We start from the raw sequence: 55,731 nt of genomic DNA on the forward strand, positions 1-55,731 counted from the left end.
GTCCGTACCCGGCGGGTGGGCGTACGAGGCCCACCTGATGGTCCTGGCCGGCGGCTACGCATCCCCCACGACGAAGACCCGGCGTGCAGCGGCGGCTGAGCTGGAGCGGGCCGGCGGAGTCGACGGCAACGTCTCCAACCTGTCCATCGTCTCCTTCCCCAGCTCCTTCGACCCCGCGGACGGCGACATCAAGGCGACCCGCGTCGAGCCCTCGGACTCCGAGCTCTCCGCTTTGGCGAGAACCCGACGAAAGGAACGCGGCGGCAAACGCGCCCTGGACCGCTCCCGCCGTGCCTTCAACCCCGCCCAGTACGGGCCGTCGAAACGCCAGCAGGACCGGGCCAAACGGCGTCAGGACGCGGGCCTGCCCGCACGGGCCCTCGATATGCCCCGCGGTACGAGGGTGGCGAACAACGCCGGGGTGCCGAAGCAGGCGTACTGGCGCGACAGCTTGTCGGCCGGCTACCGGCTCAACCGGGCCCGCCTCGCCGAAGCCGCCGCGACCGCGGCAGCCGCGAAAGACCACCGCGCCCGCCGTATCGCCGCAGACATCGTCACCGACCACGGCGCGAACCTCACCGTCGAGGACTGCGACATCCGCACCTGGTACCGCCGGTGGGGCAAAGCCTTGCAGGCCACCACACCCGGACGGCTCATAGCGGCGATATCCCGCGAGTGCGAGAAGGCCGGCGGGCGGATGCTGCGCGCGTCCACCTTCACCACGAAGCTGTCCCAGACATGCTTCTGCGGCGAGGCGGTCGCCAAAACCCTCGCCGCCCGGATCCATCACTGCACCTCGTGCGGGCTTGTCGGCGACCGGGACACCGTCTCCGGCGCCCTCTGCGCCCACGTCCACCTTTCTGACCCGGACGACCCCAGCACCGCGCGCCTGGACACTGTCCAGGCGCGCAACACACAAATATTGTTCCATGAAGGGCTGCAAGAAGCCCTGTCGAGTCAACCGCAGCGCGGTGCCCGCCCCACCCGGGGCCGCACCCACGCGGCAGCCAAAAAACCGGGACACCCCGACCGAAGGCCTCTGCTCGACGAAACGCCACCACCCGGTACCGGACAAACCCCGAATGAGACCCGACCCGCAACCAAGCGGCACAAGGCCCACGTCGGAGCAGCCGGCTGCACGGGCAGCACACCACCCAGGCGTGCCCGTTCCGCGCAGACACCAGGCGGACGTCACAGCATTACGTGATGACTCTTAGCGGGTCGCCCCCACGAGCGGGTATCTCTATGGACACACACGGACGGCGGGCGGTGATGGGGAGTTGACCCTGGTGGAACTGTGGTGGAGGCGCCCTCCGGTGCCCGGGTCGCGACGCTCTCAGCGGCAACGCGCGGTCGCGGAGCTGCGGGCCCAGGGCCGGTACGGGCCCACGTTCCGGGAGGTGCTGCCCGGCTTCGTCGGGCTCGGCCTCGCCATCGGGCTGCTGGTCGGCCTCCTCGACTGGAAATACGGACAACTCGGTGTCCTCGGCATGGCGATGAGTGTCGCCCTACTCGTCGGGGTGGCGACCATGCTCGTCCGCTGGCGCCGCACCCTCACCCGTCGGCGCTGCGGCATCTACACCCCGGCCGAACTCGCGGGCCTGGATGACCACGGCTTGGCGGCGGCCACCGAACGAATGCTGCGCCGTGATGGCTGGCACGTCATCGCCATGCCGGACAAGGGGCGGCCGCGCCTGTACGCACGCGACCGCGGCGGCCGCCAACTCGAGGTGGGGTTCCGCCCGGCGGACGAGGATGCGCCAACCGGTCCCGCTACCCTGCGCGAAGCAGGACGCACTGGTGTCGAAGACCTGATCCGGGTCGTGGTGAGCAGGGGCTCGTACAACCGCACCGATGTGCGGTGGGCCTCCCGCCAGGGCGGTGTCCGTCTCCTCGACGGTCGGCAGTTGGGGCGCTGGGCTGCGGGCTCACGTCTGGACGATCTGGATCTATGACGGCCGCCGTGGCCGGGCCGGCGCCGCCGGCGCCGGCCCGGAATGTCCCCGACGCCCGCTGGCGGAATCGCCATGCGGCGCGAAAAAGTCCAGCAACGACATGAGGAGATACTCCACACAAGATCACAGGAGAGCTGTGCCCGAGCAGCGCTGCTCATGGACTGGGCGGTAAATGGCCGGGAGACCGGGGGCCTGGATGAAGTGGAGGTTGGCGTCCGGAAGATCGAGCCGCCGAGCAGCCGGTGCCAGGAGGCGGTCTCCGGCTCCAGTTCGTTCGGCAGCGTCGGTGATCATCGAATTCAGGGTGATGTTCACGGTGCCGTTCTCTTCTCGGCGTGCCCCTGTGTCAGGTGGCCCGTTCTTCCAGGTCGAGTAGTCCCGTGGCGGCGATATGTAGGGTGCGGCCCAGCCGCTCGCCGAAGTCGACCTTCGTGGCGGCGAGTTCGGGGTCCTGCTGTGCCTCGACGACGGCCGGTGAGGGGTGCGCGAAGGGCCACAGTCCGGCCGTGCACACGACGGTCAGGGAGACCAACTCGCGGGCGGCTGCAGGGTTCAGTGCGGTGATGTGCTGTCGCAGCAGCTCCGCCAGGGCGCCCAGCAACCGGACGTGGGCTCGCTTGAAGTCGCGCGCCGACTCGGCGGAGATGTTCCGTTCGAGTTCGGAGCCCAGCGAGCTGAGCAGTTCGCACAGTTGGGTCCGGCGGGCCAGGGACCGGGCCAGGGTGTCTGTCACAGTTCGGGGCGATGCCGGTCCGGCGATGTGGGCGGACGCCAGGTCGGTGGGCAACTCCTCGATCCACTGCGCGAGGTCGCGGTTGAGGAGCTCGAAGAAGACCGCTTCCCTGGTCTCGAAGTAGCGCACGACGTTCGTCTTCGACAGCCCGACCCGCCGACTGAGCTCCCGCAGGCTGATGTCGCTGACGGGCATCTCTGTGAGGAGTTCTGCCGCGGCTGCGAGGATGGTCTGCTTGCGGACCTCGCGCTGCTCGGCACTGCGGGCGCGCTGGAAGTCGGTCGGCCGGTCGTCTGTCATCGTCGCTTCCTCGGGAACTTTCGCGGCACCCCTGGCGCCGCTCGTGGTAACCCTATGGCCTGCCGGTGCCGCCTGGAGGGGCGGGTACCGGCAGGGGGTGGACCTGGGTGCCAGGTCCGCTACTGCGGATCACACGGACTCGCTCACGTGGCGCCACTTGGCGTCCGAGGCAGCGAGGGTCTCGGCCGCGAACTGGCCGACCTTGACGGCGTCATTGCCGAGCAGCAGGTGCAGCGGCGGCTCCTCGGTCTCCACGATGTCCAGCAGGACCTGGGCGACGCGGGCGGGGTCGCCGCTCTGCTTGCCGTCCGAGGCCCGCTGACGGGCGATGGCAGGTTCGACGACCGGCTTGTAGGGGTCGCTGACCGGCGGGGTGGCCATGGAGGAGCCGGCCCAGTTGGTGCGCATGGCGCCCGGCTCGGCGACGGTCACCTTGATGCCGAGAGGGGCGACTTCCTTGGCGAGGACCTCGGAGAAGCCGCCGACGGCCCACTTGGCCGCCTGGTAGGCGCCCAGGCCGGGACCACCTACGCGTCCGCCGACGGAGGAGATCTGGATGATGTGGCCGGAGCCCTGCTCACGCAGGACGGGAAGGGCGGCCCGGGTGACGTTCACGACTCCGTAGAGGTTGGCGTCCATCTGGTTGCGGAAGGCCTCGTCGGTCATGTCCTCGATGGCGGCCATGTCGGCGTAGCCGGCGTTGTTGACGACCACGTCCAGGCGGCCGAAGGCGTCGACGGCGGCCTGGACGGCCCGGCGGGAGGCTTCGGTGTCGGTTACGTCCAGCGTGACGAGGCGGACCTTGTCGCCGTACTTGTCGACGAGGTCGTTGAGGGATTCGGTGCGCCGGGCGGTGGCGACCAGGTTGTTGCCGGCCTCGAGGACGGCCTCGGCGATGGAACGGCCCAGGCCGCGGGAGCTGCCGGTGACCAGCCAGGTCTTGCTCATGATGTTGCCTCGATTTCTGTGTGTCACAGGAAATGTGTGGGAAGTTGGTGGTGCGGGCGAGCCCGAAGGCTCGGGACCGGGGAAGCCGGAGAGGCTCAGATGAGGAATCCGCCGTCGACCGCGAGGTGGGCGCCGGTGACGTAGGACGCCTCGTCGGAGAGCAGGAAGGCGACGGCCTTCGCCACTTCCTCGCCGGTGCCGAGTCGGCGGGCCGGGATCTTTTCGGCGATCTTCGCGACCTCTTCGGGGTTGCCCTGCTGACGGGGCACCGGGATGACGCCGGGCTGGAGTTCGTTGATCCGGATGCCGTGCTGGGCCCAGTCGGCCGCGGCCGCGCGGGTCAGGCCGCGGACGCCGTGCTTGCTCGCGCTGTAGGCGGCGCGGTGGGACAGACCGCGGTCGGCGAAGACGCTGGAGATGTTGACGATGGCGCCGCCGCCAGCCGCCTTGATCGCCGGGATCTGGTACTTCAGCCCGTAGAAGACGCCGGAGAGGTTGATCCCGATGGTCTTGTTCCACTCCTCCTCGGGCAGGTCGGGAACGTCGTGGTGGGCGCTGGAGGTGCCGGCGTTGTTCACGGCCAGGTGCAGGGCGCCGAAGTGGCGGACGGTCTCGGCGACGGCGTGCTCGACGGCATGCGGGTCGCTGACGTCGCCGGGAACGACGAGGGCCTTGCCGCCCGCCTTGGTGATCTCGTCGGCGAGCTCCCTGAGCGGCGCTTCCTGGCGGCTGACCAGAGCGACGTTGGCTCCGCGTGCGGCGAGCAGGCGGGCGATGTCGGAACCTATGCCGCTTCCGGCGCCGGTCACGAGCGCGGTCCTGCCGGCGAACTGGGCGTCATAGTTCATGGGGTGTGCTCCTTGTCCAATGGGGCGGCCGGTACGGCGGGCCCCTGTGTGTGGTATTCCGTGCGGGGCGTGACTTCGGGTTCGTCCGGAAGCGTGTTGAGCGCTCCGTACCGGCCCCCCTTGATCCGTGCGGGGTCGAACAGGACGCCGAGACGGGCCACGTCGTCGGCGCTGAGCCGGACCGAGGTGGCCGCAAGGTTCGCGCTGATGCAGGCCAGACGTCTGGAGCCGGGGATCGGGACGATGTCGTGGGGCTGGGCCAGCAACCAGGCGAGAGCGATCTGACCGGCGGTGTTGCCCGTGCTCGCGGCGAACTCCTCCAACTCGTCGACCAACTGCCGGTTGTGGTCAAAGTTGTCGCCCTGGAACTTGGGCAGCGTGGACCGGAAGTCGTCACGGCCGAACTCGGTGCCTCGGCCAAAGGCGCCGGTGAGCATGCCGCGGCCCAGCGGGCTGTAGGGCACCAGCGTGATCCCGAGCCGCCGGCACTCCGGCAGCACTTCGGCCTCGACGCCGCGCTCCCACAGTGAGTACTCGCTCTGCAGCGCGGCGACGGGATGGATCGCGTGGGCCCGCCGCAAGATCTCCGGGGTGACCTCGCTCAGGCCGATCGCCCGGACCTTGCCCTCGGCGACCAGGTCGGCCATGGCGCCCACGGTGTCCTCGACCGGGACGGCCGGGTCGAGCCGGTGGTAGTAGTACAGGTCGATCCGGTCCGTGCCCAGCCGCTTCAGGCTCGCCGCGCACGCGGCCTTCACATACTCGGGACGGCCGTCGAAGAAGCTGCGGCCCCCGGGGCCGGGGCGCGCGGAGAACTTCGTCGCCACGATTGCTCGGTTCCGGCGCCCTTGGAGCGCGCGCCCCAGCAGCTCCTCGTTGTGACCGAAACCGGCCACCGGCCGGCCCGGCGTGGCGCTGCTCGCACCGTAATAGTCCGAGGTGTCAAACAGCTCCACACCGAGCTCGATCGCATTCCGGATGGTGGCGACCGAGGTGTCGGGATCCGCCTCGCCGTAGAACTGCGACATCCCCATAAGCCCGAGTCCGACGGGCCGCACCGAGATACCGGATCCGCCCAGCGGTGTCCGGGCTGCGTGTGCGGTGCTTTCGTTCATCACCTGGACCCACCTTCGCCTGCGTGGCCAGCACCCTCTCAAGAGGCCACTGGAACCTTATGAATTTGAAGATAACAGTCCACTGGCCTCTTGTCGAATGTGTTGGTCGCGGACGAAGGGAGTCGCTACGGGTGCCGAGAACCCCATCCATGGCCTGACGTGCAGGTTTTCGCTAACGGCCGGCGATCGCTGAGCAGGCGTGGGCGACCTATCCCTGGGGGAATTCGGTCTGCCTCGCTGCCGGCGACACCCCCGCGAAAGCCGAGCGCGCCACCGCCTCGGATACCGGATCCAGAAGTGGTCCCGGGCCGATGTGTTCCGCGCGCCGGGGCATGGCGTGGGGTCGCGTGGCGCGCAAACCGCCCCGTTCCGAGTGAAGCGGACGAACGCACGGCCGCCTGTGCCCATCCATTCCGTGGTGCTCTACCGCCGTCTGCCGGTCGTCGCTCGGAGGTTGACCCTCCTCGCAGGCCGAGCCGGGCGCCAGAGCTCCACGGCTGATGCTTCCTCCAGCCTTCCGTTGGTCAGTCGCTACGGGCCGTTCCGATCCTCCGTACGGGCCTTTTCGGTTGCTCGGGCGAAATCAGTTGGCGGGCTTGCCGAACCAGCGCGAGAGGTGGTTGTCCAGGTCCTGCTGATCGTCGCCGATCCAGGCGACGTGGCCGTCGGGGCGTAGCAGGACGCAGGGAACATCCAGTGCCGCAGTGGGGTCCGCGAGGTGGTCGACCCGGTCTGACCAGCCGCCGACGGTCAGGCGTTCGGTGCGGTCCAGCAGCAGGCCGCGGCCGCGATGCAGCAGACCGTAGAGGTGGCCGTGTTTCACGTCGATGTCGGGCAGGCGGCGGCCGAGCAGGTCGGGGCCTTCGCCGAAGTCGTAGCGGATGCCGATCGCGGTGATCTTCTCGATGAGATAGCGGTTCACCTCGTCGAAGTCCATCAGTTCGGTGAGCAGCCTGCGCACGGCCTGCGGGCCCGGTTCGGTGGAGTGCAGTTCCATCTGGGCGCGGGTGTTGTCCAGCACGTCCTCGGCGACCGGATGGCGTTCGGCCTGGTAGGTGTCCAGCAGTGTTTTTGGCGCCCAGCCGCGGATTTGTGCGGCCAGTTTCCAGCCGAGGTTGAATGCGTCCTGAACGCCCAGGTTGAGGCCCTGCCCGCCGGTGGGTGGATGGATGTGTGCCGCATCGCCGGCCAGCAGCACCCGCCCGACCCGATAGCGTTCGGCCAGCCGGGTGGCATCCCCGAAGCGGGACAACCAGCGCGGGGAGTGCACGCCGAAATCGGTTCCGGCGATGGTGCGCAGCTGTTGTTTGAAATCCTCGAGGGTGGGTGGTTCCGCACGATCACTGACTCCCTCGGCGGGGACTACGACGCTGTATGACCCTTCGCCGAAGGGCCTGAGCCAGAATCGCTTATTGGTCTCGCCGATTTCGGTCACCTTGGCGGCGATCTCCTCCTGCGGCGCACCCACTTGCATCTCGCCCATCAGCGTCTCGGTCCGCGAGGGCTCACCGGGGAAGCCGACGCCGAGCAGTTTGCGCACCGTACTGCGCCCGCCGTCACAGCCGACGAGATAGCGCGAACGCAGCTGTTCACCGTCGGGCAGCTCGACGGTGACACCCTCGTCGTCCTGCTCGAAATCGGCCACCGCACAACCGCGCCGGACCTGCGCACCCAGTTGGGTCGCATGTTCTTCGAGCAGGTGAACGATGACCGGCTGCGGGATGCCCAGCAGATAGGCGTGCGCCGAATCCAGGCCCTCGGGCGCAGGTTTGTTGATGGCGGCGAAGAATCCGCCGGCCGGACGCTGTCTTCCGTGTTCGCGGATGCGATCCAGCAGTCCGCGCATTGCCATCAGCTCGAGACTGCGAATGTGCAGGCCGACGATGCGGACGAACGACACGGGCTCGGTTTCCTTCTCCAGAACGAGTACCCGCACATTGTGCAGCCGCAGTTCGGCGGCCAGCATCGCACCAGTCGGCCCGCACCCGGCAATGATCACGTCGAACATAAGGGGCGCGCGGTCGGCGCCGGAGGTCGGCGACCGGAGTCCGGGGACGTCGCTCACGGTGAAGTCGCGCTCGACCGTACCGTTCGACGACGGCTCGGTGGTGAACTGCGGAGAGTCCATAGGTGTTGCCTTTCGGGAGTGCCTTGTTGTGGAGGCGCTCCCGGCGACACCTACGTCAATCGCCGGCCGTGGCGGGAAGGGGGAGCACCCACGTCGATACTGCGTTCATGGGTCTCACCTCCTCGGGCGGTGTCACGGTCCACTGCAAGCTACAAGCCCGAGCATCACCGCGTCCAATCCTTTCCCAGCCACGTGATCGCGACTCCGAACGGGCCCCGTGCGGGGGCAGGAGACCCGTCCGTTGTGGATCAACGGATCCTGCGGAACGTCTCGACGAGGTCGGAGGCGAACGCCTCGGGGTTCTCGTAGTGGACGAAGTGGCCGCCCTTCATGTGGGCGTTGACATTGACCACGTTGAATGAGCTGCGCGTGGGCCCGTCCTCGAAGGCGGCGATGCGCTCCTCGACGGTGTTGATGGCGGGCGGATAGGCGTCACCGAGCAGGAAGGTGAAGCCGGCCGGCGGCTCGACGACGGGCCGGCGGTTGTGGGAGGGCACCCACGGGTGGCGCACCGCGTTGCGGTACATCCGGATGGACGTGCCGATGGACTGCGTCACCCAGAAGATGGTGGCCTGGGTCAGGATGAAGTCGCGGGAGAAGTTCTCGTCGAAGTCGCCCCTCTTGTCGCTCCACTTCTTCCACCGACGCAGCAACCAGGCGAGCATGCCGATAGGGGAGTCGTTCAGACCGTGGGCGAGGGTCGAACCATCAAGCATGTGAACAGCGACGTGGGAGACATAGGTGTTGACGAGATTCTCCAGGCCCGCGCGCAGCTCCGGCGAGGCGTCCTCGGGGATCTTGGCGCCGTCGGTCAGGTCCCAGAACCGCTCGTTGGCGAACTGCCCCGGAGGCATGTCGTGACCGTAGTGCAGGCCGATGATGCTGTCGGCGTACTTGTGGCCGAGCGCGCTCGTGACCAGGGCACCGTAGTCGGAGTCCGCCACCCCGTACTTCCCGTAGCCGAGCACCTCGGTCATGAGCTCGTGCAGGATGTCTGCGATCTTCCAGTAGTTCAGGTCTCCCCTGCCGACCGGGGTGGAGAAGCCGAAACCAGGCAGATCCGGGATGATGACATCGAACGAGAGGGCCGGGTCCCCGCCATGGGCGGCGGGGTCCGTCAGCAGGCCGATGAGCCCGTAGCTGAACTCACCCGGCCACGGCCAGCCCGGGTTGATGACAAGCGGGATCGGGTTCGGGCCCTTGCCACGCTCGTGGACGAAGTGCACGGGTGTGCCGTCGATCTCGACCTTGTGCCGGTTGTAGGTGTTCAGACGCCGCTCCTGCGCGCGCCAGTCGAAGCCGTCCGCCCAGTATTCAACGAGCGGCTTGAGGTAGGCGGTGCTGATGCCGTAGTACTCGTCCTCGTTGTCCAGGTCGTCGAAGAAGCGGGTCCTCTTCAGGCGGTCCTTGAGGTCATCGAGGTCGCTCTGGGGGACGAGGATCCTGTACGGCTCGACCAGTGCGGCGGAGTTGTGACTGTTGCTCACGGTGATGCTGCTTTCGTATTGGGATGGGAAGAGGGGTTGTTGCCCGGTAGGCGTGTGCGACCGGGCAACCGGGGTTTCGAAAGCACCCTGTGGTCCGCCGAATTGCCGGTCTCCGGGGTGCGAGGTGGGCCGCCGGAGCGGTCAGTCGGTGAAGTCCAGGCGGATTCGGGTCTGCTTGATCTCGGCGATTCGCCAGATGTCGTCGGCCCTGACGAATCGTGCGTGGTAATGGCCGAATCCGTGCATGCCCCTGAAGGGGATGGTCTCGGACACCTCGGCGTCCTCGGGCCGGGTCACGATGTCCTCCATCGCGAAGACGCCGTGGGCGGTAGTCGCCGAGTCGACGTCGATCTCGTCGGAGAACAGGTGGTGGACCAAGGTGACGCCAGGGCCGCCGGCGGCACCGACCGTTGCAGCGATCTCGTCCCGACCATTCATACGCAGCCACACCGTTCCGTCCGGCTTGTGCGGGGTGAACGTGCCGTCAGGCGTGAAGAGGTTCGCCAGGTCGTCCCAACGCTGGTGATCCGCGTAACGCACGTAACGGGCCATCAGACGGCGAAGTTCCTCGATGATGCTGAGGCGCTCAATGGTTTCCATGATCGATATTCCTTACTTCAGTGGCGCGGACAGACATGCCATCTCGTACGACGGCGCAGACGGTGCCGGTACCCACACCCAGGAGATGCGCATGTGGAGTCATCAAGGGATTTCGTGAAAAGGGATCGAGACATCCGCTCTTCTCCCTCCACGAGCCCTGGCACGTGGCACGCTCACTCCAACTACCGTGCCGTTACAGGGTGATTGACGGGTGTCTCGTCTTTCCGAGGTCGGGTCCCTGCAGTCCGTCAGTCAGTCGTGACTGAAACGGATGTTCGGCAGGACACGTCGGGGGTGTGCCAGGCCGCGGCCGGTGAGGCGGGGCAGAACGGGCAGCAGGACGAGGCGGACCAGTACGGCGCCGGGCAGGACGGCGAGGCCGAGGACGGTGCCCATCTCCCTGGTCGGCAAGAGGCCGGCGAGGGAGAACGTGAAGAACGCGGCGACCATCACGGTCGTGGCGGCGAAGACGACATGCGCCTTACATCAGCGTGCGCGCATACTCGGAGTTGGTGTAGTCGCGCCACTCCACGATCCGGCCGTCGCGCATCCGGTAGACCGCCATGTTCTTGATCGGCGCGAACGGGCGGCCGGGCAGGGCGAGTCCGTGGATCTGTTCCGCTATGACGATGTCGCCGTTGACCGCCTGGTTGAGGGTGGTGAACTCGACACGTTCCATGGTGGAGAAGACCCCGGCCCACAGGCTGACCACGTTCTCCCGGCCCTTGACCACGGGACTGCCATAGTTCTCGAAGACGATGTCCTGGTCGAGGTAGGGAGCGAGCGTGGTGGCGTCCTGCTGGGCGAAGAGGTCGATGAACTCCTTGATGACCGTGTCGTTGTCGATGGCTTCGGAGATGTTGCTCATGGTTCTTGTTCCTTTCTGGTAGGTAAGGTGTGCGGCCGAGGCCCGGGACGGGCTGTCTTCGGGACTTCTCGGTCCGACGGCCGTCTCCCGGCGGCCGATCAGGTCGTCAGAGGGATGTGTCGACGCTGCGAGGCCGGACGGGTTCACCAAGTCAGGATTGGATGCCATGGTCCAATCCTGCCCAGCCAAAATTGGACCAGCAAGTCCAGTTTTTTGCTTACGTCGGCACCTCCCCCGCGCCGACGGGCGCAGCGGGACGATCGCCTCGGTCAGCGCAGCTTCCAGGTAGTCCATTCGCCCGGTCGCCTGGAGCATCCCGGCGCCGGCGTTCGCGGGCGAGGGCAAGTCTCTGCTCGGCTCGTACATGGGCGACGCGGTACCACACCGCGACATCCCGAGGTTCCTGGACCTGTGGCGGGTGGACCTGATGCCGGTGGAGCAGATGCATACGGGCACACTGCCGCTGGCCGACATCAACGCGGCAATGAAGCAGCTGGCTTCGGGCCAGGCGATCCGCCAGGCCATCGACATGTCGGGCATGTTGGACGCCTGCCGCGATCCGGCCCGCGCCCCGGTTCCGCCGACAGCGGCGCTCACCGGGGCAGAGCGGGAGTTGAACTCTGCGCTCACCGAAGTCGCGACGCCGATGGTTCCGGCAGCGGCGTCCGGCGGCTGATGAACGAAAGCGAAGAGGCCGGTCGGGGGTATAGCCACGGACTTCGCCCTGCGCGAAGTCCCCAGCCTTGCGGGATGCGGGGTCCTTGCCGGCCGAGGACGTTCACGATTTCACAGGTCCAACATCATGCCGGCACCGCCACGTGGCGCACCGCCCGCCACACGCGCTGGCGGTCCTGAAGCCGCCGTGCCGCCGACGCGGCAAGCAGGCGCAGCCGGACCTGGGCCACCGCCCACGCCAGCTTGGCGGGCCCGCGGCACGAGGCATGTGCATCAGGCCGGTGAGCAGGCCGCCGACTCAGAATTATGCACTCCCCAGCCGTCCGAAGATCAGTTATGGGGCACCCTTAGAGGCCCGCTCCCAGCACGTCGAGAAGATCACCGCGACCCACACCGCGATCCACACGGCATGGGTGAACGGCGGTTACGGCCAGCACCTCGTCGAGCTCGCCCTGCCGCTCGGGCTGGGTGGCCATCATCGCCACTGTCGTCACACCGCCGCTCCCTTGCCCGCCTCTGCCTCGACATGGAAGTCGTGCCGTCCGCCAGCAACTCGCCAGGGGACGGTATCTACGTCGCCCGATTTCAATCGGCGCTCTTCTTGGCGGGCACGCGCTCGCCTGTCTGCGGCTTGCGTGCGTAACGAGCGGGCCGGTTAAGCCTTTCGAAGCTGCCGATTCCGGCGATCGACACCCGTTCGCCCGCGACAACCGCACGGACCATGGCGTCGAGCACCGCATCGACCGCGCGGGCGGCCTGCTGTTGCCCACCGAGCTTGTCGGCAATCGCTTCGACGAGCTGAGCCTTGTTCATGTCTCTCCCAGTAGATGGAGGCGGAGAATAGTCCGACGATAGCCACGGCCTCAGCTTCCCAACGGAAGCCTGACCAGGAGCTCCTGCAGTTCGCCCTGTCAGCCCATGCCATGACCTGCCCATGACCATGAGGTTGGGGAGAAGGGCGCTGTCTGCGCCGAGCCCGCACTTCGCGGCACGATACGGGGCAGCCCCCACGCGCGGCCGGTGCTCATGCGCCACGGATACGTCGGGAGGGCCGCCGTATCCCCTGCGTCGGTGCCGGAGCACCACAGCCGGACCGGCTTCGGAGCGGCTCCGCTGGGCAGTTGGTCGATGTCCAGGCGGATCACGGTCCCTTCCGGACTCGGTCTCGAACCTCTGTGCGCTAACCCTCCTGCATCACGGGGCGCGCGTGCTCGACGGTGTCGTCAATGAGGACGACCTGGTGTCCGACGGCGGCGAGCAGCGAGGCGGCGATCGCGGCCCGGAAGCCGCTGCGGCAGTGCACCCAGTGCTCGGCCTCCGGCAGGGACACGATGGCGTTGGGCAGTTCGGGCAGCGGGATGTGGCGTGCGCCGGGCAGGTGGCCGGAGCGCCACTCGCGGTCACTGCGGACGTCCAGGACCTCCACCTGTCGCCCGGACCGGACAGTGGCGAGGGTGGCGAAGTCGGATCGCGGGTAGGAGGCCAGCTCTTGTGGGCCGACCCATTCGAGCGGGTTTCCGACGGCGGCAGCCGCAAGACGGTCGAAGCCGATCCGCAGCAGCTCGATGCGGGCTGCCTGCAATCCGTTGTGGTCGGCGGCCAGCAGGGTGACGGGGGCGTCGAACGGAACCAGCCAGCCGAGGTAGGTGGCAAGGGATCCGGAGGCGTCGAAGTTGACCGTGCCCGGCAGATGGAGCGGCGCGTAGTCGGCTCGCGGACGCACGTCGACCACCCACTCACCCGCTGTGATCCGGTCGGCCAGTTCGGCCGGATCAGCAAGCCTTGGCCCGGGGAGCGAGGCGCGGGGCGGCGGCCCGGCTGCGTTGATCGGCGCCATCCGGCGGTAGTACGCGGGGAAGGGCCCCAAACCCGTCAGTGTCCCGGCCACGAAGGCGTCTTCGGTTTGACTGAAGACAGAGTTCACGGCCCGTTCGCGGCCGATGGTGGAGCGTTGGACCGCGCCGACGGTCGTCGCGGCGCAGAAGCTGCCGAAGCCGTGGGTCGGCAGGATGACGGTGTCGTCGGGTAGTACCTCGGCCAGGTGGCGCACTGATCGGTACTGCTGGTGGGCGAGCGGCTCGGCCAGGTCCGCACCCATGAGGTCGGTACGGCCCGTGGTGCCGTACAGCAGGGAGCCGCCGGTGCATACCAGCCGAGGCGCCCCGTCGGCGGGCGCGAAGGCGTAGGCGAGGTGGTGGTCGGTGTGCCCGGGTGTGGCGATCACCTGGATCCGCAGCTTCCCGGCCGTCAGTCGGTCGCCGTCGCCGACCCGGACCGCGTCGAAGCCAAGCGGCGGCCCGGCTGGCACCGCGTACGCCGCCTGGCAGCGGCGGGCGAGCTCCAGACCGCCTGTCACATAGTCGTTGTGCAGGTGGGTCTCCACGACCGTGTCGAGCCGCAGGCCGCGGTCCTCGAGCACACTGGTGACGCGCTCCAGGTCACGTTGCGGGTCCACTGCGACCGCGACCGACCCGTCTGTGATCAGGTAGCTGCGGTTCCCGAGGCTGAGCGTGGAGATCTGGATGATCTCCACGCTATCGGGCAGCCGCTCGGAGAGCCGCAGCTCGGCCTGGGTGGCCCGGCCCGGCTCGGCCGCGACCGGCACCTCCGTGACACCACGCGGCGAGAGCGCCCGCAACACCCAGTGCCCCGGGGGCACGTAGAAGCGGAATTCCCCGATCGCGGAGGTGACTATCTCACCGACGAACTCCCCTGCCGGATCGAGCAGGCGGACCCAGACGCCCGCGGCCGGCCCGTCGGCGGCCTGGACGCGGCCGGTCACGAGGGTTCGGGTGGTGGGTTTGGGATCCACGGGTGTCGCGGTCATCTCTGATCCGTCTCGCGCAGCCCCGCCTATGCTTCCGGCGGGGTCACTTCTCGATCGGAACGCCGACCATCGAGCCGTACTCGGTCCACGAGCCGTCGTAGTTCTTGACGTTGGGGTGGTCGAGCAGTTCGTGGAAGACGAACCAGGTGTGGGCGCTGCGCTCGCCGATCCGGCAGTAGGCGATGGTGTCGCGGTCGAAGTCGACTCCTGCGTCGAGGTAGAGCGCCCGGAGTTCCTCGTCTGTCTTGAAGGTGCCGTCGTCGTTGGCCGCCTTGGACCAGGGGACGTTTCTGGCACCGGGGATGTGACCACCGCGCTGCGCCTGCTCCTGCGGCAAATGGGCGGGGGCCAGCAGCTCACCTGAGAATTCCTGGGGGGAGCGGACGTCGATCAGGTTCTGGTTCTGCTGCCCGATCGAGGCCAGCACCTCGTCACGGAAAGCCCGGATCGAGTAGTCCGGCTCCTTGGCGGTGTAGCCGGTTCTCGGTCGCTGCGGCACCTCGTCGGTGAGCGGCCGCGACTGCAGTTCCCAGCTTTTGCGACCGCCGTCGAGGAGGCGCACGCGCTCGTGCCCGTAGATCTTGAAGTACCAGTAGGCATAAGCGGCGAACCAGTTGTTGTTGCCGCCGTACAGGACAACGGTGTGGTCGGGCGTGATGCCGCGCTCCGACATCAGCTCCTCAAAGCGCTTCTGGTCCGCGAAATCGCGGCGGACCGGATCCTGCAGATCGTTCTTCCAGTCCAGCTTCACCGCGCCCGGGATGTGACCGGTGTCGTAGGCGCTCACATCCTCGTCGACCTCGGCGATCACCATGCTCGCGTCGTCCACGTGCTGCTGCATCCAGTCGGCGTCGACCAGGGATTGGTCACGGCTCATGGGCATGCCTTTCACTCGGGGTGTACCCCTCTTCCAGCACAACCCCTGCCTCGGAAGGCGTCAACATCAGGATCCGCCTGGCAACTGAGGAACCCCGCTCCGGAGCCGGAGCGCGCCGGTCGCAGGGCCGCTGGAAGACGTCGCCGGTGCTGACGATGACTGGAGTGGAGGCTCGCTCCAAGCCCCTGGGCGCAGCTCTGGCATCTGGCGTGCGCCGTAGCGGGCGGTCCCGCGGACGGTGGCCTCTACCGGCCGGTCACATCGAGCTCGGCGTACATGCCGGCGGCGTAGTGGCCGGGTTCGTTGCACACCAGTACGACAGCTATGACCACGCCCCCCCAGCGGCCCGCGAGCGGGAGACCGACTGTGACCGTCTACTTCGACCCCGTCGGCGGCGTCCTCCTGGTGGCGGCCGGCCGGTGAGGCGCTGCGCGTCGCGCGAGGGGCGTACGCCGTCCGGTTTCCGTTCTTCGTGACCGCGGGCCACCTCGCCCAGGCCCTCGCCAAGGCGAACCACTGGGAGATCGAGCCCATGTGGCTTCGTCTGGTGGACAACGGCCGCGGCTTCGGTCACAAGACCGAGTGGAGCGCGGCGCCCGCTCAGGGGTAGCGGACCGTGCCGAACCGGTCCGCGATCGCCACGTCCGCCTCGATCGCGGCGGCCGCGTCGCGCAGGGCGGGCAGGAGGGCGTCGCGGGTCGCCTCCAGTGGGGTGTCGCCGGAGTGCTGGGCGACGTTGAGTGCGGCGACAGTGCGGCCGGCCGGGTTGCGCAGGGGCACGGCGACGGACCGCAGGCCCTCCTCCAGCTCCTCGTCGATCACCGCGTGGCCGTCGGCTGCGACCTGGCGAAGGATGCGGGCCAGGTCCGCCGGGTCGATGACCGTGTGGGGGGTGAGGGCACGCGGGGCGGAGTCGGTGAGGAGCCGGTCACGCTCGGGTTCGGGCAGACCTGCGAGGAGGACGCGGCCCATCGCGGTCGGGTAGGCGGGAAAGCGGGTGCCCAGCGTGATGTCGACGCTCATGACACGGGTGATCGGCACGCGGGCCACGTACAGGATGTCCGTGCCGTCCAGGACCGTCACCGACGCGGACTCCTGCACACGGGTGACCAGATCGCGCAGGTGCGGCTGGGCGAGGTCGGCGAAGGCCGGTGTGGACAGGCGGGCGTAGCCCAGTTCCAGGACGCGGGGCAGCGGACGGAACAGGGGGCCGTCGGCACCGACGTATCCCTCGTTCTGCAGGGTGCGCAGGCTGCGGTAGACGGTGGTGCGGGGCAGTCCGGTGGCCTCGGCGAGCGCGGTGACGGGCAGACCGGCGGGCGGTGCGCCGTCCAGGGCACGCAGGACGGCGAGACCGCGGGCGAGGGACTGCAGCACGACGGGCCCCGTCACGGGCCGCGTGGCGGGGCGGGCCGCGGGCGCCGGGCCGTCCGCCGCCGCGAGCCGGGCGGCCTCTTCCCGGAGGGTCGGCAGTACGGCGTCCGCGAGCCCCTGGGCGGTGTGGCGGTTGGTGTGGCTCACGGCGCTCAGCGCGCCGCGCACGGCGCCGTCGTCGCCGCGCACCGGCACAGCCACGGCGACCAGACCGGGCTCGACGAGCTGGTCGTCCAGCGCCCAGCCCTGCCGCCGCGCGTGCTCGGCCCCGCGCCGGAACTCCTCCTCGCAAACCGGGTGCGGCGCCACGGCCGGGAAACCGGCGCCCTCCGGGTCGGCGGCGGTGCGCTCGCGCCAGCGCGCCCAGTCGGCCTCGTCCCACTCGGTGGCGAACACGAGCCCCGCCGCGCATCGCTCGGCGGGCAGCAGGTCACCGATGCGGAAGGTGATGGACATGGCGCGGCGCCGGGTGGCCTGTGCGGTGAACCGCACGCCGTCCCGGTCCGGCACCGCGAGGGACACCGACTCGTCCAGCTCCCGCGCGAGCCGGGCGGCGCGGGCGGCGGCCTCGTGGGTGAGGCCGCTCGTGGACAGATAGGCGTTGCCCAGCTCCATCAGGGGCGGGGCGAGGTACAGCTCCTGCCCCTGCTGGCGTACGTAGCCGAGGCTCACCAGGGTGGCCACGACCCGGTCGACCGTGGAACGGGCGAGCCCCGTGACGCGCACCAGATCGCCGGCGCGCACCTGCTCGGGTTCACGGGCCGCGGCGAGCGCGCGCAGCACGGCGAGACCGCGCTGCAGGGGACGTACGGAGTCATCGGACATGGAACCGTCTTTCAACCGTTGACATCGGCGCGGGGGTGGTCCCACACTCTCGGGAATCGAATTCTGAACCATAGTTCAGCAGGCGGACAAGTGCTGCGTGGGGAGCCGCTCCCTTCCACGCAATCCCTGGCACCGGTCCGCCCACCCGCCCCCCGTCCCTTCCCGCGTGAGCGAGTCCCCTATGGCTTCTTCGCAGACATCGCAGACATCTGTGCAGTCCCGGTCGTTCAGATCCGTCGCTGCTGTCATCGCCCTGTGCTGGCTGGCCGTCTTCTTCGACGGCATGGATGTCAACATCTACGGCGCGACCATGCCCCACCTGCTGGCCGACGACGGCCTCGGCTTCAGCCCCGGCATCGCCGGCACCGTGGGCAGCTGGACCACGTTCGGCATGCTGATCGGCGCCCTGCTCGCGGGCACGCTCACCGACTGGCTGGGCCGCAAGCCACTGGTCACCGCAAGCGTCGTACTGTTCTCCCTGGGGTCCGCGGTGTGCGCGCTCGCCCCGTCGGCGGGCGTGTTCGGCGCCGGGCGCTTCGTCTCGGGGCTCGGCCTCGGCGGTCTGATGCCGATCGGCCTCGCGATCGTGGCCGAGTTCGCGCCGCCGCGCCGGGCCGCGCTCGCCACCGGCCTGCTGATGACCTCGTACCACGCCGGCGGCATGGCGGCCACGGGCATCGGCCTGGCCGTCGCACCCGAGCACGGCTGGCGCTGGGTGTTCTGGGCGGGCGTGATCCCCGCCGTGATCGCGGTGCCGCTGGTCCTGAAGTGGCTGCCGGAATCGCCGGGCGTCCTCTACGCGAAGGGCCGCACCGACGCCGCGTATGCCGTCGCCGACCGCTTCGGCCTCGACCGGCCGGGCACCACCGAGGCCCCGCAGGCCGGGGCCAAGGGCCGCATGTCGGCGATCGGCGCGCTGTTCGCACCGGGCACCCGGTGGGCGACGCCGCTTCTGTGGATCGCCTCGTTCGCGGGTCTGCTCCTCGTCTACGGGGTCTCCACCTGGCTGCCGGAACTGATGCGCGCCTCCGGCTATTCACTGACCTCCTCCGTCACCTTCCTCATGGTCATCAACGCCGGCGGCATCGTCGGCATGCTCGTCGCGGGCCGCACCGCGGACCGGTTCGGCCCGGTCAAGGTCTCCGCGATCTGGTTCGTACTGACCGCCTGCGGCGCCTTCCTCCTCAGGACCCACCTGCCGCTGGGCGTCGCGTACGCCGTCGTCTTCCTGACCGGCGTCTGGCTGTTCAGCGCCCAGACGATGGTCTACGCGGCCACCGCCCGCGTCTACGCACCCGCCGAACGGGCCACCGGCCTGGGCTGGGTCACCGGCATCGGCCGCATCGGCGCGGTCGTCGGCCCCTCGCTCGGCGGCGCAGTCGTCGCGGGCGGCAACGCGGGCCTCGGCTTCACCACCTTCGCCGTGGCGGCCGTACTCGGCGCCACCGCGATCACACTGGTCCCCCTGGCCCGGCGCGGCCGTCCGGCCCGCAGCGTCACCCCGGCCCCCGCGCAGACAGCGGCCTGAGACCTGTGCGATATCCCGTGGGTTCCGTCGGGCCCCGCTCGGAGCGGGAATAGTCCTGAGCAGCGGCTCCCGAGACAGCGGCGCGGAACTCGCGGGATATCGGGTACATCCGGGAGAAGTCCCTCGAAGGCCAAGCCTCCGCCCGTGAGCGCGGACGGCACGGAGGACGCCCGAACGTGGTCGACGACGACATGGCCGCCTACGCACGATCCCTGCGGGCCAACGGGGTCCCCGTGCCGCAGATCGCGCAGAAGCTTGTCATCGCCTCGGGCAGGAACAAGGGCGAACACCCTTCGGTCGCCACCGTCTCTCGCGTCCCGATCCCGGATCCGGGGGCCACAGCCAGCCGCCGGACAGTCCCTGCCTGGTGCTCAACTGCTCCCGGTCCGCAATGAAAAATCGGGCCGAAGCAGCCTAGTTGTCACCTGGGAGGCGGGCTACGTGTCACAGATGCTCCATCAGCCGCCTTCTTGCCACCAGGCCGAGGCGTGACCCGCGACGACCTCGGCGACATGCTCGGCGTGCAGACCGCGGCATGTGGCCCCGCACGCGACGCCTTGATCGCAGGGGGTGCCTTCGTCGTCTGGGACGGGCTGCTCCCCGCCGACCGGCTTGCGCATCCCTACCGGGTTCGGTTGCGCCACACCTTGAGGCGTGGCCACACCGTCGAGGGCCTTGCCGGAGCCATAAGAAATTTTATGGAAGCCGATGCGTGAATGGATGATCGGTGATGGATTCTGGGGTTGTCCGAGTGCCGCTCCACAAGTCGCGGCACACCTCGTTGCATCACTTCCACTACCAACAAGGCCAGGCACACCCATGTCGAAGATTCTGATGGTCATCTCCGCCGCCACCAGCCTGAAGCTGGCCGACGGATCCACCCACCCCACGGGCTACTGGGCCGAGGAGGTCGCCGCCTCGCACAAGGTCCTCAAGGCCGCCGGCGCGGACGTCGACATCGCCACCCCGGCCGGCGCGCGCCCCACGGTCGACGCCCTCAGCCTCAGCGAGCAGGGCGGCGTCTCCGAGGCCGACGCCGAGGAGTTCCGCACCTACCTCGCAGGCATCGCGGAGGAGCTCTCGACGCCGCTCGTCCTGTCCGAGGTGACGGTGGGCGACTACGACGCGATCTACATTCCCGGCGGCCACGCCCCGATGGCCGACCTGGTGCAGGACGCCGACCTCGGCCGCCTGCTGAACGAGGCCGACGCGCAGGGCAAGACAGTGGCCGCCCTGTGCCACGGTGCCGCCGGCCTGCTGAGCGCGACCGCGGACGACGGCAGCTTCACGTTCGCCGGCCGGGCCCTGACATCGTTCACGGATGAGGAGGAGAGCCAGGGCGGGCTGGGCGAGAACGCGCCGTTCCTGGTCGAGAACCGGCTGCGGGCCGAGGGCGCAGTCCTGCAGACCGGTGCGGCCTGGAGCAACACCGTCGTCGTGGACGGCAACCTGATCACCGGTCAGAACCCGCAGTCGAGCACCAGTACGGCCGATGCCGTCCTGAAGACCCTCGCCGGCTGAACCGAGCACCTCGCGCAGATCATCGGCCGGGAGTGAGCGTCGGCATGCCGCTCACTCCCGGCCGACGGCCCGGCCCGTTCGACACCAGAGCACCGATGATGAAAGGGGAATGCATGCGACCACCCCGGTCCTCAACGGAGGTCGACCACATCGCCATCCGTGTCCACGACACCCATGAAATCGCCTCCTGCGCCGGGGAGTTCTGCGGCCACAACGGTGTGATGTGGCTGTGCCCCGAGCGGGCCAGGGGATTTACCACAGTGCCCTTCTCTTCACCGGCGAGAAGCGCCTCGTGGCGCGGGTTCGGCTCCCGCAGCGTGCGAAGTGGCTCAGGCGCCTGCACGGCATCGCCCACGAAGTCTCTCCCGCGCCCCCGCAGACCACCAGAACCGAAACCTGGTTCAGCCTGCCCGAGCAACCGGTCACGACGCCACCGAAGTGGAAGGCGACCCTTGTGACGATGCTGGGCGCCTACCCCGTGGCGTACGGCATCAAATGGCTCCTCGGCCCGCAGATCACCGCCTGGCGCCTCCCCTGCGCGCTCTGGCCTTCCCCCTCACCTGGCTCTACCCGGACGCCAACCGGTGACAGGAAGACACCGCCGAGCCCGGCACGCTCTCCTGAGGGGCGCGACGTCATCCCTACACTGAGCTGCCACGCCGCACGGACCGGGTAACCGGCACCCCTGGACAAGTGATGGAAGGAAGACCGCGTGCCGAGCCTGGACCTGCTGGCCACATTCCTGGAGATCTACCGCGCGGGTTCCCTCTCCGCCGCAGCTCAGCGGCTTGGCGTGACCCAGCCCGCCGTCACCGGCCAACTCGCCCGGCTCGAGGAGCAGATCGGCGAGCGGCTGTTCGTCCGCTCCCGCCAGGGCGTCGCCCCCACGCCTCGAGCCGCCGCCCTCGCAACCCGTGTGAGCCTGCACCTGGACGGACTCCGCGACGTCCTGGGCTCCACGGAGACCGAACCAGCACTGCGCGGAACGGTACGGATCGGCGGTGCGGCCGAGGCCATGACCGTCCGGGTGCTGCCCGCGCTCGCCCCGCTGACCGCCCGCGGGCTCTACCTCCACGTGACGCTCGGTCTGGCCCAGGACCTTCTCGCCGAGCTGGCCGAGGGCCGGCTCGACCTGGTCGTCTCCGCCGTCCGCCCGACGCACCCGGCGGTGCTGGCCGTGCCGCTCGTGGACGAGGAGTTCCTCCTTGTCGGCGCGCCGGCCACCGCCCACACCGTGGACGCCGACAGGCTCCGAACTGCCCCCGCGGACGCACTCGCCGCCCTGCCGCTCGTCGCCTACGCGGAGGACCTCCCCATCGTGCGCCGCTACTGGCGCAGCGAGTTCGGGCAGCGCCCCACCAACCCCGTAGCTCTCGTCGTCCCCGACCTCCGCGCGGTCCTGGCCGCCGTCGAAGCGGGAGCAGGCGTCTCCGTCCTGCCGCACTACCTCGTCGAACCGGCCCTGGCGGCGGGCAGCGTCGTCCAGCTCCACACCCCCGAAGTCGCGCCGCTCAACACCCTCTACCTCGCCACACGCCGCGGCGCACCGGCCAACCCGGCCACCACCGTCGTACGCGACCGGCTCATCGAGGCGGCAGCGCAGTGGGGTGGGCTCTGACGGGGCAGGTTCGATGCCGCCGCGCATGGGGCCCACCGGAGAATTCCCGTCCATGCGCGGTCGGTTCTGCCTCTGCCTCAGCCGGACACCCGGTAGGGGCCCACCAGGTGTGCCGGTTCTTTCGCGTCACGGGGCGAGGGAGGTGAGGGTGCCTCCTTCGACCTTGAGCGCCGCGCCGGTGGTGGCCGAGGCCCGGTCGCACTGCGGCCCCTGGGGCGTACCGCGGCGTCCTTGCAGGCTTTCGCTCCTGCGCTTCGGTGCCTCGGCCGGCTGAGCAGTGTCTTCCAAGGATTTCGTTTTGATGGATCACGGCCGGGTGGTGATTCAGCGCCATGAACTCTCCGGTGCGAAGCGGGCGTTCGTCCGTGCGCCGCTGCCTGCGTTCCTGCGTGGCAGGAGGCGGTCGGACGACCGCAGCCGTGCCGGCCGGGGTCGTGGGGAGGTTCCGTGCAGGGCTGCTTGGCGAGGACGCGCCCGAGCAGTGCGGCCCACTGGGCCACGCCGCAGGTCCGCATTCACCGAAGGGCCAGGAAGGAATACGCATTCAACTACGGGGGCGACAGGCACGGCAGGGCGCGGCCCGTGGTCAGGCCGGCCTCTCCCACACGAGTTCGGCCGTGCGCTGCGCGCCCCACAGACGGGTGGGGGTGGGGACGGCAAGGGTGAGCAGTGGGCCGTCGAAGCGCACCTTTCGTGTCTGGGGATGTCCGGTCCAGTTCGGGAAGAGGCTGGTGGTGACGTGATGCTCGACAGTGGCGGCGTCGACGACCTCGAACGGTCCGCCGTACGCGAGGTAGCCGACCGTCGTCCGGGCCAGTTCCTCGGGCATGGCGTCCTCGAGCCGTGCGGAGCTCAGAAGTGGGCGATCGCTACGTCCCAGCTGGGCGGACATGTATCCCTGCGGGGTGTAGAGGATCAGTCCGTTCGGGTTGGGGCCGAGGGGCTCGATCACGTCCCCGTCAGTACTCGTGGCGGTGTAGGACACGAGACGCCAGGCGCCGAGCAGTTTCCCGCGTACCTCGTCGCGGGCCTGGCGTTCGGCGTCCGCAGCGGTGCCTTCGGTGGCGTTCACGGAAAGGGGGCTCCTTCCATTCCAGGAGAGGGGGCCCGTCCGTAGCGGCGGACGGGGCCCGGGAGAACGGTTCACCGCTGCGTGATTTCGCCGTCCACCAGTCGCCACAGGTGCAGCGGGTTCGCCTCGCGCAGTGGCTGCGGCAGGAGCTCGTCGGGGAAGTTCTGGTACGTGACCGGGCGGACGAACCGCTCGATCGCGCCCATACCCACGGACGTGAAACGACTGTCGGAGGTCGCCGGGAAGGGACCGCCGTGGGTGGATGCGTAGGAGACCTCCTGCGGGATGGAGAAGGCGTTGAACACGATCCGTCCCGTGCGGCGTTCCAGAACCGGCAGAAGCCGTTCGGCAATGCCGCGGTCCGCGACCTCGGCGTGCAGGGTGGTCGAGAGCTGCCCGCGGAAGGCTCGGGCCGCCTCGAGCAGTTGTTCCGGTCCAGTCACCCTGACCAGCAGAACGGCCGGGCCGAAAACCTCCTCGCGCAGGGCGGGCTCGGCCAGTAGCTGCTCGCCGGTGACCTCGTACAGCAGGGACTGGCCGGACCCGGCGTGTGTGGGGGTGTCGCCCTCGGCGATCCGGACGGCGCCGTCGTCCTCCAGGCGCTGCGCGTTGCGGGTGTAGGCGTCGTGGATGCCGGGTGTGAGCATGGTTTGCGCGGCAGCCTTCTTCACCTCGGCGGCCGCTGCCACACGCAGCTCCGCGAAGCCGGGTCCGTCGGCCGCGAGGAGGATCGCGGGCTTGAGGCAGGCCTGTCCGACGTTGTACATGGCGCGCTGCACCAGGCTGGTGCCGATCTCCGCGCCACGGGCCGCGAGTGCGGCGGGCAGCACGAAGGTCGGGTTGACGCTGGTCATCTCGGTGAACACGGGGATGGGGTCAGGACGCTTCTGCGCCCGCCGGTAGAGGGCCATGCCGCCGCCCTCGGAGCCGGTGAACGTGACTGCCCGGACCAGCGGATGGTCCACGAGCTCCTCACCAATCTCGTTGCCGGCGCCCCGGACGAGAGAGAAGACGCCTTCGTGCAGTCCCGCCTCCGCGACGGCTTCCTGGATGACGCGGCCCTGTATTTCCGAGGCGCCGGGGTGTGCGTTGTGCGCCTTGACGATCACGGGGCAGCCGGCCGCGAGGGCGGAGGCGGTGTCACCGCCCGCCACGGAGTAGGAGATCGGGAAGTTGCTCGCGCCGAAGATCACCACAGGACCCAGGGCTGCCTTCTGCAGCCGGTGGTCCAGACGTGGTGCGGGCTGCCGGTCCGGCTGCGCGGGATCGATGGTCGCCTGCAGAAAGCGGCCCTGACGGACGACGGTGGCGAACTTGCGGAACACACCGGCGCTCCGCACGGCCTCACCCTCGAGCTGCGCCGCGGGCAGGCCGGTTTCCAGGGCAACACGCTCCGCGAGCTCGTCCTTGACCGCCTCGAGCTTGTCCGCGATGAGGTCAAGGAACGCGGCCCGCTCGGCCAGGCCGGTGTGGCTGTAGCTGTCGAAGGCCTCGTCCGCCAGGCGGACCGCGTGGTCGGCCTCGGCCGGGCCACCGAAAGCGAACTCGGGCTCGATGAGCTCACCGGTGGCGGGGTTGAGCGCCTTCATGGCCCCCGCGGTGGCGGCCACTCGGGACGCTCCGATCAGCAAGGCTCCGGTCAGTGTCATGCGCGCTCTCCCTTGAATGCGGCGGTGAGCTCGTCGGTGGTGATGATGGCGTGGGCGTACGTCGGGCCGTTCAGGTCGTGAGCGGCGTGCATCATCTCCGGAAGGAACGCCGCGGTGGCGTCACGCACCAGCGTCACGTGGTAGCCCAGTTCCATGGCGAAGCGGCCGGTGGACTCGATGCAGGTGTTCGCCAGCAGACCCACGGCCACCACATGCGTGATGCCGTGCTGCTTGAGCTGGAAGTCGAGATCGGTGTTGGCGAAGCCGCTCTGCGCCCAGTGCTCCCGGACGACTACATCACCGGGCTGCGGCTGGAAGTCGGGATGGAACTCGCCGCCCCACGTCCCGCGGGCGAAGCTGTGACGCTCCATGATGCTCAGCTGCGTGGGGTTGGGATGGTTCCACGTTTCGTAGTCACCCGGCTCCCATCGGCGATGTGGGACGAACACGACGCGGACACCAGCCTCACGGGCGGAGGCCACCACCGAATGCAGGTGGTCAAGCAGTCCGACTTCCTGCGCCATCTGCTCCAGGCGCGGCCAGATCTTGCCGCCCTCGGACAGGAAGTCGTTGTAAGGGTCGACCAGCAGAACGGCCGTACGACGAGGGTCGTAGCTGTGGGACATGGTCACATCTCCAATCTGGATGACAATCATCATCCACAAACTAGATTACGTTGGTCATCCAGAATGTCAAACGAAAACCACAAAAGCCCCATACAAGACATGGGTGTATGATGATCATCATCCAGTTATGTGGTGGCCCTACTGCGCCGCCCCAAGGAAAGGCAGGTCGACATGGGCCACTCGCAGGCCGAGAAGGCTGCGACCCGCGAACGGGTCCTGCAGATCGCCTCCCGCAAGATTCGCTCCGAGGACATCGCCCGCCTCGGTATCGCCGACCTCATGAACGAGGCCGGGCTCACACACGGCGGCTTCTACAAGCACTTCGACTCACGCGACGACCTGATCACACAGGCTGCCGCCGCCGCGCTGGCGGAGGGCACGGCGAAGATGGAGCGCTCCGCACAGGAGAACGCCCGGGATCCGCAGGCCGGCCTCATCGGCGCCTATCTGGCGAAGAAACACCGAGATGATCCGGCAACGGGCTGCGCGCTGGTCACCCTGGGCGCCGTCGCCGGACGTGATGACCGGCACCTCAAAGAGGCCTACGAGAAGCAGGTCCGCACATATCTGGACCTGATCGCGGGACTCGACAAAGACTCCGAGGACGCCCGGGCGGAGGCGATACTCACCCTCAGCGCCCTGGTCGGTGCCGTACTCATGGCCCGGGCCGTGGCCGACGAGGCCTTCTCCGACGAACTGCTGGAGACGGTCAGAGCCCGGCTGACCTGATCCGCGAAGCGAAGACCTGGCGGCGGACCTGGAGCCCACCGGGCATGACACCCGCGCGTGGCATCGCACGGGGTGGGCGCCACCGCGCCTGCGCCACCCGAACCGCCGGGTTGCCCGCACTGCGGACTCCCGCAAGACCGGCACCCCACCCCGCACGAGGGTCACCGGGTACTCCTCGAGCCTGCCGTCGGTCGCATGGACGTGCACCGCGATGCGCTCAGCGGTGCGGTGACCGTCGGACGGACAGGACCGCCACGTCGTCGTGCTGGGCGCCCTCCCCGGCGAACGCGCGCGCGTCGTCGTAGAGGGCGCGCGGCAGATCGGTGGGGGAGAAAGATGCGTGCTTGGCGAGGCGTTCGGCGACGGGGTAGAACGTGCCGTCGGCAGAGCGGGTCTCGGTGAGCCCATCCGTGGTCAGCAGCAGCGTCGCACCGGGTGGGAAGGCGAACCAGTCGACGGTCGCGGGTTCGGCGGCGAGTTCGGCGAGACCGAGCGGGACGCCGGAGCCGAGAGCCGGCGTGATGACGGTGGCGTCGTGCACCAGCTGCGGCGGAATGTGCCCACAGTTAATGACTTGCACCTCTTCGTGCGCGTCGACGTTGACGATGAGCGCTGTGACGAACCGTTCGTCGTCGCCGGTCTGTGCGGCGTAGGAGTTGTGCCGTACGACAGAGGCGTCGAGGGCGTCGACGAGGGCGGTCAGGGTGGGCTCTCGGTGGGCCGTCGCCCGGAAGGCGCCGATGACGGCGAACGCGGCGCCGACCGCGGGCAGGCCCTTGCCCTGGACATCGCCGATCAGAACCCGGGTACCCCACGGAGAGACGACGACGTCGTAGATGTCGCCGCCGACGAGCCGGTCCTCCTGGACGGGCTCGTACACGCCGTCGACCAGGACGTCGTCGGTGAGCAGAGGCAGGGGGCGCAGGATGTGGCGCTGCATTGCGGCGGCGGTGGAGCGCAGCCGCAGCATCTCGTTCTCGCGGTGGATACGGCTGCGGCACGCATAGACGGAGGCCGCGCCCAGGGCGAGGGTGAGCAGCATCATGAGGATCCTGTCGAACCACCGCTCCTCACCGTGCCGGGCCAGCACGGTGACGATGACCACCAACGTGGTCCATGCAGCCACGAATTTCGTCTGGCGTACGGTGCACAGCGCGGACGCGGTCCCCGGCAGGAACACAAGGAGCCCGAGAAGCCACACCGGGGACTCGGAGACGGCAGCGAGGGCCACCACCAGGACCGTCACTGACACCACGCCAATCATGACATCGGCGTCGCGCGGTGGTTCGATGGCCTCGAAGGGATGCGTGAAACTCTTCGGATGCTTACGGGGCACGTGACCTCCCGGGCAGGTGGTGTACTCCCCCGTACGGTAGGCAGGCACGGCCGTGGATGAGCCACGCCCCGCCGGACGGTGTCACCTGTGCGGTGACCAGCACTACATGCAGGGTCCGTGGCCCGTGGGCTCCTTCGACCCGGTCGGATTCGATGACACGGGACCGGCGGACCAGCCGGTCATCGGCCTGAGGAGCGCGGAGTTGCAGCACTCCCCGGCGAAGATCAGGCGGCAGTCCTATGCGGTGACCGTCGGCACCATCTCGCCGGAGACGGCCGGGCTGACGGCCCCGATCCGCGGCGCGATGGGCACCGCGGTGGCCGCCGTCGGCATGGTGACGCCCGTCGAGACGTTCCGGCCGCTCGGTCGCGCTGAGCGGTAACTGCTTGCGGGATCGGTCCGAACGGTGTCCGTTGCAGTGATCCTGATAATCAGTCAGAACCCACCTGGCGTGTCTCTCACCCAGGACCAGGACGTGATCGAGGGCCTCACGGCCGATGATGCCGACCACGCATCCAACCGCTTCATGGGAATGCTGTTCCTCCGCCTCCAGCACCACCAGCCCTACGACGAATCGAAGGCATTCCCACACCAGCCCCCGACGGAAGAACTCACTGCTGCCGCTTGACGCCCTAGCGAGGTGGGCTGTCTACCGCCTCGCCACCACCCGTGCCCGAACCGAGGAACCCGCCAAGGCCGCCTGAACCTGCCTCCCCGACCTCGACGGCCCGCCTCCCCCGCCCCCTCACAGACGGCGGGTCGTCCGCAGCATCGCTCCCTTCAAGACGCCGATTCATCCGGGTGCTCCGCTGACGTGCGGCCACGGGCCCGTCGCAAGAGGTGCCTCACGAGCAACATCACCCAGACCACCAGAAAGAGCGCCACGACAACCCTCAACCAAGGGGCACTGCTGCTACTGGCTGCTGTCCACCCATAGAACACAATGCTCAAGCACATCCCACCCGGGCCGGCGAAGAACTCGACTCGGATTTCGTGACATCCCCACCCTCCTCTTGCTCTCCCAGTCTCCGCCCGTGCCACGCCTGGCCCTGATCAGGATCCGTCCCCCAGATGCTTGAGCCGGCGCTGCCGGAAGCGCTCCGAGACAGCCGTGAGGACGAAGACAAGACCCAGAGCCAGCCCGAAGACCACAGCGAACATGGGGTCGTCGGGTTCCTCCTCACGCGACAACATCAAGAAGAAGAGTGTGAAGGGAACGGCCACGCAGAGACCGGTGCCGATCGGGTGTCGGGCCACCCACTTCTGGATCCGAGTCGGACGCCGCTGCCCACCCAGGGCCCGATCCAGGGTCCAGAAAGCATCGCCCAGAGGCCGCCGCCAGTTCGCCATGGCAGAAGAATATGGCAGCCGATCCGCTGCCCTCCCCGGGCGAGGGCCGGTGATCAAGCCGCGGTCTGTCAGCCACCGCGACCAGGACCGCACGCGCCACGCCTCGTCCACGCTGCCCCGCCGACGCCGACTCTGCTGCGGCGAGCAGAGAGTTGAGGCGGGGCAGCGTCTCGTTCGATGTACCGGCCGTGCCCACGCCGCACGCTCGTCTGCCGCTCCGCCGTACGACGCCGTCACCGACGCGCGACGTGAACGGATGCGCTGTCGGAGAAACCGAGGCCGGCGTCTACGGCAAGGGCGGCGGCTGCAGCCCGTGAGGTGACGCCCAGCTTGCGGTAGACCTGGCTGGTGTGGAACTTGACGGTGTTCTCACTGATGCCGAGCTCCGCGGCGATCTGACGGTTGCGCTGTCCGGCGACGAGCAAGTGCAGCACCTCGGTCTCGCGCGGTCCGAGGTCCCACATGTGCATGGCTGTGCCCGAGGTGTCCGGCGGATCGAGCGGAATGCGTACGTCGATCTCCGAGCCCCACGTCTCTACGGCCTCCACGGTGAGATGCCCGCCGAGCGCGGTCGCCCGGGCCGCCAGCTGTCGCAGTGCCGGACGTCCCTGGTCCAGAAAGCCAGGGCCGTCGTCGCGCATCGAGATGAGCAGGTTCGTGCCGTCGCAGTTCCACTGGACCCGGATGCGAGTCACGTCCTCCTGCTCCCGCATGAGCAGAACCGCACTGCGGACGATGGCCCGGGCCGCATGGGCGACCTCTCCCGGCAGGGCTCGCCCGTCCGCGGGAGGCTCGATGAACTGGACCTGAATCCCGCCGTACCGGCTGAGAGGACGCAAGTCGTCCCGCAGCCGCCTGAACGCCTGCGAGACGGCCTCCTCGGCGAGTGAGGCCACGAGATCACTGCCGGCCCTGACCCGGACCAGAGCGGCGGCCGCCATGTCGGTCGCCAGCACCCTGGCCCGCGCGTCGTCCAGGTCGCGGCCGCGCAGGGTGGCCAGCAGGGTCTCCAGGTCGGTTTCGTGGCGGGCCGTCAGTTCGGCCGTGACCTGCAGCCGTTCGCTGGACGCGGCGCGCGACTCGCGCAGGTAGTCGGGGCGGGCCTCGGCGACCTGCTGCTGGATGCGGGTCGCGGCCGTCGTCCAGACCGCGCGCACATAGGCCTCGGCACCCGGGTACGTGGGATCGCCGGGCTCGCAGAGCACCAGGACGGCCCCGGTCGGCGCGTCGTACACGCGAACCGGATGTTCCGTGCCGGCGATCACAGCGGAGCCGGGGGGTTCTCCCCCTGCCACGAGCCGGCGGACCGTGTCGAGTTCCGCGATCGTGATCCGCTCGGTGATCACCGGATCGCCGGCCTTCTTCTGCGGTCGTCCGGTGCAGTCCTCCGTGAACACGGCCAGCGCCCGGTGCGGCAGCACCTCGTCGATCACTTCGTGAAGCCGTGCGGCCACCATGTGCAGCGGGGCGGTCGCCACAGCTCCCAGCCGTTCGGCCACCAGGGCAGGGTCCGGACGGGGCATGAGAAAAACCATGGGAGGAATCTACCGCGCCGACCTACCCGAACGGGTGGGTGGAAGGCCCGGAACGTTGGGTGCGGCCTACCCGATGTGGCAGGAGGATGGAGCGGCGGAGCGGGCGAGCTGCCCCGTCGTCGGGCCGGCTCCGGAACGTGTACCTCATCTGTGGTGGCGTTCCGCGTCGGCCCTCCGGAGCTGCGCCGTGGTCCCAGTCCCCCGCCGGACGTGACAGGTCTCGACGCATCACGTCCGCCTCCAGCAATCAGCAATCAGCAATCAGCACGAGGGAAACACACACATGACCCATGAAGTCCAGGGCGTCGTCGCACGCCACACAGGTGCGCCCGTCTCCGTGGAGACCATTCTGGTGCCCGACCCGGGACCGGGAGAGGCCCTGGTGAAGGTACTGGCCTGCGGCGTCTGCCACACGGACCTGCACTACCGGGAAGGGGCCATCGGCAACGACTTCCCCTTCCTGCTCGGCCACGAGGCCGCCGGCATCGTCGAAGCGGTCGGACCCGACGTACAGGATGTCGCACCCGGGGACTTCGTCATCCTCAACTGGCGTGCCGTGTGCGGCCGATGTCGGGCCTGCCGCCGGGGCGAGCCCTGGTACTGCTTCGACACCCACAACGCCACGCAGAAGATGCGGCTGACGGACGGCACCCCGCTCACCCCGGCACTGGGCATCGGCGCCTTCGCCGAGAAGACCCTCGTCGCCGCCGGACAGTGCACCAAGGTGCCCGAGGTGCGCCCCGAGGCGGCCGGGCTGCTCGGCTGTGGTCTGATGGCGGGCCTGGGCGCCGCGCTCAACACGGCTCCGGTGCGCCGCGGACAGAGCGTCGCGGTCATCGGCTGCGGCGGCGTCGGGGACGCCGCGATCGCCGGCGCCCACCTCGCGGGCGCCGCACGCATCATCGCCGTGGACATCGACGACCGGAAGCTGGAGCTGACCAGGACCTTCGGCGCCACGCACACCCTCAATTCCCGCACCGACGACCCGGTGGCCGGGATCCGCGCCCTCACGGACGGGTTCGGGGCAGACGTGGTGATCGACGCGGTCGGCCGCCCCGAAACCTACCTGCAGGCCTTCGAGGCGCGGGACCTGGCCGGCGTCGTCGTCCTGGTGGGTGTCCCCGCTCCCGGCACCACCGTCGAGCTGCCGCTCCTGGACGTCTTCGGCCGCGGCGGAGCCTTGAAGTCCTCCTGGTACGGCGACTGCCTGCCCTCACGCGACTTCCCCATGCTCATCGACCTCTACCGGCAAGGACGCCTCGACCTGGACTCCTTCGTCACGGAGACCATCGCGCTGAGCGAGGTGGAGAAGGCGTTCGCCAAGATGCACTCGGGCGAGGTACTGCGCTCCGTGGTGGTGTTCTGAGTGGGCGTCCGCATCGAACAGGTCGTCACCTCAGGGACCTTCAGCCTCGACGGCGGATCCTGGGACGTCGACAACAACGTCTGGATCATCGGCAACGACGACGAAGCCCTCGTCGTCGACGCCGCGCACGACGCCGATGCGATCCTGGCGGCACTCGGCAACCGGAGGCTGACAGCGGTGGTGTGCACACACGCGCACAACGACCACATCAACGCGGCCCCCGCCGTGGCCGAGAAAACCGGCGCTCCCGTCTTCCTCCACCTCGATGACCGTCTCCTGTGGTCACAGACCCATCCCGAGCACTCCCCCGCCTACCTCTGCGACCAGCGCCGGCTCACCGTCGCCGACACCGAGATCCAGGTACTGCACACCCCCGGCCACACCCCCGGTGCCATCAGCCTGTACATACCGGAACTCGACACCGTCCTCACCGGCGACACGCTCTTCGCCGGCGGCCCGGGCGCCACCGGCCGGTCCTTCTCCGACTTCCCCACCATCATCCGCTCCATCAGGGACCGACTCCTCACACTCCCACCGCACACCACAGTGCTCACCGGCCACGGCCCCTCCACCACCATCGCCGACGAGGCAGCACACTTGGACGACTGGATCACCCGCGGCTACTGATGTCCTCAGCAGGTACGTTCTGGATGCGTCTGCGGCCCTCCCGCCAACAGCGGAGGGCCGCAGACGCATCCGTCCGGCCGCTGCTGAGCAGAAGACCACGATGAACACCGGTGTGTAGTCAGCCCTCGACCTCAACTGCAGACGGCACACCCCGATTGCAAAAGGGGTTTCGATCCCGATGCGCCGGCGCCTCGTGGCTTTGTCGAGCAGTAGTGGTTCTGGCTCATTTTCCGTGAGCCGGTCACGGTGGGTCATGCGACGCCGTTCAAAGGCTGGTGCTCAGGTGCGTGTCTGTGGCGAGAAAGTCTCGCACCGCGGAGGTGACCTGGTCGATGTGCTGCCGTTCCGGAGGCTGATCGTTCAGCAGGTCGATTCTTCGAGCCAGATCAACGGTGGGTTGCAGCGCATCGGGGTAGCCGAGTTCGGCCGCAGCTTTTCCGAGGTCAGCGGCAGCAACCCCAATTCTTCGCCTGCCCGTCGTCCTCGGCCCATCGCGTCAGCGCCGTGTGCATCGCGGCCAGGCAGGCGCTGGTCGCCGCCTGGGCGCGGAACGCGGCGTCGGGAGTGGTCGCGTCGTCCCCGAGGGCATCGACGACGGCCTGTTGTAGCGCGTATGGGCTGTCCAGGTGCCGGGCCCGCAGCGCGGGCGTCGAGACCATAAGCCGGAGGCAGTCCAGCAGAAACCGTTCGTTCGCCGCCGGTTCGTCCCCGTCGCCGCCGGTCAGCACCGTGGCCGCGTCGACGAGTGCGCCGCCGCGGTCGAGACGATGAGCAGGACCTTGAGGTCAGCCAGCTTTGACGGAATCGAGATGACGGGTGTCACCGAGGCTGACGACTTGGCGGTTGTGGAAGAAGTCGTCTTCGCGCAGTGTGGTGATGCTGCCGGAGGGCGCCCGGAAACTGGCATAGCCGACCGACTCGATCGGCATCTTGATCCAGGACGCCACGACGCACGTCAGGGAGCCGCCGTGCGTCACGATGATCTGGTGCTCGCAAGGGTTCTGCAGAATCTCGTCCATGGCCGCGTAGATGCGCTGCGCCCACGCCGCCTTGGTCTCTGCACCGTCCACACCCTCGTCGTGTTCCATCCGCTCCCCGACAGCCGGCGGTGGGACGAAGCGCCGGTCCAGCCACTCCTGCGGCCTTCCCCCCGCCTGCCCGTAGGACTTCTCCCGCAGCCTGCGATCCAGGATCGGCTTCACGTCGAACACTTCGGCTACCTCCTCGGCCGTCCGCAGGGTGCGCTGCAGATCCGAGGAGAACAGCTCCACCTCGGCGCCGTCCGGGACCTGGGACCGCAACGCCTGGGCAATGGAGACCGCCGCACGGACGCCGGCGGGCGTCAGCTGCGAATCGTGCCATCCGCCGACGACTCCCTCGACGTGGTGCGTCGCCTCCGGATGAGTGACGACGTACAGAGTGCGCATGAGCGCGTGCCCTCCTGTAGGTAACGTCCTGCCTGATTGCAGGCCGCAACTATGGAAGAGACAGTTCAGCACCATCAAGCGGGTTCTTCGGCTCGTGCCCGGGTGCTGACGAGGCGGTAGTACGAGGTCGAGGCGGGCGGGGTGGTCTACGTGCCGAAGGGTGCGCGCCAACCTCAGCCAGACCAAGCCCGCCCGCATCTACTTCCTGCACGCGCTGGGCGGGATGGACGGCATGTTCACCGGGATAGGGGCCCCCGGGACGCGCGGGGATGTCGGCCCCTGTCCGAGGCGGATGTCAAGGCGATGGCGGGCGTGGTCGTCAAGTACGACTTCACCTTCGACTGAGCCGGCGGCACCAACCGTCCACGGCAGCCCGGCCGGAAGCCTTGATACGGCCGGACGCCGCCGCACGGACACGACCGTGGCCCCGGTCCTGTGGGACCGGGGCCACGGCGCTCGGCGGGCGTTCCGGACTCAGCGTGCCAGTAGGTCGCGCAGCGCCTTCGCGATCGTCTCGGGTGCCTCCTCGGCCATGAAGTGTCCGCAGGAGACCGTGGAATGGTTCAGGTCGTCGGCCCAGGCGCCCCACAGGGCGGCGGCCTCGTAGCCGAGGGCGGCGCCCCAGTCCTGCTGGAGGACGGAGACCGGCATGGTCAGCTTGCGGCCTGCCGCGCGGTCGGCCCGGTCGTGCTCGATGTCGATGCCCGCCGAGGCCCGGTAGTCCGCGACGATGGACGGCACGGCCGCGCGGCACGCGTCGAGGTAGACCTGCCGGACGGCGGGCGGCACGGCCTCGGAGTCGTTGGCCCAGATGTCCAGGAAGTAGGAGAAGAAGGCGTCCGAGCTGTTCTGGATCATCTGCTCCGCCAGACCGGGCGGCTGGGCCATCAGGTAGAGGTGGAAGCCCACGGCGGCCTGCACCCCGTGCAGCGCCTCCCACATGTTCAGGGTCGGCAGCACGTCCAGGCAGGCCAGGTGCGTGATGGCGTCCGGGTGGTCCAGACCGGCCCGGAAGGCGACCAGGGCACCCCGGTCGTGCCCGGCGAGCGCGATCCGCTCGTGGCCCAGGGTGTGGGCCAGCGCGAGGGTGTCCTCGGCCATGGTCCGCTTGGAGTAGACGTCCGGCCCGTCCTCGGCCGGTTTGTCACTGTCGCCGTATCCGCGCAGGTCGGGGCAGATGACGGTGTGGTCGGTGGCCAGGTCCGCGGCCACGTGCCGCCACATCAGGTGCGTCTGCGGGAAGCCGTGCAGCAGCACGAGGGGGGTGCCGGAGCCGCCCACAGCGACGTTCAGTTCGACGCCATCCGCCACGTCCACCCGCTGGTAGTCGAATCCGGGGATGCTCGGTGTCATGGTCTGTGCGCCCTTCGCTGATCGGGCCCGCCCGCTCGGCGGGCCCGCTTCTGTATCTGGCGGTTCGGCTTCCGGGGACGGCAACCGAGCCGTTTGGCATGTCCCGCATGCCGTCGGCCCTCGCGGTGGTGCGCTCCGGCCGATGTCCTCAGCCTGCGGGCTGCGGATCAGCAGCGAATGAACGCCTGTAGGTTTGTCCTGGTCAGGGGGTTGAGAGGAGCGGTCGGCGAGGTGCGCGTGGAGTTCGGGGTACTGGGTGCGGTGACCGCCTGGGACGAGGCCGGGCAACCGCTGCCCCTCAAGGGACCGCGGCACCGGGCCGTGCTGGCCCGGCTGATCCTCGCCCGGCGCCGGGTCGTCCCGGTCACCCGGCTCGCCGAGGACCTGTGGGACGAGCCGCCCGGCAACGCTGTCGGCTCGCTGCGCACCTTCGTCGGTGATCTGCGGCGCGCCCTGGAGCCCGACCGGCCGCCCCGGACGCCGCCGCGCCTGCTGATCACCGAGGGCTCCGGATACGTACTGCGAGTGCCCAAGGACGACGTCGACGCGTGGCGGTTCGAGCAGGCGGTGGACTCCCTCGCGGAGGCCGGTCCCGCCCGGGCGGCCGACCGGCTGTGCGAGGCGCTCGGCTGGTGGCGCGGGCCCGCGTTCGCCGACTTCGGTGACGAGCGCTGGCTGCGCTCGGAGCGCTCCCGACTGAGCGAGCTGCGTCTGCACGCCGTCGAGCGCCTCGCGAACGCCCGGATCTCCCTGGGCCGCGCAGCCGAGGCCGTGCCCGATCTCGACGCACACGTGACCGACCACCCGTGGCGCGAGGACGCCTGGTGGCTGCTGGCACTGGCCCTGTACCGGTCGGGGCGGCAGGCCGACGCGCTGTCCGTGCTGCGCCGGGCCCGCAGCATGCTCCGCGACCAGCTCGGCGTGGACCCCGGGCCACGGCTGCGGCGGCTTGAGGAGGACGTCCTGCGGCAGGCCGACCATCTGGACCCGGATGCCGCGGCCGCCTCCGTGGACCGGGTGTGGGCGGAGGCAACGGCCGCCTACGAAGGCGTCCTGGGCTCCCGGGCCCGCACTCGGCTGGAGTCGACAGTCGGCCTCATGCGGGACCTAGCGGTCACCGGCGGGGGCGGTCTGGAGGCGGCCCGCCGACATCGGGTGGCTGCCGTCGCCGCGGCCGAGCAGCTCGACGACCCGGACCTGACCGCCCGCGTGATCGGCGTCTACGACGTCCCCGCGATCTGGACTCGCTCCGACGATCCGGAACAGGCGCGGTGGCTGGTGGAGGCCGCGGAGCGTACTCTGCGCTCGCTGCCCCCGGGGGCGCACGAGGCGGCACGCTGCCGTCTGCTGGCGACGATCGCCGTGGAGTCGCGTGGCGCCCTTCCCGTGGGCGAGGCACCGTCCGGGGCGCCGGCGCGTCCGCTCCAGGCCGCGGGCCAAGCGGAGGAGATCGCCCGGCGCCTCGACGACGCCGGGCTGCTGGCGTTCGCCCTGAACGGGACGTTCATGCAGTCGTTCCGGCGGGCCGGACTCGCCGGGCGCCGCGACGCGATCGGCGGGGAGATCGAGGCGCTCTCCGCCCACCACGGCCTGGTCCGGTACGAGGTGTTGGGCCACCTGATCCGGATCCAGGCGCGGTGCGCGCTGGCGGATCTGGCGGGGGCCGACCGGCACGCTACAGCGGTGGACGAGTTGGCCACCCGCCACGATCTGCCCCTGGTGTCGGTGTTCACGACCTGGTATCGCGCGCTGCGGACGGCAACGACCAGCTCGCTTGCGGCTGCGGAGGGCGCCTACGAGGAGGCAGCCGGGGCACTGCGCGGCGCGGGTATGCCCGGACTGGAGCGCGGTCTGCTGCCGCTGGCCCGGCTCTGCGTCCGGCTGCGGCACGGGGCCCCGCTCGACGGTGTGGACGAGGGAGCCGACTGGGGACCGTACGAACGGTGGGTCCGGCCCCTGCTGCTGGCCGAGGGGGGCCGAGCCGGGGAGGCGCGCGCGGCGCTGCGCGCCGTCTCGTCGCCGCCGCGTGACCTGATGTTCGAGGCACTGTGGTGTCTGACAGCGCGGGCGGCGGTCGCCGTCGGCGACCGGGATGTCATGGAGCGGGCGCGCACGCAGTTGCTGCCGGCCGCGGACGAGGTCGCCGGGGCCGGGAGCGGGCTGATCACGCTGGGGCCGGTGGCGGAGTGTCTGGCCGTGCTGGAGGGCGGGCCCCGCTGACGGCGGCGTCGGAACGGAACTCCGCGGTTACGGGGTCCGGCACCGGAGTGCGGACGCGGCAGTGCCATGGGCAGGCATCGGTCGTCAGACCGAATGGCCCCGGCTACTCCGCCGAGCAGACCGCAGGGGTGGCCCGGTACCACGCGGAGCTGCTCCGGCTGACCACCGAAGTGGCGATGCACCCGTACTGGGCGACCCTCAACAGCGGTGCGGTGGCAGCGCGGTTGGCGCTGGAGCACGCACACGAAGCCGCGGACGAGGCGGCGTAGCCGTGTCCGGCGCCGGGTCGATATCCCGCCTCGACAAGCTCCGGGCTCGGCCCGGGAGGCGTGAGAACTCGGGCCCTCCGCAGAAATGGCGAGGCGTCCACAGCATCTGACGAACGACACTGAAGACGTGCTGATCATGGATGCCGTGCTGGAAACCTACAAGGCCTCCGACTTCGCTCTGTGGCCCATTGCCGACTCGCCCTCAGACCGCCTCCTGGCCCTGTCCGGCCAGTTGTCCGCGTGAGAACTCGGCACTGTCATGGCAGTCCTGACGAGCTACGAGGCCGTGATCGGTGCGATGACGTACTCCTCGTGGGGTGTCGAACTGCGGGCGGCGGGTGGTGTTACGCCTCAGAATCGGCGCACGCCGGTGGACGTTCAGGCAGCCGACTCCAGACGGACGCAACAGTGACCGGGTCTGGGCGCCAGGCACGCCTGGAGGCCGCTTTCGGCGAGCCCTTCCAGCACGCCGCGAAGCAGGTGGAGGTTCATGCCGCACACCGTCTGGGTGTGTTCGCGGGCGAGCGCGTGGAAGGGGCAGTTGCCCAGGACGATGGCGTCACCCTCACAGCGGGGTTCGAAGCCGTTCTCCTCCAGCACGGCCAACACATCTGCCTGGCCCGGTCCGGCGAGCTGTGTGCCCAGCTCGTGGGCCTTTCGGTGCAGGACCGAACGGACCGGTTCACCGGTGGCTTCAGATTCCTCCAGCGCCTGGGCGAGGAGCCGTCCGGCCAACTCGTAGTGCCGCTCGGGCAGGCTGACGGTGACCTGCTTGCTGGAGCGCTTGTAGAGCTTGGCGGGCCTGCCCGCTCCCGGGCCGGTACGTCCGCTGCGCCGTTCGTAGACGACGTCGAGCAGTGATTCGTCAGCCAGCCGGTCCAGGTGGAAGGCCGCGGTCTGCCGGGCAAGGCCGAGCGCCTCGGCGGCTTCATCGCGGCTGACCGGTCCCGGCTGGCGCACGACGTGGTCGTAGAGCCTCCTGCGGGTCGGCTCGTCGAGCGCGGCGACGGCGGAGACATCGGGGCGGGGTGCTTCCTTCGAGTGGTCCACGAACACCAGTGTAAAACCAATAGCAATTGACTAAAGAAGGTTCGCGCGCTTCTATCGTTAGTGAGAGTTGTCGATAGAAGGAAGGGCATCATGGCGTCCGCACCCGCAACCACCACATCCGCCGCCTCCCGGCGGGCCGCGCTCACCGACCCCGGCTACCAGGCGTTCGTCATCCTGCGCACCGGATTCACCGTGGCGCCGATCCTGTTCGGGCTGGACAAGTTCGCCAACCTGCTCGTGGACTGGCCCACCTACCTCGCGCCGTGGATCAACGATGTCGTTCCGGGCAACGCCCAGGCGGTCATGTACGCAGTGGGAGTGATCGAGATCGTCGCGGGCCTTGCCGTCGCGCTCGCCCCGCGCGTCGGGGGCTGGTTGGTGGCCGGATGGCTCGCCGGCATCATCGTCAACCTGCTGACCATCCCCGGTCACTATGACGTCGCGCTGCGCGACTTCGGCCTTCTGCTCGGCGCGGTCGCCCTCGCCCGGCTCGCACAGCGCTACCACGGCAAGCGGCAGTCTCACTGACAGCAGGCAGCAGGCACGGAAGGTGACGAGGCGGGTGGGCCCCTCCATCGGCTCACCCGCACGCGTTGCCGTGGCGGACTCGGACCCGGAACGCAGTTCACGCCCGCCTGGCATCGAGCCACCGCGCGGTCGCCAGCCTTCTGGCGGGTGAAGGAGCGTCTGCCCCGGTCCGCAGGCGATCCGGGCGTATGCATAGGGCATCGGCCGAAGCGACGTGAGGGTGAAAGATGCGAACCTGGACCGGCTGGCCGCCGAAGGCGTAGCCGGCAGCATCAACCTCGGCAGCTGGGGCACCCGCCAAGTCACCCGCTGGAAGGCCCTGGAGGACGGCCGGCGCCAACTCGTGGCCGCTCTGGACCTCACCCTCGCCCCCAGCACCCTGACCCCTCGCCCCGCCACTCGCCGCACCTTCGCCGAGGCCGTCCAGCTCCTCGAGCTGTTTCTTCATCGCGAGCGCCGCGCCCCCGCGGCCCGGGAGGCGATCACCGTCGATGGCGACACCGTCAGGATCGGCCCCTGGTTCGCCAAGATGCGCACCAAGCACCGCGCCGGGCAGCTCGACCCTGAGCATGAACGCCTCGTCGCCGCCCTCTTCGACGGCGACCGGACCGCCAAGGACCCTGCCCCCGCCTTCCCCTGACCTCGCCGGCGAGCATCCCGGTCGCGGCTTGCGCCGACCTTGAACGCTCAGTCGACCGAAAGCGGCGCGTCCGAGCCGGGTGCCGATGCTCGCGCGCCGACGGGTTGCGCGACCTCTCGGGTACGCCGCGCATAGGCCAGGTACAGCACCGTCGCCACCAGCAGGCCGACGATCCAGGAGATGTCGGCGCCGCCCAGGTAGTCGACCAGCGGCCCGGTGTAGAGGCTGCTGCTGATGAAGGGGATCTGCGCCGCAATGGCGACCAAGTAGACAAGGACGGCCGGCCAGTTCACCAAGCCGTACTCGCCCCGAGGCCGGAAGAGCTCGCCGACGTCGTAGTGGCCGCGCCGTACGACGTAGTAGTCGGTGAGGTTGATGGCGGTCCACGGCACCAGCAGGTACAGCAGGAACAGCGTGATGTTCTCGACAGTACTCAGGATGTGGCCGCTTGCCATCAGAGTGGCTGCGATCGTGAGCGTGGCGCTCACCACGATGAAGACGGCGCGCACCAGCGGCGTCGCCGAGCCGTGGCCCTTGGCCGAGAAGGCGCTGATCGCGGTGAGGTACATGCCGTAGTAGCCGTACACGCCGGCAGGGACGATGCCTATGACGATGGCGAGCAGGATGACCGAGCTCAGCGCCGGGATCTGCCGGCTGAGCATGCCGATGGCATCGTCGCCCACCGCCTCGGCGCTGATCGTGGCGGCGAACGCGCCGAGGATCATCACCCACGAGGAGCCGAGTGCCGAGCCTGCATAGGTCCACAGGAACGTGGTCCGCGACGGGGTGTCCTCGGGGAGGTAGCGAGAGTAGTCCGAGACGTACGGCGCCCAGGTCAGCTGCCACGAGACGAAGATCGACATGACGAGCAGGACGGTGCCGAACGACGGAGCCGGACCGCTCGGCAGGTGCTCCGGCAAGTGACCGGCCAACGCGATCGTGAGGGCGAGGAACAGCAGCCCCGAGACCACGCTGACGACCCGGGTCGACAGGTGGATGACCTTGTACCCGACGATCGCGATGACCGCCGGGACCGCGCCCTGGATGATCACCGACCAGGTGAACGAGATGTGGGCCCAGTTCGCGAAGGCCTGCCCGGTGATGACGCCACCTTCGATGCCGAATCCGATGTACATGCACAGGACGATCACGACCGGCAGCAGCGTGCCGAGGAATCCGAACTGCGCACGGCTCTGGATCATCTGCGGCACGCCCAGACGGGGACCCTGGATCGAGTGGTAGGCCATGAACACGGCACCGACGAGGTTGCCGACCAGGATGGTGGCGACGGCCCAGGGAAGGTCGAGTCCGAGGGTGACCGCCAGGACGCCGGTGACGAACCCGGTGATCTGCACGTTGCTGGAGAACCAGACCGTGAACAGGTGCCACGGCTTGCCGTAGCGCTCCTCGGGCGGGACGTAGTCGATCGAGTGCTGCTCGATCGACTCGCCGTGTGATCGGTTGCTGCCCATCTCATGCCTCCTGCGGGGTCAGGGCGGCCGCACGGGCGATGGCGCCCAGCGCGTCCAGGTGAGCGGGGGTGTCGGCGACCGGCTGGTCGGTGGCGGAGAACTTCGCGATGACGACGTCGGTCTGCGGGTCGAGCCAGAGGTACTGGCCGAAGATGCCGACACCGTAGAAGGACCCGTGGTCGTCGCCCGGGATCCACCACTGGTTCTTGTAGGTGCCACCCGCCGCCGAGTCGGACTCGGCCGTGGTCGCGAAGTGCCCTCCGCGGCGCGTCCGCGCGATCCAGTCAGCCGGCACCACTGGTGTGCCCTCGCGCCACCCGTCGTCGAGAACCAGGCGCCCGAATCGCGCGAGATCGCGCAGTCGCATCCCCATCCCGGCACACGCATAGGGCGTTCCGTGGTCGTCGACCGTGACGAAGGCGTCGTCCTCGGCGCCGATCCGCGACCAGAGATGTCGCCGCATCAGCTCGCCGTAGCCCGCGCCGCCGGCGCGTTCGAGCACCCACGCGAGGACGTCGGTGGTCCCCGAGCAGTACTGGAAGTCGGCGCCGTGCCGGCCGGCGCCGCGCAACTGGGCCAGGAACGGCCGGGTGCCGACCACGTCCTCGGGCTGCCGCGGCCGCCATCCGGCAGCGCGGTCGCCCGCGTGAACCTCGGCGGTGGGCTCCAGGTACGACATGTCGTAGTGCGGCGCCGCGGTCATGTCGAGCAGCTGCCCCACGGTGGCGCCGGCGTAGGAACCCGCAGCCAGCTCCGGGACGTACGTCGGGACCGTCGCCTCGAGGTCGAGAAGGTCGGCGGCGGCCAGCACCCCGGCCAGCATGCCGGCGAACGACTTCGAGATGGACATCACGATGTGGCGAGAAGCGGAGGTGAACCCGCCGAAGTAGCGCTCTTTGAGGATCGTGTCGCCGCGCAGCACGAGGATGCCGTCGGTGTGCGTGCGAGCGAGGAACTCCTCTGCGCTGATCGGCCGCCCACCGGGGCTCGGCACGGTCAGAAGGTCCCAGTCCAAGGGCTCACTCGCGGGCACCAGCATGCGTACCGGCGCCTCGCCGCGAGCAATGGTCGTGCAGGGGACCACGTCCTCGACCCGGTGCAGACCGAGTCGGTGGTGAGGTGGGGTGAGCCAGTTGCCGAACGAAATGTCGGAGGAGGTCATGGAAGAGATGGTGATCCCGGCCACCAACTCCTGTCCAAGACCTAACTACTACCCATCATGATGCCGTTTCGGCATGATGAGGCATGGAGCTACGCCACCTTCGGTGCTTTCTGACTGTCGCGCAACTCGGTACCGTCACGGCCGCCGCCGACCAACTGCACATCGCTCAGCCCGCGGTGTCCCGCCAGATCCAGCGCCTGGAGCGCGATCTCGGCGTCACGCTCTTCCGCCGCAACGGCCATCGGCTGTCCCTCACCGATGCGGGCCGCCACACGCTCGACGTGGCGCACGACCTGCTCACCCGGGCCGACCGGCTGACGACGGTCGCGGGTCAGCTGGCCGACGGACAGCTGACCCGGATCTCCTGCGTGGCCGCCCCCACCACGCTGGACTACGTCCTCGCTCCGTTCGTCGCCACCCTCGACGACGACGACCCGTTCATCGCCGTCGTCTCGGTCCTCGGCGACGAGGTGCACGAGGCGGTCGCCGCCGGGCACGACTTCGGCATCGCCGCGAACGTGCCCCCCGCGGGCGGCCTTGCCTGGCAACGCCTCACCCGCGTGCCGCTCCATGCCTACGTCGACCCGGGCCACCCCTGGGCCGGCGACACCAGCGTCACGCTGGACGAGCTGATGGAGCAGCCTCTTCTCCTTCCGGGCCGAACGGACCCGACGCGCACCGTTCTCGACGCAGCTGTCATCGCGGCCCGACTCCGGTATCAACGCCACACCGAGGTCCCGTGGGAGCAGATGCGCCACGCCCTGGCGGCAGGGCGGCGTGGCGTCGCGATCGGGACCGAGTTGCCGCAGTTCGGCACCCGTCCCCTGCTCGTCCTCGACACCGATGGCGCTCCCGTCCAGCTCCCCATTCACGCATGCTGGAGCCCCGACCACTACGCGGCCACCGCGCTCGAGCAGTTGGCCACGCGACTCGGCAACTTTGCCGAGCAGGTCGTCCGCCCCGAGGCCGAAGCGATCTGAGGCGAAGGAAACTGCCGGAAAATGCCTTCGGGTTTCAGTCGGTCTTACCGATGAGGTCTCCGGCAGAGGGGATTCGCGTGGCCGAGCACTGTAGTTGGCCGGGCGGGCCAACCACAGCGCTCAGCTTCCAACGGGACATGGAAAGCCTCGCCCCGTGGTGGCCTGCCGGTCATACCGCGGGGCCGAGGTTTCCTTCGAGGAGCGTCTGAACGATCTGGGGCCGGTCCCAGAGAGCCAGGATCTCGTTGGCGACGGCCACGACGGGCAGGTGGTTCTGATCGGGCACCTTGATGGCTGCGGCCTTCAGGGTGCTCGGGACGGCTCCGGCGTCCAGGAGGGCGCGCCATTCCTGTATACCGAGTTCCAGGAACTCCAGTTCGGCGAGTCCAGCAACCTCCAGGGGATCGACCAGCGTGCCGGGGAAGGCGGTGAGAGTACGCAGGCGGGGCAGTCCGGTGACTGGGGCAAGGCTGAACGGCGCGCCGTCACAGGCACCGATGGACAGGACTTCCACGGCGGGGTGGGCGGCGGCCTGGATGGTCTGCAGGCCGTCGTTGCCAACTCGGGCTACGACCGGCAGCTGATCCTGGCGGCGGTTGCCACCTTCCGCTCTCATCCGGTCCAGGACGAAGTCGGTGAGGGAGCTGGCGATGAGTTCGGCGCCGATGCTCTGTTCGTGGTCGACCAGGATGACCTGCCCAGTATGTCCGGCCGGACCGGGAGTCAGGTCGACCGCGAACTCGTCGCCGCCGTTGGTTCCGAAGGCGATCCAGCCGGTCGAGCCGGCCAGGCTCTGTACTCTGGCGTCGGACGGAGTGCTGCCTGCCTCCATCGATGCGTGCTTCCAGCCGGGGTGACGGACCTCCGCGTCGATGCTGTACAGGTCGTCCAAGCCGAAGAGCTCACAACCCACCGCCGAACTGACGCGATCCGCCGCCTCGTAGTCCTCGCCCCAGTCCTCCCACCGTGCCCGCGTCACCCCGTAGAGCACCTTGAGCTCGTCGGACAGCACGATACCCAGGCGCGCTTCGACGGCGGCGATCTCGTCCTCCGTCGCGCCGATGGCGTCGGGCAACCGCTCGCGCAGCGTCCGCTCCAGCAACTCCAGGTCCGCCGAAGGGGCCGAAGCGGCCCCGAGGCCCGATTCGGGAATGCGGCGCCAGGGCTCGGCGAGAGAACCGTCGACCAAGACGAGCACCCCCAGGTCCGGGTAGCCGACGGCGGCTTCCACGACCGGGCTGGGCCAGACCAGGCCGAGCGTGGCCCTCCCGTCCGGTTGGACCTCCGCCCTGAACGCGATCTCCGTGAATCCGCCGCGGGAAAGCGCCCTCTGTATGTCCTCCACCGCGATCCGTTCCGTCGACGACATGCGTCTCGGCAGGGCCAGACTCCAGCCGAACTGACTGATGCGTCCCGCCACATGGACGGACCGGGCGGCGTTCCTCTCCGTGCCGCCGGCCAGCATGAGCCTCAGCACGGGCTCCCAGGTCGCAAAGTCGTTTACCGAAGACAACGGGGGTCTCTGATCAACCATGCGCAGACCGTACGCGGAGCCAGTGACAGCGGAGGCGACCGAGCTGCCGCCGGCCAAACTGACCACCCTGAGCGCCCGTCTGGCCAACCAGAACGCTCAATGGCCAACTTCAGCACTCAGTCACAATTCGTGTGACTGAGCACGACAGATGGCCCGCAGAGACAACTTCGGTGCTCGGTTCGGTGTCGCCGCGTCGCATATGGCATGGGTACGCGGTGGTGATCTGGGTGAGGTGGCCCAGGGCGGCCGTACTGCCTCAAGGTCCGTGTCGTCGAGGAGGGCTTCGACGAGGGAGGCGGGGCCGGTCACCTTGGGACGTGATCCTGAGCAGGACCCGACGCCGACCCCGGCCCGACGGAGGCCTGCAGCCACTCCCGGCCACGGGCCTCTCCTCACGCCGGCACCCTCGCGGCCGGGCGTGCCGCGGAGAGCGATCAACTACGTCGCCAGTGCGCCGACCCGCTGCTGTCCCGCCTCGCCTGATCTCACCAACTCAACGGAACGGTTTGGTATATGTACTACAGAACCACCAACGCCCAATCACATGAACCGGAGCAGACGCGAACCTGGGAGTGGATGGATGAAACGGACCGCCATCGGGGCAGCAGCACTTCTCATAGTTTCCAGCGCAGTGACCGTGGGCACCGGGGGGTCAGCCTCAGCCGCGGAGTCTTGTGGGTACACCACCGTATCGATAGATCCGACAGTCACTCACAAGGGTGCGGGTACTCCCGCCTACAACAACGGCCTTACGTCCTTCCGTGGCCGTGTCTTCCAACTGCGCACAGAGCCGGCCTTCGACTACAGCCAGGGCAACATCGCTTCCGGTTACCAGTCCGGGGACAAGGTGTGGGTCGACATCTCTGTTAACCAGGGAAAGTCCTGGACCCAATGCGGGCCGTACTACCGGGACCGGACATATTTCGCCTACCACAAGTACAAGTGGATGCGCGTGTGTGTGAACGTTGACGGCTACACACAGTGCGCCACCAACGGTAACAGGACTGGTCCCGACGGCAGCAAGTGGTGGTACGACGACTGACGGGGCGTTGGGACAGGCTAAGGTCCCTGGCACCACTCGCGGCAAAGGGCTCCCGCGGCCAGTTCCCATGGCTGCGGGAGCCCCTCTCGTGTGCGTGGTGGGCAGCGCTCACGAGGGAGTTCATGGAGTACCCCCGACCAGGACGGGGTTGGGGCGATCGCCCGGCACCACCTGACGGACGGCTCAGGGCTTCGAACCCTGGAGTACACCCCGGTACCACCCAAGGGCTCTCACGCGCGCAGGACCGCAAGCTCCCCGAGCCCGGCCAGCCACAGAGCCGGGACGGTACCTGTCCATCAACCGATCCGTTCTGGGACAACGGCACCCGGACGTCGACACGCCGGGCCGGAGCCCGCTTCCAGCGTCCGCCAAAGGTGTTCAACAACTCGCGGCACCCGTAGTTGTACCGACAACTCCCATGTGCAGCCTTGCTTGAGTCGTTCTGCGCCCGACGACACAGAGCTTGACCTTGACGCAACGGCAAGGTTTCTACTGAAGGCATGCGAATCGGAGAGATCGCCGCGCTCGTCGGGCTCAACCCCGGGCGATCCGGCACTACCACCACGTCGGACTGCTCCCGGAACCGAAGCGGCGTCCCAACGGCTACCGGGCCTACAGCGTCCGCGACGCCGTCCTGCTCGCCAGGGTGCGTCGGCTCACCGACCTCGGCCTCATCCTCGATGAAGTGCGCGACGCCCTCGCCGACGATGCCGGACGCGAGCCGGCCCAGGTATTGGAGGAGCTCGACGCCGACCTGGCCCGCCAGGATGCCAACAGGCGCTGCTCGCCGAGTACGCCCCCGCGCAGGCGAAAGTAGTGGGCCGACTCATGGACGCGTTCATGGAGAGGGGCCGGGGATGAGTGGCGGACCCCGGGGCGTACAGGTGGCACGGGTCACGGTGGTTGCCGTGCTGCCGGGGGAACTGGCCCTGGTGGTCTGCCTGGTGGCCGGGGTCCGGCTGCCCGGGTGGGCGCTGGTGGGTGCCGAGGCGCTGGTGCTCGCGGCGCTGCTGCTGGAGGCTTGCATGCTGCGCTCGCTGTACGTTGCCGCGCGCGCCCGCGGCGCGGACCGCAGGACAGCGTGGCGGGCCGCCATACGGGAGGCAGTGCCGATGAAGGTCCGCCGCCTGGTCCTCCACGAGCTGCGCGCCCTCGCCTCCCTGGGGCGGTGGGTCCGACGCGGCACGCACGGGGTGCGCCCCGGGGATCTCACTGCCGCGTACACCGGGCCCCAGACCGCGATGATGTACGGGCTGCTCTTCGTGTTGGTCATCGAGACGATGGGCCTGGCCTTTCTCATCCCTTGGCCGGCGGTCCACCGGGTGATCCTGGTACTCGACCTGTACGGCGTCGTCCTCGTATTGGCCCTGCACGCCGCCTGCGTCACTCGGCCGCACGTCGTGCACCCCGACGGCTCTCTGCGGATCCGCTACGGAGCCCTCTTCGACCTCGCCGTGCCGCCGGACGCGGTCGCCTCGGTCCGGGTCGACCGGCGTTACCCCGAAGGCCGCTTGATCACCCTTTCCGAGGACGGGGTCCTCGACCTGATCGTGGGCAGCCAGACTTCCGTGACCCTGGAGCTGAATCGGCCGCTCCCCTTCACCCGCCCGCTCGGCGTAATGGAAGAGGCCCACACCATCCGCTTCCACGCCGACGACCCACGCGTACTGGTCAACGCACTCCGGCAGACCGCCTGACCACACAGACGCCTCGGTCCGGCACCCCGCACACGCCGGTCAACGACCCCGAGTGACAACAACCTGCCTTTGTGACGCCTTCCGTGCTGTGACTCACCGCTCGAGTCGGGATGCGCCCAGTACGCAGCAGTGGGTCCAGGACTCACTCACGCACACTGGCTAGGAACGGTCGAAGAAGCACAGCGGACGCCGCTGCGGGCGTGGCCGTCCTTCGATTGCGGCGTCCACACAGGCCAGCGCATGACGCCCCTCGTCGAGGGTGCGCAGCACATCGGCGGCGTCCCGGAGGTTCCGATCGCCGACGAAGTTCTGCTTGGCCTGCTCGTACGCGTCAAGCACCCGCTGGTAGTCAGCGAGGAGAGCGGGAACGTCCTTGTGGTCGCCTGGTTCGAAGGAATGCCCGGCGAGCGCCTCCCCGAACGCGGTGATCTCCGCATCGACCTGGGCGAGTTCATCCTTGCGCCTGCGTCCCCGGAACAGACCGGTGATCGCTCCCACTATCCCGTCAGTCACGCAGGTGATCGTATTCGGGGCGGCCGGGTCGGGTGTGTCGCTTACCGCCTGCACGTCCGACTTTTCCCCACCGCCTCGGACGCCCAGCCTCCGCCAAGTCAAGCACTCATCCGCCGAGTGAAGTGCTCAGTCGCACGCGCGGTTCGGGCCCCTTGTCACGGGCGGGTGATCACAGCTCGATGTCGAGCCGCTCCACGTCGGTGAACTCCATCCCGAGGTCGTGGCCCGGGAGTTGTTCGCGCGGAAGTACATCTGCACGAGACCGTCGGCCGCGATCTGCTGGAGCTGCTGCTCGTTGGCGCCCTGCTCGTGGGCGGTGAACAGTCGGTCGGCCCACCGGGGCGGCAGGGCCTGGGTGATGTCGCGGATGCGGGCGTCGTCGGTCGTGCCCGCGGCGGCGGTGAATCCGAAGCGGGCGCGGGTGGAGACGACCAGCCCGTCCGTGGGCGCCGCCTTCTTCCTCGCCTTCGCGCGGATCTGCGGCTGCCACCGCTTCTTGACCTCGCGCTCCAGGCGGCCGCGCAGCTCCTGGCGGAGCCGCTTGAGCTTGCCCGAGACGTACCGCTCCACCGTGCGCTGGGAGATCCCGAGCGCCTGGGCGGCGGCCTTGGTGCCCTTGAACTGCTTGACCAGGTACTTCATCTGCGCCTGGGCGCTCTGCGGGATGCGGCGGGTGAACGCCCCCGCCGGCGCGCGGTCCGGACTGTCCCCTGGACGAATGAGTCCGCTGTCGGGGCCGGTGCGCGAGCTTGAAGAGAGGGCGCTCAAGATCATGTTGTGACGCAAGACCTGAACACCCTCTTGACCGCGCTGTACGTGAAGATCGACGACGAGATCGGAGGGACCCGGCGGATGGGACGGCCGCCGCTACCGACCGGCTCTGGGCTCGTCTGCCTTGCCGTGCCGCAAGCCCTGCTCGGCCACCGCTCCGAGGCGCGCTGGCTGCGCTTCGCCCGCAAGCACCTGACCGGTATGCCCTCGTGTGGGCGCCAACCCGAAGATCGGCGAACGCGAAGTCCTGGCCTCGATGCTGGAGACGGACGCCGGCCTGGTCGCCGAACGCGAGGGCATCCTGCTCATCTCGGACAAGGGCTTCGCAGGCAAGGTGTTCGAGCAGGACCTCGCCGGGCAGGGCATCGAGCTACTGCGGCCGTCCCGCAAGCGGGAGAAGGACCGCTATGGCGAACCCATGCTCAAGAAGGTCCGCCAGCTCATCGAATCTGTCAACGACTCCCTCAAAGGCCGGCTCGACCTGGAACAACACGGCGGCCGGACCTTCGAGGGCGTCGCCATCCGGGTCGCCCAGCGCATCCCAACGATGACTGCGGCGACCTGGCACAACCGCAGGACCAGCGCCCCGGACACCCGATCCCTGATCGCGCACGACCGCTGATCACCGCCTTGAGAGCCTGGTACGCGGCGATGGTCTTCTCGAAGCGGTCCGGCGCGGGCCGGTTCAGGATCAGCAGGTCGATCTGCTCGACGCCGGGTTTGCGGGCGCTCTTGTCAAACGCCTGGAGGGTCTTCTGCCGAAGTCGGGCACCCAGAACGTGGTCTCGATGAACACTTCGCTGCGGTCAGGGCCGGAGCGGCGTAGCCCTTCGCCGACCGGCTTCTCGTTGAAGTACGCACCCGCGGTATCGATCTGCCGGTTGTCGGTGTGAAGCGCGGCCGCGACTGCGGCGGTGGTTTCGTCGGGTGGGCTCTGGCGGGCATCGTGATTCCGTTGTACAGCTGAATGTCGATGGTCATGTCTCTCCTCAGGTGGTCGTACTTCTGGTGAAGATGCCGCGCCTCCGAGAGAGGCGGTGGCTCCGACGGCGGTGGTCAACGCTTTTCGCGTCGGCTGCGGATACTCAGGGCGATGACGGAGACAAGGAACCAGAAGGCACCGAAGGCTGAGTATCCGGCGACGGTGGACAGGCTGCCCGTCGCCGAGGCGGACATGGCAGCGAAGGAGGCACCGGCGAGGACGGACAGTCCACCGCTGATGACCATGGGCCACTGGGCACCGACGGTGCGTCGGCGCCGGATCGCCACGACGAGCTGGATCGCTCCGGAAAGGAGGGCCCAGATGCCGAACACGAACAGGGCCGTCCCGATGGTGGAGAAGACGGCGATGATCATCCCGGCGGCGGTGGCGAGGCCGAGAGCCACGTTGGTGGTACCGACGCGGTCCGTGGAGCCGGTGCCGGCCATGCGACGCTCGAGGAGCGTGGCGATGACGTCCCACAGGGGGTAGATGACGAGCAGCACGGCCGCGATCACCGTGGGCCTGTCCGTCGACATGAGCGAGGCGGAGGTCGTGACGACGAGTGCCACCCAGATCAGGGAGAAGGCGACTCGGATCAGGTAGAGCGATCGGAGCCCGGAGGGCGTCGTCGTGGTCGTGGTCGTGCTCGAAGTCACGGTGGTCTGAGTCATCGGGTGTCCCGTTTTGTGATCGTGATGGTGTGAGACGGTCGCCTCGATGAGGAGTCTCAGCGGCCTCGGGAGGGGCCGTGTACTTCGAACGAAGTAGTTCTGCCATCCACTTCGAATCGAATGAGTTCTGCCGTCCCCATCGCCCGGACCGGGCTCGCCGTCTACATCATTCGAAGTACACGGCCGCGGCACACGTGGGCGAGAATCAGCCCATGGTCAAGGCGCAGAACAATCAGGACGGGCCCGTGGCACCGCTGTGGGTCCGCCGCCCCGAGGCGCTGCACCTCGCCGCCTATTCGGTGGCCGCGCTGGTGTTCACCGGCCAGATCGTGGCAGTGATCCTGCGAGGGTCGGATTGGCCGACGGCCCTCTCCGTGCTCCTCGCCGGTGGCGGTGTCGCCCTCTCATGGTGGAGGCCGTGGGCAGGACTGGTCGTGGCGAGCGCGACGTCCTTCGCCGTCACAGCGGTGGGCCACGACCCCCTGTCGGTGTGGATGATGGCAGTGCTCGTGCTGTTCTCGCTCAACCTCAGGGGGAAGCAGCCGCTGGCCGGAACCGGCATCGTGGCGGCGTTCTTCCTGGGGGCGTTCATGACGCTGGGAGGATTCCGTGGCGGCGCGATCGTGGGAGCCGCCGCACTCTTCTCAGCCATCGCAGGAGGTGCGACAGGGGCCGCGCTGCGCATCCATCGAGAGCACTGGCGCACCCTGGACGAACGGGCCGAAAGCGCCATCGCCACCCGCGAAATCGAAGCCACCCGACGAGTGACCGAGGAACGACTCCGCATCGCCCGGGACCTCCACGACGTCATCGGCCACCAGGTCGCGATGCTGAGTATGCATCTCGGTGCCGCGGAGATCGGGCTGCCCGAAGACGCCGAGTCCTCCCGGCAAGCCCTCGTCTCAGCCAGGTCCAGCGCCCGCACCGTCGTCGTCGAAACGCAACGGATCCTCGCGCTCCTCCGCCTCGGAGACGATATCTCCGACGACGAGGCGCTCCGGCCGACCCCGGCGCTGAGCGGCCTGGAAGGCCTTATCGCCTCTTTCGAAAGCATCGGCCTCGACGTCCGGCCCGCCATCGACATCCCCGCCGGTTTCGTGGAGCCCAGCGTCGGCGTGACGGTCTACCGGGTCGTTCAGGAAGCACTCACGAATGCCTACCGGCATGGAGAGGGGGCGGCAACGGTGGATGTGCGCGAGCGCGACGGCAGGATCTGCGTCACCGTGGAGAACCGCGTCGGTCACTCACTGCGCGGCTCCGACTCGGGCAGCGGACTCGGACTCGTGGGGATGCGCGAACGCGTCGAGTCCTCCAGCGGGCGGCTGACGATCGACAGTGATGACGGGCGATTCCGGGTCCATGCGGAGTTCAGCCCCCTGGGAGCCGTCGTATGATCACGCGGATTCTGATCGTCGACGACCAGGACGAGATAAGAGCCGGCATCAAAGCGATGCTCCGGCTCGACCCAAGTCTCGTTGTTGCGGGTGATCTCTCCGATGGACTCCAGGTCGTCCCCTTCCTCAGGGACCACCCCGTCGACCTGGTCCTGATGGACATCCGGATGCCCGGCATCGACGGTGTCGAAGCCACCCGCCGGATCCGCAAAGAGCACCCACCCGAAAAGATGCGGGTGATCGTGCTCACCACTTTTGACCAGGACCACATCGTTCTCGCCGCCCTTCGCGCGGGCGCCAACGGTTTCCTGAGCAAGACCGTGAGCCCCGCTGAACTCGTCGCCGGAATCACCGAGGTCGTTGGCGGTGGCGGTGCCCTGTCGGCCGCCGCGACGGCCGCGCTCATCGGTCACATGACCGACAATCCGCCCCCGGTGATCGACCAGGAACTGCTGCGACGCTTCGATGCTCTGACACCCAGGGAGCGGGACGTGGTCGTTCTCGTCGCGAGCGGTCTCGGCAACCACGAGATCGCGGCCCAGATGTCCGTGTCGCCGTTCACCGTGAAGACGCATGCGGTGCGGGCCATGACGAAGGTCGGCGCACGTGATCGAGCGCAACTCGTCTCGTTCACCTTCCGAGCCGGCCTCTACCCCTGAGCCTGCCGAGCAGAACCCCGAAACAGGTGGCCGCCGTGGCGATGTCCAGGTCACTCGACCCATCGGACAGGGCCTAGCGGGTGGCTGCCGGGGTGCGGGGAACGTTCCTGACGAACAGCACCGGCGTGACCGCCGTGGCTGCCGCGAAGATCCCGAACGCGAGGCGCATGCCGCCAAGTTCGGCCAGCAGGCCGGCCAGGGCTGTGCCCAGAGGCATGGCACCGAAGTTGAAGACGCGGGTCGCCGCACCATACCGGCCGAGCATCTCGTCCGGCACTCTGTGCTGGGTGAGGGTGCGTGCGTTGACCGACCAGAGTGTGCCGCCCATGCCGCCGAGGAAGGCACCGGCTGCCACCGCCCAGAGGCTGGTGGTCAGGGCGGGCAGTGCCACCATCGTTGTGGTGCCGATCAGGTCGGCGAACATTGCCCGGCGCGCGCCGAGGATCCGGTTCACCCAGGTCACGGTCAGTGCGCCGGCCAGGCCGCCGATGCCGAGGGCGCTGAGGAGGATGCCGTACTCCCTGGATCCGAGGCCCATGGTCTGCTGGGCGTAGAGCGGCATGAGTACGAGCCAGGCGCCCCAGACGGCGGAGAGTACGGCGACGATCAGTGACAGGGTACGCAGCAGCCGGTCGTGCCACAGGAAGCGCACGCCCTCGGCGATGCGGCTGTTGACCGATGCGGGAGCCGCGTCCGGGGCGGGCCCGGCGGGGCGGAAGCGGCCCACGAGCAGGAGCAGAGCGAGGGCGGCGGCGGCGTAGGAGACGCCGATCAGGCCCAGTGCGAGGCCGGTTCCCGCGGCCAGCAGCAGTCCTCCGATGAAGGGCCCGGCGAATTCCTGTCCCACGGTCTCGGCGCCCACCATCCAGGCGTTGGCGCGTTCCCGCCCGGCGGGTGGCACTGCGGCCGGGACCAGGGCGGAGGCCGAGGTCGAGGCCACCACATCGGCGACACCGAGGACCACCCCGGCGGAGAAGAGCTCCGCGAGCGTGACGCCACCCGCCAGAGCGGAAAAGGTGAGCCAGGCCATCGCGGCCAGACGCATTGCGTTCGCGGCCCAGAGCAGTCGGCGGCGGTCGAAGCGGTCGACGAGGACACCGATGTGCAGAGCGACGAGCAGCCAGGGCAGCGTGAGGGTCAGCGAGACGGCGGTGACCTTTGCGGGCGAGCCGGTGAGCTGGGCGGCCAGCAGCGGGAGCGCCATCTTCATGACGCCGTCGGCAAGATTGGTCACGGCGGTGAAACCGACCAGGACAGCGGTGTTGTGGCGCCCGGGGCCCAATAACGGACGCTTCCTCTCCGTCGCCGTGCGCGTGGTCCTGCCGGAGTTCATTTGCTCGGGCGCTGTTGTGGTCATGGCCGTCCCCTGTTCGTCTCAGCAACTCAGCCTCTCACCGTCTAACGTGTTAGCCGGTGAGAGAACCCTGCCGCACACCACCTCCACTGCGCAACCGGTAAAACGTTTAGACGGTAGAATGGCTGCGATGTGGAAGAGGTGACACGCATGCTGGAGCCGCCGGCCTCGGCCGTCCTGGTGGAGGCCTTCGTCAACACGGTCGACGTGGAGGAAGCGAGCGACGAGATCGCCACCCCCGCCGGCCTGTCCGCCTGGCTCAAGGGACGCGGCCTGCTCGACAACCCGGACCAGATCACAGCCGACGTCCACGCGGACTACCTCACCCTGCGTGCGGGGCTCCGGGAGGTACTGGGCGCGCACGTCGGCGACACCCCCGACCCGCAACTGCTCGCCGCAGCCGACCGGGTGCTCGCCGCACACCCCGTGCTGATCACAGCACACGGCCCACTCACCACCGCCTCAGGACTGCCCCCGGAACGTGAGCCCCTGGCCACCCTGGCGATCGCCTGGAACGAACTGGTAACCACCGGCGACGCGGCCCGGCTCAAACGCTGCGCGGAACACACCTGCGCATGGGCGTTCTGGGACGTGTCGAAGAACCGCAGCCGCCGCTGGTGCTCAATGAAGGTGTGCGGCAACCGCAACAAATCCCGCTCCTACGCCTCCCGAAAGCGACAGACCGTTCCTAGCCAGTGTGCGTGAGTGAGTCCTGGACCCACTGTTGCGTACCGGGCGCATCCCGAGCGGTGTTGGATGCGCTGGGTTCCCGCGTTCGCGTCCCGTTCGGTGACGGCCCTGCGGGGGGCCGGTCCGTTGCGGGTGGGCGGGTTCCCTCACGCCCCCGGGTGCCTGGTTCGGCCTGGGCGGTCCGATGCCCCGCACGATCGCTCCGGTCGTGCGGGGGCGGTGCCGTCCGACGCCGGACCGGGTGCCCGAGGGCGCGTCGTCCGATCGCGATGCCGGCGGCATCGTGACGGGACATGGTGCGACGGGGGGTGGCCAGTGGTTTCTGCCAGTGCTGGGCACCCCACAGGGAGGTGTAGGCGGGGTCGACCGCGACGATCGCAAGGCCGTGTTCGGCGGCCATCGACACCAGCCGGGCCTTCAGTTTCCCGGTCGGAATACCGGAGATCAGCTGCCGGAACCGTTTCCTGCGGCCGTGCTTCTCCCGGGTCTTCTCGGTGGTGAAGTCGAGGTCTTCGATGCCGATCGCGGCGACACCGGCCTGCCTGGCCCAGTGGATCAGGCGGGTCAGCGCGTGGCGGAGCTGTGCGTCGCGGTGACCGGCGGTTCCGGACAGGTCGTAGGGGAAGTGGTGCGGGTCTCCGATGGGGTTGCCGTGCCGGTCGAGCCGGTAGGCGGCGAAGTGGTCGGCGTTGGTGTCGACACCGATCATGCCCCGGGCGCGGGCGGCGGACAGCGTCATGGTCTTCACGACGGGGCGTTGCCAGGATGCGGTGAGGTACCAGCGGCCGCGGTCCACGTTCAGGTGG

Annotated in this window: 52 protein-coding genes and 7 pseudogenes (1 of these 59 only partly in view); 26 read left to right on the plus strand and 33 right to left on the minus strand. The window is 69.0% G+C overall.

Annotated elements, in window-relative coordinates; translation table 11 throughout:
• Positions 1–1,207, plus strand: a pseudogene (locus ACFU8W_RS39655) (transposase); the annotation flags it as partial.
• Between the two features lie 109 nt (positions 1,208–1,316).
• Positions 1,317–1,955 (plus strand): hypothetical protein, encoded by a 639-nt coding sequence (locus tag ACFU8W_RS39660; protein WP_384048445.1) that lies wholly within the window; start codon positions 1,317–1,319, stop codon positions 1,953–1,955.
• Positions 1,956–2,301: 346 nt separating this feature from the next.
• Here ACFU8W_RS39660 and ACFU8W_RS39665 read toward each other — a convergent pair whose 3' ends face one another.
• The 9 genes and pseudogenes from ACFU8W_RS39665 to ACFU8W_RS39705 form a co-directional block, all read right to left on the minus strand.
• A complete protein-coding gene (locus ACFU8W_RS39665; protein WP_384048448.1) occupies positions 2,302–2,988 on the minus strand; it encodes a TetR family transcriptional regulator in 687 nt (228 codons plus the stop codon).
• Between the two features lie 129 nt (positions 2,989–3,117).
• A complete protein-coding gene (locus ACFU8W_RS39670) occupies positions 3,118–3,936 on the minus strand; it encodes an oxidoreductase (protein ID WP_384048451.1) in 819 nt (272 codons plus the stop codon).
• Positions 3,937–4,031: 95 nt separating this feature from the next.
• Positions 4,032–4,784: an SDR family NAD(P)-dependent oxidoreductase gene (locus tag ACFU8W_RS39675; RefSeq protein WP_384048454.1), complete on the minus strand. Its 753-nt coding sequence runs from the start codon at positions 4,782–4,784 to the stop codon at positions 4,032–4,034.
• Positions 4,781–5,902, minus strand: coding sequence for an aldo/keto reductase (locus ACFU8W_RS39680; RefSeq protein WP_384048457.1), 1,122 nt, complete (start codon positions 5,900–5,902; stop codon positions 4,781–4,783). The genes ACFU8W_RS39675 and ACFU8W_RS39680 overlap by 4 nt, the downstream gene beginning before the upstream one ends.
• 580 nt (positions 5,903–6,482) lie before the next feature.
• Complete coding sequence (gene rox, locus ACFU8W_RS39685; protein WP_384048460.1) at positions 6,483–8,027, minus strand: rifampin monooxygenase; 1,545 nt, start codon at positions 8,025–8,027, stop codon at positions 6,483–6,485.
• A 248-nt stretch (positions 8,028–8,275) separates the two neighbouring features.
• A complete protein-coding gene (locus tag ACFU8W_RS39690) occupies positions 8,276–9,514 on the minus strand; it encodes an epoxide hydrolase family protein (RefSeq protein ID WP_384048463.1) in 1,239 nt (412 codons plus the stop codon).
• A 141-nt stretch (positions 9,515–9,655) separates the two neighbouring features.
• Positions 9,656–10,114, minus strand: a complete 459-nt coding sequence (locus ACFU8W_RS39695; protein WP_384048466.1) for a nuclear transport factor 2 family protein — start codon at positions 10,112–10,114, stop codon at positions 9,656–9,658.
• A gap of 252 nt (positions 10,115–10,366) precedes the next feature.
• Positions 10,367–10,582: pseudogene (locus tag ACFU8W_RS39700) on the minus strand (MMPL family transporter); the annotation flags it as partial.
• A gap of 13 nt (positions 10,583–10,595) precedes the next feature.
• Positions 10,596–10,982 (minus strand): nuclear transport factor 2 family protein, encoded by a 387-nt coding sequence (locus ACFU8W_RS39705; protein ID WP_384048469.1) that lies wholly within the window; start codon positions 10,980–10,982, stop codon positions 10,596–10,598.
• Between the two features lie 364 nt (positions 10,983–11,346).
• Between ACFU8W_RS39705 and ACFU8W_RS39710 the strand changes: the two genes are divergently transcribed.
• On the plus strand, positions 11,347–11,658 hold the full coding sequence (locus tag ACFU8W_RS39710) for a hypothetical protein (protein ID WP_384048472.1): 312 nt from the start codon (positions 11,347–11,349) through the stop codon (positions 11,656–11,658).
• A 346-nt stretch (positions 11,659–12,004) separates the two neighbouring features.
• Here ACFU8W_RS39710 and ACFU8W_RS39715 read toward each other — a convergent pair whose 3' ends face one another.
• The 4 genes and pseudogenes from ACFU8W_RS39715 to ACFU8W_RS39730 form a co-directional block, all read right to left on the minus strand.
• Positions 12,005–12,151: a hypothetical protein gene (locus tag ACFU8W_RS39715; protein WP_384048475.1), complete on the minus strand. Its 147-nt coding sequence runs from the start codon at positions 12,149–12,151 to the stop codon at positions 12,005–12,007.
• Between the two features lie 97 nt (positions 12,152–12,248).
• Positions 12,249–12,470: pseudogene (locus tag ACFU8W_RS39720) on the minus strand (HU family DNA-binding protein); the annotation flags it as partial.
• A 367-nt stretch (positions 12,471–12,837) separates the two neighbouring features.
• A complete protein-coding gene (locus tag ACFU8W_RS39725; RefSeq protein WP_384048479.1) occupies positions 12,838–14,484 on the minus strand; it encodes a DUF1416 domain-containing protein in 1,647 nt (548 codons plus the stop codon).
• 43 nt (positions 14,485–14,527) lie between these two features.
• Entirely contained in the window at positions 14,528–15,361 is an 834-nt protein-coding gene (locus ACFU8W_RS39730; RefSeq protein WP_384048482.1) for a sulfurtransferase, read from the minus strand.
• Between the two features lie 472 nt (positions 15,362–15,833).
• Here ACFU8W_RS39730 and ACFU8W_RS39735 point away from each other — a divergent pair, with 472 nt between their 5' ends.
• Positions 15,834–15,971 carry a hypothetical protein gene (locus ACFU8W_RS39735; protein WP_384048485.1) on the plus strand — a complete coding sequence of 46 codons (138 nt, stop codon included), beginning with the start codon at positions 15,834–15,836 and terminating at the stop codon, positions 15,969–15,971.
• Here the strand turns inward: ACFU8W_RS39735 and ACFU8W_RS39740 are convergent.
• Entirely contained in the window at positions 15,962–17,560 is a 1,599-nt protein-coding gene (locus ACFU8W_RS39740) for an IclR family transcriptional regulator C-terminal domain-containing protein (protein ID WP_384048488.1), read from the minus strand. The genes ACFU8W_RS39735 and ACFU8W_RS39740 overlap by 10 nt on opposite strands.
• A 181-nt stretch (positions 17,561–17,741) precedes the next feature.
• Here ACFU8W_RS39740 and ACFU8W_RS39745 point away from each other — a divergent pair, with 181 nt between their 5' ends.
• The 4 genes from ACFU8W_RS39745 to ACFU8W_RS39760 all read left to right on the plus strand — a co-directional run bounded on the left by ACFU8W_RS39745 (position 17,742) and on the right by ACFU8W_RS39760 (position 22,227).
• Positions 17,742–19,088, plus strand: coding sequence for an MFS transporter (locus ACFU8W_RS39745; protein WP_384048491.1), 1,347 nt, complete (start codon positions 17,742–17,744; stop codon positions 19,086–19,088).
• 488 nt (positions 19,089–19,576) lie between these two features.
• Positions 19,577–19,804, plus strand: a complete 228-nt coding sequence (locus ACFU8W_RS39750; RefSeq protein ID WP_384048493.1) for a hypothetical protein — start codon at positions 19,577–19,579, stop codon at positions 19,802–19,804.
• Positions 19,805–19,907: 103 nt separating this feature from the next.
• A complete protein-coding gene (locus ACFU8W_RS39755) occupies positions 19,908–20,609 on the plus strand; it encodes a type 1 glutamine amidotransferase domain-containing protein (protein ID WP_384048496.1) in 702 nt (233 codons plus the stop codon).
• Positions 20,610–21,321: 712 nt separating this feature from the next.
• Entirely contained in the window at positions 21,322–22,227 is a 906-nt protein-coding gene (locus ACFU8W_RS39760) for a LysR family transcriptional regulator (RefSeq protein WP_384048499.1), read from the plus strand.
• A gap of 126 nt (positions 22,228–22,353) precedes the next feature.
• Here ACFU8W_RS39760 and ACFU8W_RS39765 read toward each other — a convergent pair whose 3' ends face one another.
• From ACFU8W_RS39765 to ACFU8W_RS39780, 4 genes are all read right to left on the minus strand, one after another.
• The gene (locus tag ACFU8W_RS39765) at positions 22,354–22,515 is read right to left on the minus strand and encodes a hypothetical protein (RefSeq protein ID WP_384048503.1); all 162 of its coding nucleotides are present in this window, start codon (positions 22,513–22,515) and stop codon (positions 22,354–22,356) included.
• Between the two features lie 298 nt (positions 22,516–22,813).
• A complete protein-coding gene (locus ACFU8W_RS39770; RefSeq protein WP_384048505.1) occupies positions 22,814–23,299 on the minus strand; it encodes a lipocalin-like domain-containing protein in 486 nt (161 codons plus the stop codon).
• Positions 23,300–23,370: 71 nt separating this feature from the next.
• Positions 23,371–24,948, minus strand: a complete 1,578-nt coding sequence (locus tag ACFU8W_RS39775; protein WP_384048508.1) for an aldehyde dehydrogenase (NADP(+)) — start codon at positions 24,946–24,948, stop codon at positions 23,371–23,373.
• Complete coding sequence (locus ACFU8W_RS39780) at positions 24,945–25,574, minus strand: isochorismatase family cysteine hydrolase (protein WP_384048511.1); 630 nt, start codon at positions 25,572–25,574, stop codon at positions 24,945–24,947. The genes ACFU8W_RS39775 and ACFU8W_RS39780 overlap by 4 nt, the downstream gene beginning before the upstream one ends.
• A gap of 129 nt (positions 25,575–25,703) precedes the next feature.
• On the opposite strand from ACFU8W_RS39780, the gene ACFU8W_RS39785 reads away from it, so the two are divergent.
• Both ACFU8W_RS39785 and ACFU8W_RS39790 read left to right on the plus strand, forming a co-directional pair.
• Positions 25,704–26,303, plus strand: coding sequence for a TetR/AcrR family transcriptional regulator (locus ACFU8W_RS39785; RefSeq protein WP_384048514.1), 600 nt, complete (start codon positions 25,704–25,706; stop codon positions 26,301–26,303).
• 72 nt (positions 26,304–26,375) lie between these two features.
• Positions 26,376–26,477 (plus strand): annotated as a pseudogene (locus tag ACFU8W_RS39790) (hypothetical protein); the annotation flags it as partial.
• Positions 26,478–26,520: 43 nt separating this feature from the next.
• On the opposite strand, the gene ACFU8W_RS39795 reads toward ACFU8W_RS39790, so the two are convergent.
• Positions 26,521–27,639, minus strand: coding sequence for a PP2C family protein-serine/threonine phosphatase (locus ACFU8W_RS39795; RefSeq protein ID WP_384048517.1), 1,119 nt, complete (start codon positions 27,637–27,639; stop codon positions 26,521–26,523).
• A 52-nt stretch (positions 27,640–27,691) separates the two neighbouring features.
• Here ACFU8W_RS39795 and ACFU8W_RS39800 point away from each other — a divergent pair, with 52 nt between their 5' ends.
• Both ACFU8W_RS39800 and ACFU8W_RS39805 read left to right on the plus strand, forming a co-directional pair.
• On the plus strand, positions 27,692–28,021 hold the full coding sequence (locus tag ACFU8W_RS39800; RefSeq protein WP_384048520.1) for a hypothetical protein: 330 nt from the start codon (positions 27,692–27,694) through the stop codon (positions 28,019–28,021).
• Positions 28,022–28,090: 69 nt separating this feature from the next.
• Positions 28,091–28,267: a hypothetical protein gene (locus ACFU8W_RS39805; RefSeq protein ID WP_384048523.1), complete on the plus strand. Its 177-nt coding sequence runs from the start codon at positions 28,091–28,093 to the stop codon at positions 28,265–28,267.
• Between the two features lie 425 nt (positions 28,268–28,692).
• Here ACFU8W_RS39805 and ACFU8W_RS39810 read toward each other — a convergent pair whose 3' ends face one another.
• A complete protein-coding gene (locus ACFU8W_RS39810) occupies positions 28,693–28,836 on the minus strand; it encodes a hypothetical protein (RefSeq protein ID WP_384048526.1) in 144 nt (47 codons plus the stop codon).
• A gap of 386 nt (positions 28,837–29,222) precedes the next feature.
• Positions 29,223–30,512 (minus strand): LuxR C-terminal-related transcriptional regulator, encoded by a 1,290-nt coding sequence (locus ACFU8W_RS39815; RefSeq protein ID WP_384048529.1) that lies wholly within the window; start codon positions 30,510–30,512, stop codon positions 29,223–29,225.
• Positions 30,513–30,807: 295 nt separating this feature from the next.
• Here ACFU8W_RS39815 and ACFU8W_RS39820 point away from each other — a divergent pair, with 295 nt between their 5' ends.
• Positions 30,808–31,890, plus strand: a complete 1,083-nt coding sequence (locus ACFU8W_RS39820) for an S-(hydroxymethyl)mycothiol dehydrogenase (RefSeq protein WP_384048532.1) — start codon at positions 30,808–30,810, stop codon at positions 31,888–31,890.
• Positions 31,891–32,517: an MBL fold metallo-hydrolase gene (locus tag ACFU8W_RS39825; protein WP_384048535.1), complete on the plus strand. Its 627-nt coding sequence runs from the start codon at positions 31,891–31,893 to the stop codon at positions 32,515–32,517. It abuts the gene before it with no gap.
• A 443-nt stretch (positions 32,518–32,960) separates the two neighbouring features.
• On the opposite strand, the gene ACFU8W_RS39830 is transcribed toward ACFU8W_RS39825, so the two are convergent.
• The 3 genes from ACFU8W_RS39830 to ACFU8W_RS39840 all read right to left on the minus strand — a co-directional run bounded on the left by ACFU8W_RS39830 (position 32,961) and on the right by ACFU8W_RS39840 (position 35,297).
• Positions 32,961–33,245 (minus strand): hypothetical protein, encoded by a 285-nt coding sequence (locus tag ACFU8W_RS39830; protein WP_384048538.1) that lies wholly within the window; start codon positions 33,243–33,245, stop codon positions 32,961–32,963.
• A 57-nt stretch (positions 33,246–33,302) separates the two neighbouring features.
• A complete protein-coding gene (locus ACFU8W_RS39835) occupies positions 33,303–33,944 on the minus strand; it encodes a histidine phosphatase family protein (protein ID WP_384048541.1) in 642 nt (213 codons plus the stop codon).
• 474 nt (positions 33,945–34,418) lie between these two features.
• The gene (locus ACFU8W_RS39840; protein ID WP_384048544.1) at positions 34,419–35,297 is read right to left on the minus strand and encodes an alpha/beta fold hydrolase; all 879 of its coding nucleotides are present in this window, start codon (positions 35,295–35,297) and stop codon (positions 34,419–34,421) included.
• Between the two features lie 231 nt (positions 35,298–35,528).
• Between ACFU8W_RS39840 and ACFU8W_RS39845 the strand changes: the two genes are divergently transcribed.
• Together ACFU8W_RS39845 and ACFU8W_RS39850 are read left to right on the plus strand one after the other, a co-directional pair.
• Entirely contained in the window at positions 35,529–37,517 is a 1,989-nt protein-coding gene (locus ACFU8W_RS39845; RefSeq protein ID WP_384048547.1) for a BTAD domain-containing putative transcriptional regulator, read from the plus strand.
• A gap of 128 nt (positions 37,518–37,645) precedes the next feature.
• A complete protein-coding gene (locus ACFU8W_RS39850) occupies positions 37,646–37,786 on the plus strand; it encodes a hypothetical protein (protein ID WP_384048549.1) in 141 nt (46 codons plus the stop codon).
• Between the two features lie 378 nt (positions 37,787–38,164).
• Here the strand turns inward: ACFU8W_RS39850 and ACFU8W_RS39855 are convergent, their stop codons facing one another.
• Complete coding sequence (locus ACFU8W_RS39855; RefSeq protein ID WP_384048552.1) at positions 38,165–38,842, minus strand: helix-turn-helix transcriptional regulator; 678 nt, start codon at positions 38,840–38,842, stop codon at positions 38,165–38,167.
• A gap of 84 nt (positions 38,843–38,926) precedes the next feature.
• On the opposite strand from ACFU8W_RS39855, the gene ACFU8W_RS39860 reads away from it, so the two are divergent.
• The gene (locus ACFU8W_RS39860; RefSeq protein ID WP_384048555.1) at positions 38,927–39,364 is read left to right on the plus strand and encodes a hypothetical protein; all 438 of its coding nucleotides are present in this window, start codon (positions 38,927–38,929) and stop codon (positions 39,362–39,364) included.
• 220 nt (positions 39,365–39,584) lie between these two features.
• Positions 39,585–40,004, plus strand: a complete 420-nt coding sequence (locus ACFU8W_RS39865) for a hypothetical protein (protein ID WP_384048557.1) — start codon at positions 39,585–39,587, stop codon at positions 40,002–40,004.
• Positions 40,005–40,051: 47 nt separating this feature from the next.
• Here ACFU8W_RS39865 and ACFU8W_RS39870 read toward each other — a convergent pair whose 3' ends face one another.
• Together ACFU8W_RS39870 and ACFU8W_RS39875 are read right to left on the minus strand one after the other, a co-directional pair.
• Entirely contained in the window at positions 40,052–41,476 is a 1,425-nt protein-coding gene (locus tag ACFU8W_RS39870) for a purine-cytosine permease family protein (RefSeq protein WP_384048559.1), read from the minus strand.
• A gap of 1 nt (position 41,477) precedes the next feature.
• Entirely contained in the window at positions 41,478–42,638 is a 1,161-nt protein-coding gene (locus ACFU8W_RS39875) for a serine hydrolase domain-containing protein (RefSeq protein ID WP_384048562.1), read from the minus strand.
• 83 nt (positions 42,639–42,721) lie between these two features.
• Here ACFU8W_RS39875 and ACFU8W_RS39880 point away from each other — a divergent pair, with 83 nt between their 5' ends.
• Positions 42,722–43,618 (plus strand): LysR family transcriptional regulator, encoded by an 897-nt coding sequence (locus ACFU8W_RS39880; RefSeq protein ID WP_384048565.1) that lies wholly within the window; start codon positions 42,722–42,724, stop codon positions 43,616–43,618.
• A 169-nt stretch (positions 43,619–43,787) separates the two neighbouring features.
• Here the strand turns inward: ACFU8W_RS39880 and ACFU8W_RS39885 are convergent, their stop codons facing one another.
• On the minus strand, positions 43,788–45,152 hold the full coding sequence (locus ACFU8W_RS39885) for an SMI1/KNR4 family protein (RefSeq protein ID WP_384048568.1): 1,365 nt from the start codon (positions 45,150–45,152) through the stop codon (positions 43,788–43,790).
• 580 nt (positions 45,153–45,732) lie between these two features.
• Between ACFU8W_RS39885 and ACFU8W_RS39890 the strand changes: the two genes are divergently transcribed.
• The 3 genes and pseudogenes from ACFU8W_RS39890 (at position 45,733) to ACFU8W_RS39900 (ending at position 47,891) form a co-directional block, all read left to right on the plus strand.
• The gene (locus ACFU8W_RS39890) at positions 45,733–46,194 is read left to right on the plus strand and encodes a hypothetical protein (RefSeq protein ID WP_384048571.1); all 462 of its coding nucleotides are present in this window, start codon (positions 45,733–45,735) and stop codon (positions 46,192–46,194) included.
• A 500-nt stretch (positions 46,195–46,694) separates the two neighbouring features.
• Positions 46,695–46,966, plus strand: a pseudogene (locus ACFU8W_RS39895) (MerR family transcriptional regulator); the annotation flags it as partial.
• Positions 46,967–47,051: 85 nt separating this feature from the next.
• A complete protein-coding gene (locus tag ACFU8W_RS39900) occupies positions 47,052–47,891 on the plus strand; it encodes a hypothetical protein (RefSeq protein ID WP_384048575.1) in 840 nt (279 codons plus the stop codon).
• 159 nt (positions 47,892–48,050) lie between these two features.
• Here ACFU8W_RS39900 and ACFU8W_RS39905 read toward each other — a convergent pair whose 3' ends face one another.
• The gene (locus ACFU8W_RS39905) at positions 48,051–48,404 is read right to left on the minus strand and encodes a hypothetical protein (RefSeq protein WP_384048578.1); all 354 of its coding nucleotides are present in this window, start codon (positions 48,402–48,404) and stop codon (positions 48,051–48,053) included.
• A gap of 169 nt (positions 48,405–48,573) precedes the next feature.
• A pseudogene (gene tpg / locus ACFU8W_RS39910) lies at positions 48,574–49,124 on the minus strand (telomere-protecting terminal protein Tpg).
• Positions 49,125–49,181: 57 nt separating this feature from the next.
• Between tpg and ACFU8W_RS39915 the strand changes: the two are divergent.
• Positions 49,182–49,797 (plus strand): annotated as a pseudogene (locus ACFU8W_RS39915) (hypothetical protein).
• Between the two features lie 434 nt (positions 49,798–50,231).
• Here ACFU8W_RS39915 and ACFU8W_RS39920 read toward each other — a convergent pair.
• Positions 50,232–50,828 carry a DUF308 domain-containing protein gene (locus tag ACFU8W_RS39920; RefSeq protein WP_384048581.1) on the minus strand — a complete coding sequence of 199 codons (597 nt, stop codon included), beginning with the start codon at positions 50,826–50,828 and terminating at the stop codon, positions 50,232–50,234.
• 212 nt (positions 50,829–51,040) lie between these two features.
• Between ACFU8W_RS39920 and ACFU8W_RS39925 the strand changes: the two genes are divergently transcribed.
• Together ACFU8W_RS39925 and ACFU8W_RS39930 are read left to right on the plus strand one after the other, a co-directional pair.
• Positions 51,041–52,222, plus strand: a complete 1,182-nt coding sequence (locus ACFU8W_RS39925; protein ID WP_384048583.1) for a sensor histidine kinase — start codon at positions 51,041–51,043, stop codon at positions 52,220–52,222.
• Entirely contained in the window at positions 52,219–52,881 is a 663-nt protein-coding gene (locus ACFU8W_RS39930) for a response regulator (RefSeq protein ID WP_384048586.1), read from the plus strand. Before ACFU8W_RS39925 ends, ACFU8W_RS39930 begins: the two co-directional genes overlap by 4 nt.
• A 73-nt stretch (positions 52,882–52,954) precedes the next feature.
• Here ACFU8W_RS39930 and ACFU8W_RS39935 read toward each other — a convergent pair whose 3' ends face one another.
• Positions 52,955–54,214 carry an MFS transporter gene (locus tag ACFU8W_RS39935; RefSeq protein WP_384048602.1) on the minus strand — a complete coding sequence of 420 codons (1,260 nt, stop codon included), beginning with the start codon at positions 54,212–54,214 and terminating at the stop codon, positions 52,955–52,957.
• Between the two features lie 171 nt (positions 54,215–54,385).
• Between ACFU8W_RS39935 and ACFU8W_RS39940 the strand changes: the two genes are divergently transcribed.
• On the plus strand, positions 54,386–54,940 hold the full coding sequence (locus tag ACFU8W_RS39940) for a CGNR zinc finger domain-containing protein (protein WP_384048590.1): 555 nt from the start codon (positions 54,386–54,388) through the stop codon (positions 54,938–54,940).
• Here ACFU8W_RS39940 and ACFU8W_RS39945 read toward each other — a convergent pair.
• Positions 54,924–55,731, minus strand: the 3' portion of a protein-coding gene (locus tag ACFU8W_RS39945; protein WP_384048605.1) for an IS200/IS605 family accessory protein TnpB-related protein. It continues 821 nt past the right edge of the window; 808 of the gene's 1,629 nt are visible here — the last part of the coding sequence; its start codon lies beyond the right edge, outside the window — the gene reads right to left on this strand; its stop codon occupies positions 54,924–54,926. The genes ACFU8W_RS39940 and ACFU8W_RS39945 overlap by 17 nt on opposite strands.

The organism is Streptomyces sp. NPDC057565, from assembly GCF_042801455.1.
GTDB lineage: Bacteria > Actinomycetota > Actinomycetes > Streptomycetales > Streptomycetaceae > Streptomyces > Streptomyces yanii.

Coding starts and splice junctions, on each gene's coding strand:
- ACFU8W_RS39665 (WP_384048448.1), bottom strand. CDS start 2,988: ATGACAGACGACCGGCCGACCGACTTCCAGCGCGCCCGCAGTGCCGAG.
- ACFU8W_RS39670 (WP_384048451.1), bottom strand. CDS start 3,936: ATGAGCAAGACCTGGCTGGTCACCGGCAGCTCCCGCGGCCTGGGCCGT.
- ACFU8W_RS39675 (WP_384048454.1), bottom strand. CDS start 4,784: ATGAACTATGACGCCCAGTTCGCCGGCAGGACCGCGCTCGTGACCGGC.
- rox (WP_384048460.1), bottom strand. CDS start 8,027: ATGGACTCTCCGCAGTTCACCACCGAGCCGTCGTCGAACGGTACGGTC.
- ACFU8W_RS39695 (WP_384048466.1), bottom strand. CDS start 10,114: ATGGAAACCATTGAGCGCCTCAGCATCATCGAGGAACTTCGCCGTCTG.
- ACFU8W_RS39705 (WP_384048469.1), bottom strand. CDS start 10,982: ATGAGCAACATCTCCGAAGCCATCGACAACGACACGGTCATCAAGGAG.
- ACFU8W_RS39710 (WP_384048472.1), top strand. CDS start 11,347: ATGGGCGACGCGGTACCACACCGCGACATCCCGAGGTTCCTGGACCTG.
- ACFU8W_RS39725 (WP_384048479.1), bottom strand. CDS start 14,484: ATGACCGCGACACCCGTGGATCCCAAACCCACCACCCGAACCCTCGTG.
- ACFU8W_RS39730 (WP_384048482.1), bottom strand. CDS start 15,361: ATGAGCCGTGACCAATCCCTGGTCGACGCCGACTGGATGCAGCAGCAC.
- ACFU8W_RS39740 (WP_384048488.1), bottom strand. CDS start 17,560: ATGTCCGATGACTCCGTACGTCCCCTGCAGCGCGGTCTCGCCGTGCTG.
- ACFU8W_RS39745 (WP_384048491.1), top strand. CDS start 17,742: ATGGCTTCTTCGCAGACATCGCAGACATCTGTGCAGTCCCGGTCGTTC.
- ACFU8W_RS39755 (WP_384048496.1), top strand. CDS start 19,908: ATGTCGAAGATTCTGATGGTCATCTCCGCCGCCACCAGCCTGAAGCTG.
- ACFU8W_RS39775 (WP_384048508.1), bottom strand. CDS start 24,948: ATGACACTGACCGGAGCCTTGCTGATCGGAGCGTCCCGAGTGGCCGCC.
- ACFU8W_RS39780 (WP_384048511.1), bottom strand. CDS start 25,574: ATGTCCCACAGCTACGACCCTCGTCGTACGGCCGTTCTGCTGGTCGAC.
- ACFU8W_RS39815 (WP_384048529.1), bottom strand. CDS start 30,512: ATGCCCCGTCCGGACCCTGCCCTGGTGGCCGAACGGCTGGGAGCTGTG.
- ACFU8W_RS39820 (WP_384048532.1), top strand. CDS start 30,808: ATGACCCATGAAGTCCAGGGCGTCGTCGCACGCCACACAGGTGCGCCC.
- ACFU8W_RS39835 (WP_384048541.1), bottom strand. CDS start 33,944: ATGCGCACTCTGTACGTCGTCACTCATCCGGAGGCGACGCACCACGTC.
- ACFU8W_RS39840 (WP_384048544.1), bottom strand. CDS start 35,297: ATGACACCGAGCATCCCCGGATTCGACTACCAGCGGGTGGACGTGGCG.
- ACFU8W_RS39860 (WP_384048555.1), top strand. CDS start 38,927: ATGGCGTCCGCACCCGCAACCACCACATCCGCCGCCTCCCGGCGGGCC.
- ACFU8W_RS39870 (WP_384048559.1), bottom strand. CDS start 41,476: ATGGGCAGCAACCGATCACACGGCGAGTCGATCGAGCAGCACTCGATC.
- ACFU8W_RS39875 (WP_384048562.1), bottom strand. CDS start 42,638: ATGACCTCCTCCGACATTTCGTTCGGCAACTGGCTCACCCCACCTCAC.
- ACFU8W_RS39880 (WP_384048565.1), top strand. CDS start 42,722: ATGGAGCTACGCCACCTTCGGTGCTTTCTGACTGTCGCGCAACTCGGT.
- ACFU8W_RS39885 (WP_384048568.1), bottom strand. CDS start 45,152: ATGGTTGATCAGAGACCCCCGTTGTCTTCGGTAAACGACTTTGCGACC.
- ACFU8W_RS39890 (WP_384048571.1), top strand. CDS start 45,733: ATGAAACGGACCGCCATCGGGGCAGCAGCACTTCTCATAGTTTCCAGC.
- ACFU8W_RS39900 (WP_384048575.1), top strand. CDS start 47,052: ATGAGTGGCGGACCCCGGGGCGTACAGGTGGCACGGGTCACGGTGGTT.
- ACFU8W_RS39920 (WP_384048581.1), bottom strand. CDS start 50,828: ATGACTCAGACCACCGTGACTTCGAGCACGACCACGACCACGACGACG.
- ACFU8W_RS39925 (WP_384048583.1), top strand. CDS start 51,041: ATGGTCAAGGCGCAGAACAATCAGGACGGGCCCGTGGCACCGCTGTGG.
- ACFU8W_RS39930 (WP_384048586.1), top strand. CDS start 52,219: ATGATCACGCGGATTCTGATCGTCGACGACCAGGACGAGATAAGAGCC.
- ACFU8W_RS39935 (WP_384048602.1), bottom strand. CDS start 54,214: ATGAACTCCGGCAGGACCACGCGCACGGCGACGGAGAGGAAGCGTCCG.
- ACFU8W_RS39940 (WP_384048590.1), top strand. CDS start 54,386: ATGCTGGAGCCGCCGGCCTCGGCCGTCCTGGTGGAGGCCTTCGTCAAC.